Genomic DNA, 56,842 nt, shown 5'->3' on the forward strand with positions numbered 1-56,842 from the left:
TATTAAGGGCGGCCAGATGCCTGTGGTGATGGGCAATGGCTTTGGCGGCGTGATTTTCCATGAAGCCTGTGGACATCCGCTTGAAACGGAATCGGTCCGTCGTGGTGCAAGCCCGTTCTGCGGTAAAATTGGCGAAGCGATTGGCCAACCCTGCTTGACCGCTATTGATGACGGTACCATGGATGGCGTGTGGGGTAGCCTGAAGTTCGATGACGAAGGTACGCCCACTCAGCGCACGACTCTGATTGAAAACGGAATCTTGAAGACTTACATGAGCGACCGCGTGGGTGCCCAGGAAGTCGGAATTGCCCGCACGGGTTCTGCTCGCCGCGAAAGCTACAAGTATGCGCCGGTAAGCCGCATGCGCAATACCTTTATTGCTCCCGGCAAGGATACGCTTGATTCGATGATTGCAAGCGTTGACAACGGTCTTTATGCTGCACGCATGGCGGGCGGTTCGGTGAACCCGGCAACTGGCGAATTCAATTTTGCCGTTGACGAAGGCTATGTGATTCGTGGCGGCAAGATTTGCGAACCGGTGCGCGGAGCAACCTTGATCGGCAAGGGCCATGAAATCATGCCCCGCATTAGCATGGTGGGTACAGATTGGGAAGTGGCCGCAGGTGTCTGCGGTGCAAGTTCTGGACATGTGCCTGTAACTGTGGGTCAGCCTTCGATTAAGGTGGACCAGATCCTGGTCGGCGGCCGCTAGAATTTACTCCAGCGTCTTTTGGGATTGGGGCAGTGGTCTTCATGACCATCTGGCCAGATCCAGACTTCGTCCGTAAAAGGACATTTGGTGCATGAACCGCTCATGGGGCAGTCTTCGGTCGGATCTTCCAGGAACAGGGAACCTTCGTACTTGATTTTGTCCGAATGGAGTGAGCCTTCGAGAAGTTCGTGGCGGAGTGATTCAAGTTCTTGCTTGCTGAGTTTGAATCGCCTTTCGAGAATTGCCGATGTATCTGGAATGAATACAGCCGGATTCCATTTGATCCGCTGGACGCCGGCCGTTTCGGCCCAGGCGATAAGGTCCTTGTAATCGTTGAGATTTTCGCGGTGCAAAGTCACTTGCAGAGAAATCGTGGCGCTGGAATCGAGTCTGCGCTTGCGGCATTCAATAAGCTTCTCCACGTTTTCGCGCCAGAGGTTGCGGAGGAATCCGCCCATTTCGTAGGCAAGCGTGCTGATCTTGATGTCGCTGCAGGCCTGAACCAGTTCGAACATGACCGACGGAGTGCCCCACTTGCCCGGGAATGTCCCGTTAGTGGTGAGATTCATCTTGACGCCTGTCATTTCGCAAAGGTGTAGCAGATTCTCGAATTTTGAATAAAGTAGAGGTTCCCCCATGGTGGAGGGGATGACTTCTTTTAGCAACAGATTGCCGGCTTCGTCGCGTTCGGCGGCGTACTTTTCGATAGCGGCCTTGGCGGTTTCAAAAGGCATTTCGCCGGAATAAGAGACTATGCCGCGCTGTCTTAAAAAGCACAGCGCGCAACGTAAATTGCATTTGTCGGGGTTAGTAAGTAGAGTGATACGACGCATGATCTAATTTAGAACTGAACGAATCTAAATTCGATCTAGGCCCTATGCTCCCTTAAATACTTGATAGCGGCGAGTCCTGCCTTGGCGCCTTCGCCTACGGCGACGGCAACTTGCAGGGTTCCTCCGGTGCAGTCGCCTGCAGCGAAGAGTCCAGGGAGAGTCGTCTGGAAATCCTTGTCGAGAACCAATGTTGGGCCGTCAAAGCCTGCGCCGGCCTTCTTGGCGAGGTCTGTGGCGTTTGCGCTTCCGAGGGCTACAAAGAGTCCGTCGAATTCTTCTTCAATGCCGTCTTCGTAGTGGACGCCCTTGAACTGGCCTTCGCCCACCAAAGATTGCAGGTGGCGAGATTCAATGCGTACGTTGGGCGGGAATGATGCAGTCAAGGGAGCGCCATTAGTAAGAAGCGTGATGCTTGCGACGACTTGCGCAAGTTCCTGGACTTCGTGGAGGGCGTATTCGCCTGTACCAAGGACGGCCACCTTTTTCTGGCGGTAGAAGAATGCGTCGCAAACGGCGCAATAGCTTACGCCGTGGCCTTCGAGTTCTGTCATGCCCGCTACGGGGTGCTTGTTGCGGGCTGCGCCTGTAGCCATAATACAAACTTTTCCGTGGTATTCGCCGACAAGACCCTTTGCCGAGAAACCTTGACCGTCAAACATGAGGTCGGTGATTTCGTCGTCGATGATTTTGGCACCAAGGGCCATGGCCTGCTTGTGGCCCACTTCTAGAAGTTCTTCGCCGCTAAGGGGCTTTTCAAGTCCATAGTAGTTCTGGATCATGTGGGCTTTTGCCAAGCCACCGCCGTCTTTGCCGATCAATTGGACCGAAAGACCGGCCCTTAAACCATAGAGGGCGGCTGAAATTCCTGCGGGCCCGTAGCCCAAAATCAGCATATCTGTCATAAAAGCCTCAATATCTTTTCGATTATTTCATCGATAAAATACAAATTATTTATCTTATGGAATAGGTAGTTTGTGGTAAAAAAACTTAAAGGATTAAGATGGAACGATTGACTCCGCGCGATATGTTTGTTGAGGCTGGCTACGGTCCGAACTTTGCAAACCAGCTTATACAAAATGCCTATAGCAAGTTATTCGAAGGTGACCCGATTGATGAACGAGTCTGCTTTGACGCCTCCGACGACATGAGCTATATCATCGATATCGGTCACGACGACATCCGCTCCGAAGGCATGAGCTACGGCATGTACATTACGGCGCTCACGGGCCATGAACGTCAGTTTGACAAGCTCTGGAATTTTTCCAAGCGTTACTTGAGAAACGACGACGGTCCGCATGTGGGTTATTTTGGGTGGCAGGTTTCTACGACCGATTTCAGCAAGATGGACCCGGGTGCTGCTCCCGATGGCGAAGAATACTTTGCCATGGCCCTTTTGATTGCAGCCGAAAAGTTTAATCGTCCTGACCTCAAGGACGAAGCGGTGGGCCTGATTAACTGGATGCGCAATAAGCCGAATAACGGAATTGTGGGCCCGATTATTGACCCGGAACGCAACTTGGTGAAGTTCTCGCCGGTGCTGGGTAACGATTTTACCGACCCGAGCTACAATACCATTGCTTTCTACCGCGCCTTTGCCGAGGCCACAGGCGACGAGACCTGGCTCACGATTGCGAACAACAGCCTTGAATACATTCAAAAGGCGGCTCACCCGGTGACGGGCCTTTGCAGTGAATATTCCGAATACGACGGAACGCCAAGGGCGACCCCCTGGTACCCCGAAAGTGATTGCTTTAGCGGGGATGCTTGGCGCGTGGCGATGAATTTGAGCTTGGACTATGCGCTGTTCCGCGGGCACGAGTGCGAAAAGCAGATCTGCGAAAAGATTCTCAACTTCTTTAACAGCAAGCGCCCTTACTTGGCAGACTACGCCATTGATGGCAGCGATTTCCCGCGTCCCGGCCGTAATGCCACACCGGGCGTGATTGCCATGAATGCGGCTGCAACCCAGGTGCTCCCGACGGACGATCCGCGTATCAAGCCGTTCGTGAAGGACTTGGCGGCGCTTTCGGTGCCTTACCGTTTCTGGCGTTATTACGATGGAATGCTTTATATGCTGGGTCTTTTGGCTACGGCGGGAAAGATTCGTATTTAAAAACGGCACATGTGGGTTATAGAAAAAGGAATACAAGATGAATAAACTGAATTACATGGTACGTCCGGTGGTTCTTGCGGGCGTATTCGCTTCGGCCATGATTTTTAGCGCGTGCGAGGACGTGCGCGTTGAAAATTACCCCAGTGGAAAAATCCGTATCGAGACGACCTATGTCAAGGACAAGAAACAAGGTCCGGAAAAGGAATACTACGAAAACGGTAACGTAAAGCGTGAAGCCAATTACGTGAACGATCGCCGCGAAGGGGTGGTGAAGGAATATTACGAAGACGGCATTCCCGAAGCGGAATACAATTACGTCGACGGCTATATCGAAGGCACGGTGATTCGCTACCACAAGAATGGCAAGATTGCCTCGAAGGCGGAATACAAGCAGAACAAGCAGATTGCATTCGGCGAATATTTCGATGAATCGGGCGAACCGGCCACGAGCGGTTCTTACAAGGATCCGCGTGATGGCTACGCCTACGAATGGATTCGTATTGGTTCGCAGCTTTGGACGGCCGAAAACATGAACTATGGCACGGCATCGGGTTCGCTTTGCTCGCAGTGCAATCACTGGGGCCGTCTCTACAATTTTGAAAACGCCAAGAAGGCTTGCCTTGAAGGCTTCCACATGCCGACCAAGCAGGAATGGAATGAATTGCTCACTTTTGCGGGCAAGGAAAAGCCGGTGGGTGTCGTGCTGAAGGCGGGCTACGGCTGGGATCCGATCAAGGGTACCAACAACTACGGCAACGGCAAGGATGAACTCGGATTCGGTGCCAAGGCCGGTGGCGCGCACTTTGCAAAGAGCGATGTTCCGCTGAAAGAACGCAAGTTCGAAGCCGCCGGTCAGAAGGCTTTCTTCTGGACGGCTGAAGGCGAAGTGCTCGTGTTCTTCCACGACAAGGATATCGCGAAGTTTGAAAAGTTCAATCCGGAATACGGCGCCAGTTTGCGTTGCATTAAGGACTAAGCAGATTTAAGAATGAAAAGAAAGGCGCTCTGATGAGCGCCTTTTTTAATGGTTTGAAATGAGTCGCGATTAAGCAATGTTAAGCGATTGCTCGCGGATGCATTCGACTTCGTTCTTGAGCTCGATGGCAAGGGCGGCGATGTCAGCACTCTGGCACTTGGTGCCGAGGGTGTTGGCTTCGCGGCCCATTTCTTGCAGAATAAATCCGAGGTTCTTACCCTGGGCGCCGCCTTCCTTGAGGGCGTTCAGGAAAAGCTTGTTGTGGCTGCGGAAGCGTGTGATTTCTTCGTGAATGTCGAGCTTGTCGGCCATGATGCAGGCTTCCTGCAGCAGGCGGACGTCGTCGATTTCGCTATCCTTCAGGAGCACGTTGATGCGTTCCTTGAACTTGTCCTTCCACACTTCGATGCGCTGCGGATCAAGAACTTCGATCTTGTCGAGAACGGCGTTCAAGTGATTTACGCGGCCTTCGAGATCGCGAGCGAGGTTGGCGCCTTCCTTAGCGCGCATTTCGTTCACCTGGTCGAGAGCCTTGTCGAGTTCGGCGGCGAGGTGCTTTTCAAGCGCTTCGGAGTCGGCGTCGGCATCGGTGAATTGCAATACTTCGGGGAGGGCCAGAATATGTTCCAACTGGATATCGCCTGCAATGTGGTACTTCAGCTGCATGGCGTGCGTGATTTCGACAAACTTTTTAATGGCAGCTTCGTTGTAGGAAACCGGAATATTTCCGCCGGTGCCTGCGCCAAGCGTCACGCTAAAGATGACGGAGCCGCGGACCAGTTTGTCCTTGATTTGGTTCTTGAAGCTGTTTTCGAGGTAGGCCAAGTTCTTGGGCAACTTGCAGGAGATGTCCAAAAAGCGGTTGTTCACGCTGCGGACTTCAATCACGCAGCTTGCACCCTGGTACATGGACTCGCTCTTTCCAAACCCCGTCATCGATAAAATAGCCATAATTAATCCTTATTAAGCCTTTTTACTGACCATTGCTATCACGTGTTCCGCGCCGAAGTTTGCAAAACCGATCGCAGTCAGGAACTTGCTGAGCTTGTGTTCGTTCTGGTAGCTGATAGTTTCGATTTTCAAGCCTTCCTTGTCGCAAAGGGTATGGAAATCCTTCACCGTCAAGAGGCGGATATTCGGCGTGTCATACCATTCGTACGGTAATTCCTTGGATTTCGGCATACGTCCGTGCAGCATCAGGCTTCCGCGGGTTGTCCAGTGACCGAAATTCGGGAAGGTCACGATGGCGCGCTTGGCTACACGCAGAAGTTCGTTCAAGAGAGCCACCGGGTCGCGGATTTCTTGAATGGTGCGGTTGATGATGGCGTAATCGAAGCTGCCGTCCTTGAAATCGCGAATGCCGCTTTCGTCAAGGTCGCGCTGGATCACGGGCACATCGTTTTCGAGGCAATCCATGATGCTCTTGAAGTTGCGCTCGATACCGAGAACTTCAACATGCTTTTTCTTGTTCAAGAAATCGAGAAGTTCGCCGTTACCGCAGCCGAGGTCGAGCACCTTGCTGTTTTCCTTGACGAGGCTTCCGATGAAGTCGAAGTCTTCGGTGTCGTGGAAAACAGGCATGACCTGCGTTTCGGTTTTGGTCGGAATAATCTTACTGTCGAGGAAACGGCCAACAGCCTTGCCGAGGTCGCCGACTTCAATAAGGAATCCGTCGTGACCGAATTGCGTGTCGAGCTCGAGGCTTGTCACTACTTTGCCGGCATTCAGAAGTGCACTTGTAATGCGGCGCGATTCATGCGGCGGGAAAAGCCAGTCGGTACTCAGGTTTACGTTCAGGAATTCAGCCTTTACGCCCTTGAATGCGTTTTCAAGGGAACCGTATTCCGTTTCGAGATCGAAGCTGTCGGTTGCGTGTGCAATATGCAGGTAGCTATTGGCGTCGAAGCGGTCTACGAATTTGGCACCCTGGTAGCGCAGGTAGCTTTCGAGCGGAAGGTTCAGGTCGAAAGGTGTGCTGTAGGTGACTGCGTGGTTACGGCTTTCCTGGTCTTGGGCGCGCTTGAATTTTTGTTCCATGCCCACGGCACTGAGGTAGGTAATGTGGGCTAGCTTGCGGGCGTTCGAAAGACCGACATCGGGGTGAGCCGATTCGTAGTAGTCGCCACCGTTAAAATTCGGGTCTTGGGTAATCACGTCGCGGGCGACGATTTCAAAACCGAGCGCCTGGCTGCTGAATCGCGGAGAGCTTGCAATCACGATGCAACGGCGAACAAGGTCCGGATAGTAGATGGCCCATTTCATGGCCTGGAAACCACCCATGGAACCGCCAATCACGCAGCAGAGCTGATCGATGCCGAGTCCCTTGGCGAGTTCTCGCTGGGCGTTCACCATGTCGCCGATGGTAATCATCGGGAAGGTGCTGCCGTAGGGTTTGCCTGTGCGGGGGTTAATGGTTGCAGGGCCTGTGGTGCCTTTGCAGCCACCCAAAATGTTACTGCACACGACAAAGAACTTGTCTGTATCGACCGGCTTTCCGGGGCCAATCAGGGCGTCCCACCAACCGGGTTTCTTGTCGTTTTCGGTATAGTAGCCGGCAACGTGAGCGTCTGCTGTAAGTGGAGAACACACCCAGACAACATTGCTTTTGTCGGCGTTTAGCGTTCCGTACGTTTCGTAACGGATGGTCAGCGCCGGAAGGGTCTTGCCACTTTCGAGCTTAAAACCCTCGTCCCCGTAATCCTTCGTAAAGGTTTGGGGCACCACTGGGCCGACGCTATATTTATGCAAAAATTCACTCATATGCATAAATATAGCTTATTCCAACATAATCGTAAACGGTCCGTCGTTGGTTAAACTCACCTGCATGTCAGCGCCGAAGCGCCCTGTTTGCACGTTTGGTATCTCTTTTTTGCATTCCGCTATAATATAATCATATAGCTCGCTTGCTAGGGTGGGGTTCCCGGCTCCGTTGAACGTGGGGCGGTTTCCTTTGTTGCAATTTGCGTATAAAGTAAATTGTGAAACCAGCAGGAGTTCGCCGCCGACATCTTTAATCGAAAGATTTGTCTTTCCGTTTTCGTCGGCGAAGATGCGGAGTGCAAGCATTTTGCGGATGTAGCGGTCGGCAATTTCTTTGGTGTCGTCTTCACCCACTCCGATAAGGATCATATAGCCCTTGCCGATTTTTCCGACGGTCTCGCCGTCGATATCGACTTGGGCGTTCAAAACGCGTTGAATCAGAAATTTCATAGGCCTGTAAAATAATAAAAAATTCCTATAGCAGCCCCAGGGAACGGCGGAATCTGTCAGAAATCTTATAAAATTATATTTTCCTTACAAAATTGAGGGGGTGTGCTCCAAAAGGGTGGGAAAAAATCCATTCTTTTCTAAATTTGGCGCGGTTTGTAAACAAATAGTTAAGAAAAAGGTGTAAAGATGGTGATTGAACCGATGATCCGCAGCAATATGTGCGTGAACGCTCACCCTCAAGGCTGCGCCATGGATGTGAAGCGCCAGATTGAATACGTACAAAAGAAGCGCGCTGAACGTGGTACCCCGAAAGATGCTCCGAAGACGGTTCTGGTGTTGGGATGTTCGACCGGTTATGGACTTGCTAGCCGAATTTCGGCGGCGTTTGAATTCGGTGCCGCGACAATCGGTGTGTCGTTTGAAAAAGAAGGTGCTGATGAACCTCGCCAGAAACCGGGTACGCCTGGCTGGTATAACAACATGGCTTTTGACAAGTTCGCTCATGAAGCGGGCCTTGAATCGGTAACTTTTAATGGCGATGCTTTCTCCCATGAAATGCGCAAGAATGTGATTGACACCTTGAACAAGATGGGTCGTAAGGTCGATTTGCTGGTGTACAGCGTGGCATCGAGCGTGCGCGTGGATCCGGACAACGGAACGCTTTATCGCAGCGTGTTGAAGCCGATAGGCGAAACTTTTTCGGGCGCAACGATTGACTGCATGACGGGCAAGATCAGCACGATTAGCGCAGAACCCGCCAACGAAGAAGAAATGGCCAACACCGTGAAGGTGATGGGTGGCGAAGACTGGGCGCTTTGGGTGCGTCAGCTGAAGGATGCCGGCGTGCTTGCTGAAGGTATTAAGACAGTGGCTTATTCTTACATCGGCCCGAAACTTTCTCATGCGATTTACCGCGACGGTACCATCGGTGGCGCCAAGAAGCACTTGGAAGCAACCGCGCGCGAATTGAATGCAGAACTTGAACGCGACTTGAAGGGTGAAGCCTACGTGTCCGTGAACAAGGGCCTGGTGACTCGTTCCAGCGCCGTGATTCCGATTATCCCGCTGTATCTTTCGGTGCTCTTCAAGGTGATGAAGGAACAGGGAACACATGAAGGCTGCATCGAACAGATGGAACGCCTGATGAACGAACGCCTTTATACGGGCTGCGCCGTTCCTACTGATGAAAATAACCTGATCCGCATTGACGATTGGGAATTGGACCCGAAGGTGCAAGAAGAAGTGAACAAGCGCATGGCGACCATCACGCAAGAAAACTTGGCGCAGGTGGGCGACCTCGAAGGCTACCGCCACGACTTCTTGGCCACGAACGGCTTTGATATTGAAGGCGTGGATTACAGCGCCGACGTGAAGAGCGTCGAGACGATTTAACTAGAGTCTTATGTTGTGAAGCTAAAAAGGCGCGGGTAAAACCGCGTCTTTTTTTTATATTTGGGGCATGTATATTATTGTTGGTCTCGGGAATCCTGGTACTCAGTATTCTAACACACATCACAACGCCGGTTTTATGGCGGTCGAAAAACTTGCTGATTCGAGCAAGGACTGGAAAAGCGAACATAAGGCGCTCACCATGAAGGTGAACATCGCGGGCGAGGAATGCCTGCTCGCTAAGCCGCAGACGTACATGAACCTCTCGGGCGAGGCCGTGCAGGCCTTGATGACATGGTACAAGGTGAAAACGGACCACCTGCTCGTCTTTAGCGACGACATTAATTTGGATGTAGGTCGTATCCGTTGCCGCAAGGACGGTAGTCACGGCGGTCAAAACGGGCTCCGCAATATCATTGAGCATGTGGGCGACAAGTTCCCGCGAATCCGCTTTGGCGTGGGAAAGTGCCCGCCCAAGTATGACCTTTCCAACTGGGTGCTGGCGAAATTCCCGCCCGAAGACCGCCCGGCCTTTGACGAGGCGATCGCCAAGGTCCCCGCACTCGTGGAATGCTACTTCAAGTTCGGCATCGAAAAGTGCATGGAACGCTATAACGGGAAGTAAAAACCGACTTTTTACAATATTTCTAGCGGTATAGAGCTAGGATTTGCGCGTGAAAATTACTATATTCTATGCGCAAAAGAGGTACTTTATGAAACTTTTGCCAGAAGCTTTGACGTTTGACGACGTCCTCCTTGTTCCCGCTGAATCTTCTGTTCTTCCGGCTCAGACCGATGTGAGCACTCAGCTCGCTCCGAATATCAAGCTGAACATTCCTATTATCAGTGCCGCTATGGATACCGTGACGACGGCTCCGCTCGCCATTTCTTTGGCTTTGCAGGGTGGTCTCGGCATTATCCACAAGAACATGAGCATCGAAGACCAGGCCGAAGAAGTCCGCAAGGTCAAGCGTTGGCAGTCCGGTATTGTGACCAATCCGGTGACCCTCGACGCCGACGAACCTGTGTCTGCTGCTTTTGAACTCCGCGCCCGTAACAAGGTGAGCGGTTTCCCGATTCTTTCCAAGGGTAAGCTCGTCGGTATGCTTACGAGCCGTGACCTTCGCACCGTTAGCGACATGAACGTGAAGATCCGTGCCGTGATGACCAAGAATCCGGTGACGGCAAGCCCGAAGGTGAGCCTCGCCAAGGCGAAGGAAATCCTCGCCGAAAAGCGCATTGAAAAGCTCCCGTTGGTGGACGCTTCCGGTGCCTTGAAGGGCCTTATCACGATGACTGACATCTTGAAGCGCGAAAACAACCCGAACGCTAGCCTCGACAAGAATGGCCAGTTGCTCGTGGGTGCCGCTGTCAGCACTTCTGCAAATACTCTCGAACGCGTGGCTGCCCTCGTGGACGCCGGCGTTGACCTGTTGATTATCGATACGGCTCACGGCCACCACATCGGTGTGCGCAACATGGTGAAGACCGTTCGCAAGAAATATCCGAAGCTCACGATTTGCGCCGGTAACGTTTGCACGCCGGAAGCCGTGGAAGAACTCGCCAAGTGCGGTGCCAACATCGTCAAGGTGGGTATCGGTCCGGGTTCCATCTGCACCACGCGTATCGTGGCTGGTGTGGGTTACCCGCAGTTCTCCGCTGTTGTGGAATGCGGTAAGATGGCCCGCAAGGTCGGCGTGAAGATTATCGCTGACGGTGGCCTCAAGTTCTCTGGCGACATCGTGAAGGCTCTCGCTGCTGGTGGTCACGCCGTGATGGTGGGCTCCCTGTTTGCCGGTACCGAAGAAGCTCCGGGCGAAGTGATTCTCGCTGATGGCCGTAGCTACAAGAGCTACCGCGGCATGGGTTCTCTCGGCGCCATGAAGGCTGGCTCCGCTGACCGTTACTTCCAGGGTGGCGTCCAGGAACCGCGCAAGTTCGTTCCGGAAGGCATCGAAGGCCGCGTGCCCTACAAGGGACCGCTCCGCGACACCGTTTACCAGCTGATTGGCGGTATTCACTCTGCCATGGGTTATGCCGGTGCTGCTAACCTCGAAGAACTCTACAAGAAGGCAACCTTTGTCCGTATCACGGGCGCAGGCCTCCGTGAATCTCATCCGCATGATGTAACCATCACGAAGGAAGCTCCGAACTACAGGACTGGCGACTAATTCCGCTATTTCGATGTATAAAAAAGCCCGCGATTCAAATCGCGGGTTTTTATTTGTTTTGCAAATGGAACTGAGCTAATCCTAGAACGGGAACGTGAGACCTATACCGAGGGGCAATACGATCTTGTTGTTGTCGAGATAGCCGTATTCCTTGTTCAGGTTCGTGTAGTAACTGCCGTCTCCGGCGAAGAATTCGAAACCGGCTTCTACGTAGGCACCGAAATGCTTCACGAACAGCACTTCCGCACCGATACCCAGCACGACTCGCCAGTAGTTCACCGTCTCGGTGTATTCCTTGTAGACGCCTGTGCCGATGTCGCGTTCCCTGTCGTATTCGCCGTGAATCCAGTCGGAAGTCAGGAACGTGTAGAAGTAGCGGGATTCCATGGGGTAGTAGATGAGCGAGATGCCGACCTGGAAAATATCTTCCGTGTAGTCGGTGAAATGCACTCCTACGTTGAAGATTTCCTGCGCAACGACGTATTCAAGCGAGACGATGCCGCGGCTCGGGGATTTGATGCCCGCGGTGACGACGAACGTGTAGACGGGGGCGTCCCTGCCGTAGACCATACGCTCTGACGAACTGGATTCTGCGCCAATGAGGACGAGTCCTCCGTCGCCGCTGGAGGATGAAGATTCTTCGGCCGCCGATGACGATGATGCCGTTGTCGCCAAGGCTTCGGTTTCGCCGGCGCCTGCGGCAGAACTGGCGTCGTCTTCGGGAGCAAACTTCTGATCCATGATCGAAGCGAAGGCGTCTTCCGACGACGATTCAACTGCCGATGACAATTCATTTGCCGACGAGCTGGACTCCTGCGCGAATGAGATCGGCGCGAGGAGTGCAACGACGAGCGAGATTGCCTTGATGAGAGTCTTCATTACTTGTTCAAAGCTTCTGTAGCGGCTGCGACGCTGAGCAGGTCGGCTTCCTGGAACGGCTTGCCGATCCACTGGAGGCCCACGGGGAGTCCGCCGGCCATGCCACACGGCACGCTCACGCCCGGGAGGCCGGAAAGGTTCAGGCTCACGGTGTAGATGTCGCTGAGGTACACGGCCATCGGGTCGGATTCGTTCGTGCCGCACTTGAGCGGGAGACCCGGCATGGTGGGGCTTGCGATCACGTCGCAGCTTTCGAATGCCTTGTTGAAGTCGTCGGTAATCAAGCGACGGACCTTCTGGGCCTGCACGTAGTAGGCGTCGTAGAAGCCTGCGGAAAGCACGTAGCTGCCGAGAAGAATACGGCGCTGGACTTCCTTGCCGAAACCTTCGCTGCGGGACTTGGCGTACAGGTCAAAGAGCTTGCGGGCTTCTTTGCTGCGGTAGCCGTAGCGAACGCCGTCGTAGCGGGAAAGGTTCGAGCTAGCTTCGGCGGTTGCAATGATGTAGTAGCTGGACACGGCGTAGCTGATGTGCGGAAGGCTGATTTCCTTGAGGGTAGCGCCTTCGGCTTCAAGTTTTTTCAGCATGCCTTCGATAGCGGCCTTGCATTCGGCGTCGAGACCTTCGCCAAAGTATTCCTTGGGAACGCCAATCACCTTGCCCTTGATGCCGGCGTCGAGCTTTGCGGTAAAGTCTTCGGTCGGGCGAGTGCTGGTGGTGTTGTCGTGCGGGTCGATACCGCAGATGGCGCCGAGGAGCGTGGCGGCATCTTTAACGGTTGCACCGAAGGGACCGATCTGGTCCAAAGAGCTAGCGTAAGCGAGTAAGCCATAACGGGATACGCGGCCGTAGGTGGGCTTGAGGCCCACAACGCCTGTGCAGGCAGCGGGCTGACGAATAGATCCACCGGTGTCGGAGCCAAGAGCACAGGCGACCGTGCCACTGGCCACGGCTACGGCCGAACCGCCACTGGAGCCTCCCGGAACGCGGGATTCGTCGAGCGGGTTGATGACCTTGCCGAAATAAGAAGTTTCGTTGCTGGAACCCATGGCGAATTCGTCCATGTTCGTTTTTCCAACGATCACGGCGCCGGCGGCTTCGAGCTTTTCGATAGCGGTAGCGGTGTAGGGGGCAACAAAGTTTTCAAGAATCTTGGAGGCGGCGGTCGTGCGCGTGCCTTCGATGCACATATTGTCCTTCACGGCGACGGGGATACCGTCGAGGGCGCCCAAAGTCTTGCCTTCAGCGCGGCGCTTGTCGGATTCGGCTGCCTTTTGAAGGGCGCGTTCGTTCAAGACGCTAATGTATGCATTTAAATTCTTGGTAGATTCAATCTTTGCGAGGGATTCTTCAGCGAGGGCCACGGCAGTCTTGCTGCCGTTGGCGAGCTTGTCGCTCAATTCTTGGATGGTCTCCATTACTTTCCTCCGGACCATTTCATGATGTAGATGCCGAGGATCATGCCGATAACGCTTACCACGTTCAGCTTGATGCCCACACCGAAGGCAAACCTGACGAGATACAGGTCGAGGATTACCGGTTCGGGTCTGTCGGCAAAACCGATGTTGAGGTTAAAGGACGAAACGAAGAAGTTGTGGACGACGTTGTTGTATCCACCAGCATTCATCAGTTCGCCAAGCTGACCGAACAGCACACCGAGGCATTCGCCAAGGATTCCGCCGATAATCAGGCCAAGCACGATAAAAACCAATAAACGGCCAAAAGTATTATTTCGATTCATGGGTGCTAATATAGAAAATAGTGGACTGCTAAAAATGAGTAATGTGTGATGAAGAATGTGTAATGAGATCAATACTGAATGAAAAATTTAATTTTACATTCTGCGTTTTAATTACTCATCTCACATTGCTCATCTACTTAATGCTCCAGTCGATGGGTTCCAGGCCCTTGCTCTTTAAATATTCGTTTGCTTTACTAAAATGTTTACATCCGAAGAAGCCTCGATACGCTGACAAAGGACTCGGGTGCGGGGCCGTTAAAATCAGGTGGCCGCGATTTTTGGCGACGAGTTCCTGTTTTTTGATGGCGAAACTACCCCAAAGTAAAAATACCAGGTTCTCGCGAGTCTCGGACAGGCGCTTGATGATGGTGTCTGTAAATTGTTGCCAACCGATTCCGGCGTGGCTTGCTGCCATGTGGGCGCGAACCGTGAGCGATGCGTTCAGCAAGAGGATTCCCTGGTGTGCCCAGCTTTCCAGGTTTCCGTGCGGGGGCGGATTGATGCCCAAATCGTCGTGGAGTTCCTGGAAGATGTTGATGAGCGAGGGGGGCGGCTGGATTCCCATGGGTACGGAGAAGCAGAGCCCGTGTGCCTGGCCCGGGTTGTGGTAAGGGTCTTGTCCGATGATGACGGCCTTGACCTTATCGACAGGGCAAAAGTCGAGGGCTGCAAAAATCTGGGATCCCGGCGGGTACACCACGTGGTGTTCTGCCTTTTCTTGCAGAAGTTTTTCTTTGATCTGCTTAAAATAGGGCTGCTCGAACTGATCGGCGAGCAGCTTCAGCCAGGATTCTTCAAGTTTAACGGACATTGACTTTCCTTGCAAGTATTGCGACTTTTTCACCGTAGGCGCGGGTGTAGAATAATATAGCGGTTTCCTTGCCCTTGGGTTTTAAACGCTTGATTTCGGCATCGGGGTCGAGCTTTACGCCGCGGAGCTTGAGCGTGATTTTACCGATGTTGTGTTCTTTAAGCATGGCGCGCACGGCACCTGTTGCAATTTCGGTGTGGGCGAGCACTTCGTAGCAGGCAAACCCGGGGGTCGGCAGGGGAGTGGCGCTTGCCACGTAGGCGATGCCTTCTGAAATCAGGTGGGCGCTTGGGTCGCAGGCGAGAACCGCCTGGTTAAAGAGGTGGCTTCGAATGAGGACGGGTGCCGGTTCCGAGATGTACTGGCTGATTTCGCCGAGGGGCAGGTCGCTCTTGCTGGTCGCGGTGCGGTAAGTGCGGTCTTTGCCTTCGAGGCTGTCGTTTTTGTCCAGTTTCTCTTGAAGGTCGTCGTCCAGGGTTTCGGAGGAACGGTCGCGTTTCCGGCTCCATTCGGCAAGCGATTCGCCCGACTTGTCAATGATGACGGCGCGTACGGTGTCCGGATTCTTGGCGAGAGCGCCGAACAGCACTAGGCATTCGCGGCAGTCGCTGTGGCCGCCCAAATAAAGAATCTCGGTGCCGTTGGGAATTTCAGCCGGCGGGTATCCGGGCGGGAGCTTGGCCATGCCGCCCTTGTAATGCCTGCTGATTTCAATGACTTCTTCGAGCGTGGGCGTCAGATTGCGCAAGTCACGCTGGTTTTCGCCTTCGATGGCGCGACGGGCTGGGTCGATGGTGAAGTAGTCGGCCCCGTTTTCGACCGAGCGCACGTCGCAGCACTGGGTGCCTACGGATTTCCCGAGGGCCTGCATGTTGTAACGGTACATGGCGAGGCGGTTCTCGTCGAGGTCGAAGCCGGTAACCTTTAGGGTTTCGGGCAAGAAAAGGCTATCGCCACCCATGCCGCAGCAGAGGTCGTTAACGGAGCCTTCGCTTGGCCAAAGGTTTGCCTTCCAACGGCCGATATCTTTTGCGGTGCTCTGCTCCAGGGCGAGCTTGTCGCAAAGCAGAAACGCGTTTTTTTGTTTGGCGTCGCCGAAAAACTTTTCGCGGAACTTGGGAACAAGCGCCATGTAGTCCATGATGGCGGCACGTTCTTCGTTACTGAAACCTTCCTTATTCAGGTAGGTGGAAACCTGCAAGGCGTCTAGCCGCTTAGAAAAGGCTTCTTCGATAAAGCCTTGGATCTTGGCAGAGGTGAGCAGGTCCCAGAAATTCATGTTTGCAAAGATACCTTTTTTGAATTTAATTATATTACAAGGCATGAATAATTCCCTTGATTTTATCGGCGATGTTCACGGGCACTGCGATGAACTCCGCGCCTTGCTGCAAAAGCTGGGCTATGTGGAGTCCGAAGGTGCGTTCCGGTATCCGGGCGGTGAACGGTCGGTAGTATTCTTGGGCGATTACGTAGACCGCGGCCCCAAGGTACGCGAAACGTTGAACTTGGTGCGTGCCATGCGCGATGCCGGGTCGGCGATTGCGTTAATGGGTAACCATGAATTCAACATGCTTTCGTTCTGGCAAAAGAACGGCGCCGGTGGCGGCCATGTCTTGCACCGTTTTAAAGACGGCTTTTTACGCGAACACAGCTTTAACAAGATTGCAATTCATTCGCGGACGGTGACCTCTTTCGTGGGGCGTAAGCAGGAATTTATGGATGTCCTTGAATTCGTGAAGACGCTGCCGATTTACCTGGAAACGGAATCTTTTAGGGCGCAACATGCCTGCTTTGATGTCGATGCCGTTGCCGCGTTAAGGCGTGAAGGCATTACCTGCTTTGCCGACGGCAATTTCGATGAACTCATCGCCCGCGCCAATGACGAAGATTTTGAATATGAAGACAGCCTTTTTGTGCCCATGAGTACGCTCTTGAAAGGCCCTGAAATGCCTTTGCCCGAAGGCGAACATTTTACCGATGCCGAAGGCGTTCGTCGCATTAAGACCCGTATTGCCTGGTGGCTAGACCCGACCAAGGCTAGCTTCCGGGAACTTTGCTTTCAGCCGGGGGTTTCGATGGATGTAGAATCCGAAGTTTTGCCGTCGGTGCGTGCACGGAATTTTTACGGCGAAAGCGAACGCCCCGTATTCTTTGGACATTATTGGTTGACGGGGCTCCCGAAATTGATTCGTGACAATGTGTGCTGTCTCGATTTTAGTGTAGCCGGATATCGCGGAAATGGTCGATTGGTGGCCTACCGCTTTGATGGCGAACAGAAACTGGATGAAAGTAAGTTTGTATGGGTAGAGGCCTCGTCGTTATAAAGAAATTGGCTTCCTTGAAGTTTACGGCTGTGCTGTTGGTGGCGTTTTTGCTGCTGACTTTTTGGGGCGTATTGGCGCAGGCCCATGCCGAGTCTGCCGGACTTCCGGCATCTTTCGCGGTGGATCGCTTTTTTGGTAGCTATTTCATTTGGATTTTAGGTGTCATTCCGCTGCCGGCATTTAAAGGCCTTGCGGTATTGTCTGCCGTGAATGTCCTCGCGTCGCTCTTGTTCCGCATGCCTCGTGGATTAAAGAATGCGGGGCTTTGGCTGATGCATGTCGCATTGTTGGTTTTGCTTGTGGGCGGAATTGCCGAAAGTGAAATCAAGCGGGAATACAACGGGTATCGAGATGTGTCTATTTCCAACGCGACGGTTTCTTTTTTCGCCGTCGATGACAGCTTGAGAGTGACTCCGGTCGAGGTAAATGAAAAAGAATATGCTTACTCGGTTCATTATCATGGCAGGGTAGACGATGTAATGGGAACGTCGGTGGATTTGTACAAGGCTACCTACGACCCCTTGCGTTTTGTGCCTTATGCGTTTATGGCGTTGTTCCTTTTAGGGGCGCTTGTTCATTATGCGATAAAGGTCCGTTGTAAGCAGACGTCAAAAAAGCTAGAAGCGCTTAAGGCGTTGTCTCTTGTGGCGATTCTTGCTGCGTTCCCAATGGATGCTCATGCCTCTGAACGCCCGATTCCGATTTGGGAGGCGTTGCATTCGGATACTCCCATCTTGGTAGAAAATTCGGTGCGCCCCTTTGATTCTTTTGCCCGAGGCTTCCTCGATGACTTGAGCGGCCGTGTGACGTATAAGAAACTTACGGCGGCAAATGTGGTCCGCCAGATTCTGGTCGCTCCCGGAACGGCTAGAAATTACGACTTGTTCAAGGTGCTCCGTAGCGATGTGTCCGTGATTCTTCACTTACCGCATCAAAAGCGTTATGTGAGTTATGCAGAACTTGCCCCGCTGAAAGATGTTCTCAAGCTTTATGCAACGCGCAACGATGACCTGCCTGCGACCACTGAAATACGCCGTCTTTATTCAAATGTGCTGCGGTACGAATCGGTTGCGGATCGCTCGGCGTTTTCGATTATCGCGAAGCATTCCTTGACACATTCCAATGTGTACCCTCGCCAGTTAAAGGCCGAAGTCCTGTATCACTGGCTGAACCTGGCCTTGTTTGCCTTTGTGGCTGCTTTGCTGGCTTGTATTCTATCTTCGCTGAATGTGGTGTTCCGTTCTTTAAAACTGGACGTCGTTGCCAACGTGATGTGCATCGTGACCTCTGTCATTTTGACGGCAATGTTTGCAATGCGTGCTTATGTCGCTGCCCGTCCTCCAATGTCAAGTTTGTACGAAATCGTGATGCTGGTGGCATTGATGCTCATGGTGTTTGAATCGGGGGCGTTTGTGTTCTGTAAGCGCCGCACCTATACCTTGATGATTCCCGTGACATTTATGGCGGCAGCCCTTTTGTTCTTTGCAAAGTTCGTGTTGGAGCCGGGCGATACCTTCCAGCCGATTCCGAATGTGTTGAATTCTTCGGTGTTCTTGACCGTTCATGTGTTTGCGATTGCGCTTGGCTTTGCATCCATGATTTTGTCGGGAGTGGTAGCCCATTTGGTGCTTTACCGAAAAGCAAAGCAGACTCCGATTTTTTCCCTGATGTACGGAACGCTCGTTTTTGGTTTGGTGTTTACGGTTTTAGGAACGCTTCTCGGTGGCGTGTGGGCTGATTTTGCGTGGGGGCGCTTCTGGGGTTTTGACCCGAAGGAATGCGGTGCGCTGTTTGTGATCCTTTGGGCGCTGCTTTCGCTTCATTTGTGGGCTGGAAAAATTGTTTCGCCGCGGGTGTTTGCGCTGTTGAATGCGTTCAACGTGATTGTCACGTTCCTTTGTTGGTTCGGGGTGAACTTGCTTGGGGTGGGTTTGCACAGCTACGGATTCCAGAGTGACTCCTTGACATGGCTTGCGCTGTTTGTTGGGATTGATTCGATGGTGATTGCGTATCTTGGGTGTCGGAAATTCTAGTCTCTCATCGTACATCCCACATTTTTCTATCTTTCTACCCATGCTTCAATGGGATACTCTGCTTTCTGCGACGCGCTACGGGCACCCTGCCGATTTGGACCCGAACCGTTCTGACTTTCATCGCGATTACGACCGCATTGTCTTTTCGACGGCATTTAGGCGCCTTGGCCGTAAAACCCAAGTGCATCCGTTCTCGGTGAACGACCACGTTCATAGTCGCCTTACGCACAGTATCGAAGTTTCCAGTGTGGGCCGTAGCCTTGCGATTACGGTGTACCACCTGATTAAAAAGTATTTGCCGAAGTATATTAACGAATACCATTTTGGAACTATCGTGCAGTCGGCATGCTTGGCCCACGATATCGGTAATCCGCCTTTTGGCCACGCCGGTGAAGCCGCTATTCGCGAATGGTTCCGCAAGAATCGCAATTCGGCCCCGCTTCGCGACTTGAGCGATACCGAAATTGCCGACTTTGAAAATTTTGACGGCAACGCCCAGGGACACCGCATTTTGAGCAAGCTGGAATACCATTTTTTGGACGGTGGTATGCGTTTGACTTATGCAACACTCGGTGCCATGATCAAGTATCCGCAGCTTGCCAAGTTCGGATCTCCGACAAGCTTGTTTGCGACCGAAGCTGACCTTTACCGCGTTACCGCCTATACCCTTGGCATTCCCGAAGTAGAAACGGGCAAGTGGGTGCGCCATCCGCTGGTATACCTGATGGAAGCCGCCGACGATATTTGCTACAGCATTTTGGATGTGGAAGATGCCATTGAACTTGGCATTTTGAGCTACGGCGATGTGCGTGGCATGTTCAGCTACCTTTGCGGCCCCGATGTGAACATTGACAAGGAATACGAAGAAAACGGCCAGAATTTCCGTGATTTCTTGAGCAGCGTGCGTGGCCTTGCCATCCAGAACCTGATTGATGACGTTGCCGTTACCTTCGTGAATAATTACGAAGCCATTATGAGTGGCGAACGCGTGAAGCATTTGACGAACCTTTCCAAGTCCGACGTGATGGAAGGTATCCGTATTGCGAAGCGCTTGGGCGTGGAACGCATTTACCCTGACCGTCGCAAGACCGAACTTGAAGTCGGCAGCTATACCACGCTTGCAACAGTGCTCGATGCCTTTATTAATGGTGTTTACGATTTCCGTTTGAACGGTAACAATTCTTACCGCGCCGACCGCATTGTGCGCCTGATTGGTCAGGCAAAAATCGGCCAGAGCGTGACCGTTGCCGAAGCTTACCACCAGGTGCTGGACTTTGTGAGCGGCATGACGGATAATTACGCAACGTATCTGGCGCGTCAGATCGGCGGCCTTGCCATGGGTTACTAGTTCCCTATGGTTTGGCTGTTCGACTACGACTTGACCTTGTACGGCGCCGAAGAACGGTGCGTGCTGAATTCCCTGGACCACCGCATTTCGCTGTTCGTGCAAAAGACGGTGGGTGGCGATTTCGAATCTGCCCACAAAATTCGTACCGATTACTTGGAACGGTTCGGAACGACCCTTGCCGGGCTTATGGCCATGCATCAGGTCAATCCCGATGATTTTTTTGACTTCATTCATGAACCGGAGTATTTGATCTACCCCAAGAAGGCGCCTGAAAAGTTAGCCTTGTTGCAAAGCTTGAAGGGCCCGCGATTCGTCTTTACGAATGGTCGCCACGACTGGAGCGAAGCGGGTATGGCCCACATGGGGATTGATTCGGCGATTGACGGCGTGTTTGACTTGAAACTGCTCGGCTGGGAAGGAAAACCCCACGAAAGCGCTTACGACAAAATGGAAAAGTGGCTTGCGCAAAAGCTCCCGGCGATGGGTTTTGAAATGCCCGAGAACAAGCGCGAAATTGTGCTGCTGGATGATGGCCTCCGTAATCTGGAACCTGCGCATCGCCGCGGTTGGACGACGATTTTTGTGAATCCGGCCTCCGAAAGCGCTCCTTATGTGGATTACCATATTCCGCATCTGATGAATCTACGCGATATTGTTCCCACTTTAATAAAAATGTGAAATGTGTAATGTGAAATGATAAATCCCACATTTCTCATCTCACATTTCTCATTCCACACTATTATCTACGAACTCATTTTTGTATTTTATTCTACGTATGAGAAAAATTTCACTGTTTGCATTGATTTGCCTTTTGGCGGTGTCGTTTGCTCAAGCGATGCTTGAACCTGCCAAGCGTAATGGTTTTACCAATATGACCGTTGTAACGGAGTATTCTGAACTTTTGAAAGAAAAGAATGCCCGCAACGATTCCTTGTTGCCGGCCCTCGATGGCGACAAGGCCTTTGCCGAAGTGCTCCGCTTGAATCCAAATTTCTGGAGCTTGGGCGGTGCCCTGGACAAAGAAGAATCGGTGGTGACCAAGCTCAATGCGAAAGTGATTTTTATTGACGGTATTCGTGAAGATCCCTTCTGCGAAATAGACAAGAATTCCGGCAGCACCGCGGGTGAATGGAATGTGCGCATTGGCGTGGACTTTGTGTCGGGTGGTTCCAATACGGTGCATATTCACGTGCAACAGTGCTTGGACTATGTGCGAGACCAGCTGGGATATGCTATTAAGAAGGGCGACAAGGTCGTCTTTGTGCCGCCTAAGAAGGTGCTCGATAAAATCAAGGAAAGCGAAATTCCCGATGCCATCGATATCGATATGCAGCAGACTTTGCTCAAGGCTCACGAAGACGTGAACCTGACGGGTAAATGCCCCAACAATATTGAAGCCTACATCATTTTGATGGATGTCTACAAGCAGGTCAAGAATCAGAAAATGGACTTTGTGGTCATTAACGACCAGCTGAATAAAAAGCGCAATGGTGCTGGCCGCGTACAGAGCTGCGCCTTTAGCCGCGAATGGAACAAACGTTACCACGAAAGTGCAAGCTTTGAATGCGACATCGATAACGACCGCTGCACCTACCGCCAAGAAAATGACGGCAATTCCGAATGGTCTATCAACTACGACAAGGACCGCTTTGAATACATTAACAAAAAGTTCCTGTTCTTCAACAGGAACCCGAAAAGCATTCACAAGGGAGGTACCATGCTCGACCTTCGCTTGCTTCGCCTATCGACGAACCTTTACCTGGAAGCCTACTTGAACTTGAAGGGTGAACCGGTAACGCTAGGCTTGATTATTGTGCCTGGTGGCGACAAGTCTATGGAAGACTATGATGATGGTGGCGATGACGAAGAAGAAGGCTTGATGATGGAATAGCGAAAAAAGACTTGCAAAAGCTTGCGCGATAGAATATATTGGGGATATACAACAAACTAAGAGGAGGAACAATTATGAAACAAAAACTTTTATTCTTCGCTGCCGCGGTTCTGCTTTTTGCCGCGTGCTCGGACGATTCTTCAATCCAGTCGAGTACGGATAAGACGTCCAAGGTTACGACTTCGTGCAAGTTTGATGACTCCTGGTTCGAAGAAGCCTCTGCAAACGGTGGCTTTGCCTTGAAGAAAATGGCTTATGAGGAGTCGGAGCGGGAGCTGGGACGTAGTTTCTATGTCGTGGACCAGGAGGATTCTGTGCTTTTTGTGGTCACGGGAGTAGTTGATGCTTGCAATAGGTTGATTCGTGATATAGGCATGCGCATGGAGGGCGATACGCTCTACGCGACCCTAAACTATGAGCCGGATGTGGGGACAAATTGCCTCTGTTTTTGGGTGGATATGTCGTTTACGGCAGCAAAAAAGTATGGATCAGCGAAGACGATAATTATTGGTGACGAGGTATTCCCGTACCGCGAAAAGGCTGAAAAGGCGGAATCTTCTTCGGAAGAGTGAGTTTTGAGATTCTTTTACCCAAAAAACACCTTTTTGCCGGTCCGCCCGGCATTTTTTATTATATATTTGCTACAGATAGATTTATAAGGAGTTCTTATGAAAAAGTTTGTCAAGGCTTCTCTTGTTGCGGCAATGCTTGCTGCTCCGATCATGGCCGACGAAGAATTTGGCGGTATTGGTGTCACGATTTATCAGATTCGTGACGGCGTGAAGGTGGCCGAGGTTATTCCGGGTACTCCTGCTGCAGATACCAAGCTCCAGGCTGGCGACGTGATTACCGCTGTCGATGGAGTGAGCCTCAAGGGTAACGATATCGAAGCATCTAAGTCTATGCTCCGTGGTACGGTGAACAAGCCGCTGGAAATCACTTACGTGAGCGAAGGCGAAACTTATACCGCAACCATCCGTCGCGCCCAGATTACCGTGAAGGATTTGGAAAGCGCCAAGGTGGAATCCTGGTACAACAAGGCTGAATTCAACGCCCAGGAACTTGAAACCTACGCAAGCGCTACCGAAAGCAACAACAAGCAGCTGGTTGCCGTGCTCCAACAGGGCTCGCTGGTTGCTTCTGACGCCAAGGTGCGTGCAACGAATCTGAACGGCATTTATGTGGAACGCGTGAATGAATTTGCTCCGGCTCCCAAGGTGAATGGTAACATGAAGCCCGCTTCTGCTTTGCTCAAGGGCTTTAGCCGCAAGGCCATTAGCTTTGACCTCAAGTCTGCCGGTACTGCAATCATTACGATTCTGAATTCCGACGGTGCCGAAGTGGCTTCTCTCCGCGCTGACAATGCTCAGCCGGGCTTCAACACTCTTCGCTGGAATGGCGAAAACGTTCCGAGCGGTCGTTACCTTGTTCGTATTGACCACAACGGTTCTGTTTCCGGCAAGAATGCCGTGCTGAAGTAATTCGAACGCAGATCGTTTTTCTCACAACCTCCGACAAAAATCGGGGGTTTCTTTTTTTGCATTTTTCTAAATTAACGCCAACGTGATTTTATCTAGAACCCATCGTATTCTGTGGGCTTTTTTGGCATTATGGATTTTTGCCATCGCCACTCCGACCGCCTTCGGCCAGGAGATGACTCGCTTTGAACTCGAAGAGCGTGTACAGGAAGAAGAGGATACGACGGAAGTGGACTGGATGAATGACACGACCGGTGTGGATACCATTGAATACCGCGCGGTGGACCTGGTTTACGATGTCGATAAATCGACCTTTAACCTGAATAACAGCGCCCAGCTCAAGTACCGTACAGCCACATTGGATGCCGACACGATTTTGTTCGACCAGGAAAACAGTATTCTGGCGGCGACAGGCGACCCGGTGCTGCGCGAGACCAAGAACCCTTCGCTTTCGGGTATGCGGCTCAAGTACAACATGAAAAGCCGTATCGGTGAAATCTATTACGCGACCACCTACCAGGATAACCAGCAACTGAACGGCATGGAAGTGCGAAGGCTCCCGGACCAACGAATTCAGATTGCGCGTGGCGACTTCAGTACTTGTAACGACTCGACCCACCAGCATTTCTATTTCTATGGACGGCGCATGGTGGTAAAGCCTAAAGAGACGATTACCGCGCGCCCCGTGGTGCTGAACATTGCCGATGTGCCGGTGGCGGTGCTCCCGATGATTGTGGCCCCCTTGAAGAGTGGACGTAAGTCCGGCTTGTTGACTCCGAAGTTCGGCGGTGACCAGAAACAGGGTTACTACATGAGTAACCTCGGTTTCTATTACGCTGCAAACGACTACTGGGATGCAACGGTCAAGGGCGACATTATCGAAGGTGACGAGGCGCGATTTGAACGCTCAACTTTGACGGGTGAGGTGCGATACAAGAAACGCTACGTGCTCGACGGAAACGTGTCCTATACTTCGTACCTGGAAGAATTCGATATGGCGAACAGCGGTTACGATATCCGCTTTACGCATAACCAGAACTTGACTCCCGATGGCAAACAGACGTTGAGCGGTTCGGGCTCCTTCGTCAGTAGCCAGAGTATTCGTAAGGACAAGGCTCTGGATGCCGAAACGATTTTGAACCAGCAAGCGAATGCGCAGTTGACTTACTCGGGCCGCTTCGGAACGAACAAGAGCCTTACGGTGAAGGCGCGCCAGAACCACAACTTGGTGACGGACATGATGGAACGTGAAATTCCGGATATCCAGTACCGCATGAGTGGTCAGCTCTTTACGTTTGAACTGGATGAAGATGAAGAAGCGTATGAGGACGGCTCGTTCATAAGCTACCTGGAAAAGTTCAACTACAACTTTAACAACCGCTTTAACTACTACACCAAGCGTGCACGTGATACGGTCAATGCCGTAGACACGACGGCTGAATATGTGGGCTATACGGGTACGTATTCAATGGATTACTCGGGCACGCTGTTCGATGTCATCAATATCACGCCGCGAGCCACCTTTACGGGTTACTGGACAGGAACGGGTTGGATCAATCCCGAGGATTCCCTCAAGTACCGCAAGCGTTACATGAGCCTTGACCCGGAACACGATGAATATGGTCAAGTGGCTTACAACCACAATTACAGCATTACGGCTGACACGAAACTTTATGGTATCTGGGTTCCTGAAATTGGCAGGTTCACGGGCGCAAGGCATGTGCTGTCGCCGAGCGTGTCTTACACGTACGCGCCAGAAATCGATACCGTGAAAAAGTTTGCGCCGCATCCGCTATTGGGTCAGACTCCGTACCAGATCGAACAGAAGACTGTTGGCTTTGGCCTCAACAACGACTTTGATATCAAGTATTTGAAGGTGGTGGGCCACGCGGCCGATACGACCAAGGGCGATACGGCGAAGGCGGTGGAAGACGTATACGGTACGCGTCGCTTGCTTACGACTCGCCACAGCGTCTCGTATAACTTTGCTGCAGATTCGCTGCAGTTCTCGGACATTACGTCTTCGTTCGGCTTCCAGATTTTGCCGGATTACCTGTTTACGATCAATACCCGCCATAGCGTGTACCACAAGTTCACCGAAGACCCGAACAAGGTGCAGATGCCGGAACTTATCTACTGGGGTTACGACTTTTCGAAGCGCTTTAGCTGGAGCGGTGAATACAATGGCGGTTTGCCGTCGCAGCTGGGCAAGTATGAAATGCTCAAGTGGACCTTTGGCTTTGACTATAGCTACAGCTTTAGCAGCACCCGCGTGGCTCGCGACCTGTTCCAGGACCGCGTGACCCATTCTACGGGAATTAGCGCGAGCTTGCAACCCACCAAGAACTGGGAAATGACTTACAGCACCCGTTACAACTATAACGAAGGGCGCTTCGTGACGCATAGCTTTACTTTTAACCGCGTGTTGCATTGCTGGCAGCTTGACTTTAGCTGGACGCCTACGGGGCCTGCCGCAGGCTGGAGCTTCTCGATTTACGTGAGAGATTTGCCGGATATCAAGCTCAATGCGGGTAGCACGGAGACTAATTAGACGAGAGAACGCCACTTCGTGGCTACAGACGAGAGACTAAAAAAATTGGATGGATGCGATGGGTAAAACAAAAGTGATTTTGGCGAGCGGATCTCCGCGACGCAAAGAAATCCTGAACCTGATTGGCGTGAACTTTGAGGTGGTGGTTTCGAACGAGGAAGAAAAGCCGACTTCGACAAACCCGCTCGATTTTCCGAAAGAAAATGCCTCTATAAAGGCGCTTGCCGTTTCGCGCAAGATGCCCTCTGAAATTGTACTTGGCTTTGACACCTTGGTGTTCCTGGACGGCAAGCCTTTGGGCAAGCCCCATTCCGAAGCGGAAGCTTTAGAAATGCTTACAAAGCTGAACGGGAGATCGCACAAAGTAATAACCGGCGTGGCCATTGCTCATGGCGGACAAATTATTAAAGCGGAATGCGAGGAAACAGAGGTTGTTTTTAGAAACTGCTCCAAACAAGAGCTCGAAAATTATGTAAATTCTAAGGACCCGATGGATAAGGCTGGCGCTTATGGAATCCAGACCGGTGGCGCAAGGCTTATCAAGGAAATCCGGGGGTGCTACTACAACGTGGTGGGTTTGCCTGTAGCGCGGATGCTCGAGATGTTGGTTGATATGAAGGTAGAGGTATAATGTCTAATCCAGCAGAAGAAATGCGACCCGAAGAAAAAGTGGGTCAGTTTATTGCAAGAGTTCGTGAAAGCCGCAAGATGACGGTGGAAGAACTTGCTGATTCTATTAAGCTTGGTGTCTCTTATATTAAGGCGATTGAAGCGGGCGAGTGGAGAACATTCCCGGTGGCCGCTTACGTGCGTGGTTATTTACGTTCTATTTCTCACGTTTTGAATTTGAATGCCGACCAGGTGCTCAAGGCTTACAATGCCGAAAGCGGTGCTCCGGTTGAAACTGATTTTAACGATGTGTCGACGGGTCGCAAGCTTGCTCCTCTCAAAGAGGGCGAAATCAAGAAAAAGAGCATGGCTGTCCCCGTGGTGCTCGTTCTTCTCGTACTGGCATTCCTAGTCGCTTCCCATTTCTTGGATTTGGAATCCCTGGCCCAGCAGTCTAACGAACAGCAGCCCGCGGAAAAACTCCCGGTCGCTGTCGAAGATTCCATGACTCAGGAAATTCCGGATGGTGCCGAGGCTGTTCCGGCTGATTCCATGGCCGCGGTTGATACCGCCGCTAAGGATTCTCCTGCAAACCAGGCCGCAGCCAATACGACGGTGAGCCAGGCTGTGGTGGATTCGGCGATCAAGAAATCTGACTTGCCGGCCTCTGCAACGATTTTCATTTCGTCTGATTCCAAGAAGGATTCTGCAAAGACGGCTGTTCCGACGACTCCCAAGACTAGCAAGACGAACTTTGTGTTGATCGGTTCCGGCGAATCCCTTTCTTGGGTGGGCCTCAAGCGTCGCGAAGATGCGGATTCCTTCTTGAAGGAAGCAAATATTTCTAGAGCCGGTGTTCGCATGGTTTACAACACGAACGATACTTTGTGCGTAACTATCGGTGACCCGACGGCTATTGCCAAGATGCTTTTGAACGGTGTCGAAACTCCGCTTCCGGAAATGAAGTTTGGCCGCGTGACGCGCTTCCGCGTGTATGGTGGCGTGATTGTTAAAAAGTAGAGGACTATGATGCGTAGCACGTCTCTCACACGAAAGACCGGCGAAACCGATATCGCCTTGTCGCTCAACTTGGATGATTCCACTCCGGGTTCTATCAATTCCGGAAACGGATTCTTGGACCACATGCTTAATTTGTTCCAAATCCATGGTGGTATCCATTTGGACTTGACCTGCAATGGCGATGTCCATGTCGATATGCACCATAGCATGGAAGACATTGCGATTGTGCTCGGTCAGGCCTTGGTGGAATGCCTGGGCGACAAGAAGGGAATCGAACGCTACGGATTCTACTTTGTCCCGATGGACGAGGCTTTGAGCCGCGTGTGCATTGACTTTAGCAACCGCATCGGTTTTGTGTGGAACGTGAAGCTCCCGGCTGCCATGGCTGGCGGTATCGAAGCTAGCATGTTTGAACACTTCTTCAAGAGCCTGTGCGAAAACGCCCGCATGAACCTGCACGTGGAACTGTTCTACGGCAATGACAACCACCATTGCCTGGAATCGATCTTCAAGGCTTTTGCCCGTGCCGTGGCTATGGCCATTGCCCCGAGCCGTAACGTGAAGGGTATTCCCAGCAGCAAGGGCGTGCTTTAATAATTATTGCACCGAAGGTGCCCGCGAGAAACTATGTTTCGAGCGTTGGGAGAGTCTTAGGGAGGGTGAAACCCTCCCTTATCATATTTTCGGTACTCTGACTTTGTCGCCGGCGTTCAAGTGCTCTAGCATGACGCCGGCGTTTACTGATTGTAGAGCCGAGAGAACGTAGAAACGGGGGAGGCCTTGGACTCCGGCGCCGTAGGTACGCTTTAACAGCTTGAACAGGTCGTCGCCTTCGTTGGCGGTGACCGTTTTGTAAAGGCTTGCGTTAGAGGGGTCGGACTGCAGCTTCGAGAGGGCGGTCGCGAACCGGTCGGCGAAAAGTTCTGCGGAATTGTCTGCCTTGGGGGCGTTTGCCTGTTTTGCCCCCGCGGACTTGCCTGCGTGGTTCGCCTTCGGGGAGGTGTCCTTTTTGCCCGTGACAGAGCCCGGCAGTTTGAAAACCGGGGCGTCAAACACGTTCATGTTGATCTTTGCTTCGGCTTCGGCCCCTTTTTTAATGGGTTCCAGGGCTAAAATCGAGTCAAGGGCAGCGATGTAGGCGCTGTCGGGCCACTCGGTAAGGGGCATTTTCTGGTCGGTTACGATGATTTTTGCCACGGGAGCATCGTTCCCGCAGGCGATAAAAAGCGAAGGAATAATTGTAAAAAATGCCACAGAAAATCTATTCATGTTCCCAAAAATACTATTTCCCTTGCCAAAATGGCGAAATTCTTCTAAATTTAGGCTCTCAAAATCTAACTACTTCATAGGAAGTTTAAAAATGAAAGAAGGTATCCACCCTAACTATCAACCGGTCGTGTTCGTCGATGCGAATACGGGTAAAGAATACATCACCCGCTCCACGAAGTCTTCCGCCGAAAAGAAGACTATCGATGGTGTTGAATATAGCGTAATTTCCTTGGAAATTACGGCTGATACCCATCCGTTTTGGACGGGCAAGCAGCATCGCGTGGATACGGCTGGCCGTATCGACCGCTTCAACAAGCGTTTCGCTGGCAACATCACTGGTGCAAAGCGTAAGACCCGCAAGGCTGCTCCTGCCAAGGCTGAAGACGCTGAATAATTACAGATAAATGAATGGCTCCCTGAAAAAGAGGGGGCCTTTCTTCAAAAGGATTCAAATGAAAAAGCAACTCTTTATTGGTGCAGCCGCTCTCGTGGCCATGGCTATGACCGGTTGCCAGAAGACCGGCACTATCGAAGGTGTCGTCCTCGATCCGTTTACTGGCAAGGCTATTGAAATGCCGACCGTTTGGATGGATTCTACCATCTTCGGTACGCAGAACCCGAAGTACCCCTACAAGGGCGAACTTCAGCAGGGTAAGTTCAAGTTTGAAAAGGTTCCCGTTGGCGAATACCTGATCAAGGCCCGTCGTTCCAAGTACATTCTCGGCCAGCAGAAGATTGCTACCGACGAAAAGAACCCGAACCTCTCTGTGACTCTGTACGAATACAGCGACCAGATCAAGCCGGGTCTCTACAAGAGCGGTACGACCGAAGGTCCTGAAAAGATTGATAACCAGTGGGTTGTCTATTCTACAAGCTGCAGCGAATCCGTTGCCGGTTACCGTTTGACCATGCCGATTGCTACCGATGCCGCCAAGGTTCCGGGCAAGAAGGACAAGAAGAAAAAGAAGAAGGCCGACAAGGGCGCAGCCAAGGTTTCTAGCCTCCCGGCTCCGTTGGCTGTGGACGCTGCACTCAACGTGTTCTACGTGAATGCTAGCTCCGTGACTTCTCCGCTGGTCGTGACCTCCTACCCGGCTGTGGAAGGCAAGGTGGCTGACCATTCCGACTGCCAGGGCTTCGGCGCCGACGAAAAGACGGGTCTCTTTGTAGACAAGTCCAAGGGCACGACACTGAACGTGGAATACAAGGCCGAAAACCTGTTCCAGGTGACGGGTACTCTTCCGTCTGGCAAGCAGATTCTTCAGCTCGCCCAGGATGGCAAGACCCTGCAGACCTACTACTTCCAGGTCAAGTAATTTACGGCATAGGGCTTAGCCCTGTCTGTTGAATTTAGCGAAAGGCTCCGCTTTGGCGGGGCCTTTTGCTGTATGTGGCGCTGTTTTTTGCCGCGCAAGGCCTAGTGTAAAGAATTCGTTTGTTGATTTTTCGGGGTGTTTTGTATAGATTAGGGGCATGGGATTGAATAAGCTTTTACCGTTTGGCTTTGTGTTTGGTACGCTTGCCTTGTGTGCTTGTGGCGGCGATTCGGATAATGCTGCGCAGTTTGATTACGAAATTGTCGATTCTTCGCCGAGTGTCCAGAGGGATACCTTCGATGTGAATCCCGGTTACGATCAGCCGGATTATAGTTCGCCGAGCCTCGGCGGTGATACAAGTGTTTTGAATATTTCGTCTGCGATTGAACTTCCGCTTTCGTCTGAGTCGAATGCGTCGGAGTCTTCGGGGGCGGAGCAGCCGATTTCATCTGCTGAGATCGAAATGTCGTCGGGCGGGGTGATGCCGGGTTCTTCATCGACTGAAATGTCTTCAGGTGAGATGTTGTCGATATCGTCTTCGTCGAGAATTGTTCCTGATTTGTCTTCGGACTCGAGGCCGCCGCGTTCCTCGTCTTCCAAGATGGAACCTCCTCCGGAATCTTCTTCTAGAATGGAGCCGCCCTCTTCTTCGAGCAAGGGGCCTGCGCTTGACTTTAGCTTCTATAACGGTGCGGACATTTCGACGGTGCAGGAATACGAGCGCTGGGGTACCAAGTTCTACGATGTCGACGGCTCCGAAAAAGACATCTTTACGCTCCTGAAAGACCACGGATTCAATGCGATTCGCTTGAAGACTTTTGTGAGTCCGAAGGCGCAGTACGGTTATGCGGCGTCGGGCTGCGATCATGATGCCGAAAGTTATGCCGACAAGGACCACATTATCGCTTACGCCCAAAAGATCAAGGCGGCTGGCATGGCGTTCTTGCTCGACATTCATTACAGCGACAACTGGGCCGATCCGGGCAAGCAGATTATTCCCTCTCGCTGGCGCAACGTGAAAAGTTCCGATGCGATGGCGGATTCCGTATACAATTATACTTATGACTTGTTGAATTCCTTAAAGCAGGTGAATGCGACACCGGAGATGGTGCAAATCGGTAACGAAACCACGCCGGGCATTTTGATTCATGTGCCGAACAGCAAAACAGACTGCTGGGGCAACGGGGTAGACAAGGCATCTACTGCAATCAATGGTGATATGGGTACAAGTGCCGGCAAGGCCAATGCGGGCAAGTACTTTAAGGCGGGCATTCGCGCCGTCAAGGCGGTGTCGCAAAACATCAAGACGGTTCTTCATATCGAAAGCATTCGCAAGACGAGTACGGTCGATTGGTGGATGAATGAAATCTTCAAGAACCAGAAGGTTCCTGCTGACGTGATGGGATTTTCGGCGTATACCGCTTACGGTGATGACAAACCGGACAAGTGGAATAGTTTGTTCAGAAACTTGATTTCGACTTATCCGAATTTGGAATTCATTGTGGCCGAATACAACGGCGGCGAATCGGATAATACATATTCTTACGATGGCTCGCGCAAGAAGGCTGTAGATATGGTTCGCGGGCTAGACCGCTGGATTGGCGCCTTTTTCTGGGAACCTACTTTGAGTGGAGCCTGGGGGCCAGCGCTTTTTGACTGGGATGGCCCGAACATGAAGGCCAATAAGAAGGCTTTTGACGAGTACAAGGTGGAGTTTTAAGCGACACCATTGAGCCTTTTTTCTAAATTCAAAGTATGAATATTGAAGACTGGCGCAACCGTATTGATGAACTGAACGATGAACTGATTGCCCTTTTGAACAAGAGGGCGAGTTTCGCAGTGGAAATTGGTAAAATCAAGAAGCAAAAAGGACTCCCCGTGCTTGATGCTGCGCGCGAAGAGGCTGTTTTGAACGTGGTCGCCGAAAAAGCGAAAAAGGCGAATGGCCCCTTGCCTCCAGAATCGTTCAAGAATATTTTTAGAACCATTATTGACGAAACTTACAAGGTAGAAGAATAATGCGGATTACCTTCGTTGGCTTTGGACTTTTGGCAAGTTCGGTAGCCGCTGCCATTAAGCAGGCGAAGTTGCCTACGATGGTGCGTGCGGTGAGTAGCCCGGCCACACTTGCCCGTGCAAAGGAACTGGGGCTTGCCGATGAATTTTTCGGCTACGACGAAATCAAGGACTGGGTTCCCGGTTCCGATGTGATTTTGCTTTGCGCCCCGATTCTCCATATTTTAAAGACGATTGAAAACCTGTCGCAGATGGATTTGTCGCTGCTGGATGCTCAAAAGCAGATTCTGGTGAGCGATATCGGATCGACTAAGGTGGAGATTTGCAAGGCAGGGGCTAAGCTCCCGAAGCCGTTTGTGTTTGTGGGCAGCCACCCGATGGCAGGCTCCGAAAAGCGCACGCTCGAATACAACGATCCCTCGATTTTTGAAAATGCTTACTGGTTCGTGTGCCCGCCTGAAGGTGTCGACGAATCGGTGTACAAGCCGCTCTTGAACTTGATTTCGTTCGTGGGCGCAAATGCCGTGGTGTTCCCGCCGGAACATCATGACCGCACCATGGCCTGGGTTTCGCACATGCCGCAGATGCTTTCGTCGACGCTTGCGGCGAGCATGCCGGAGCGCCTGGTGAAGCCTAACTACCAGCATTACGCAGGCCGTGCCTTTAGAGACATGACGCGCATTGCCGCCTCTGGCTGGAACATGTGGCACGATATAGCCGTCACTAACCGCGACCAGACGGTGCTTGCTCTTAAAGAAGTCCGCGCCGGAATCGACAAGACGGTGGAGGCCATGGAAAATTTGAAGGTGGTGTGCGACGGCAAACCCGCCGCTGATGACCATTCTGCCGAATTGGAAACGGTTTTCAAGGCCGGTAACGATGGCCGTGCAAGCCTGTTTGCGCCGGGCCGCAATGCCGCTGCCGCTTTCTCCGAAATTACGGTGCCCCTAAAAGATGTACCGGGTGCGCTGTTGCAGGTGCTGCAACCCCTAGCCGACAATAGTTTGAATATTCGCGATATAGAACTCATGAAGGTTCGCGAAAATATTGCAGGCACTTTGTTGCTTGCGTTTAAGACCCCTGAAGAGGCCCGCCGTGCCATGCAGATTCTGTTGCAGCTTGGCTACGACGTAAAGGAACGCTAATGGAATTTGTTTTAAACCCCGACCGCGAACGCATGGAGCTTGCGCTGGTGATGGCGCTGCTTGTGAATGGTCGTACCGTTTTTGAAGATTTCTCTTTTGCCGCAGGTGTAGAACCTTTTGCCGAGGCCCTCAAGGAATTTGGCCTGAATTATATGCAACAAGGCCACCAGCTGGTGCTTGAAGGCAAGGGCTTTCAGTATGCGCTCCCGAATATGCTCCCGATGGATTTGGGTGAATCGCGCTGCGTGATGCTCTGGACGCTTGCCTCTAAGGATGTCGACCAGATTTATACCTTTGCCGCCGAAAATGACGAAGCGGGAATAGCAAAGGTTGCGCTAGCCAAGGAACTTTTGCAGAAGTATTTCAAGGTAAAGTCTGTCGACGATGAACCGGCGAAGTTTACGTTTACCTTTGCGCCCGAAGAAGTGGCGATTAAAAAGGATTCGCTAGGCAACGTAGCGACCATCATGCGTAACCGCTTGCTTTTGCGCACGCTCATTCGTGGCGAATACCTGTCCTTCGAAGAAAAGGGCTCGGTACACGACCAGTGGACCAAAATGCTCATGTACTTTGGCGTGAATGTCAAGTACGAAAGCCGTGGTATGGAACAGTTGACCGAACTGGAACGCCGCATGATGATTGCGCGCGGCCAGAAGGTGGAACGTTCGCAGTTTACCGAAATAGCGGAAACCCAGGTGATTACGGGCCGCGACTACTACATTCCTGGCGACGCGACCGAAGCGATGGCCTTTGTTCTCTTGACGACGATTGCGGGCATTCCCAAAAATACCGAAGTCTGCCTCAAGAATGTGGATTTGAACAGCTCCCGCGCGGGGGCGCTCACTTGCCTCAAGCGCATGGGCGGTAACTTTGAAACCGTGAGCCGTCGCGAACGCTTTGGCGATGTCTACGGCGATGTCATGGTGTATCCGCTGGCTTCGGGCAAACGCTTGCAGGGTAGGCGTTTTTCGGAAGATACTATGGCGACCGGGATTGAAGAATTCCCGTTCTTGGCGGTGGCAGCTTGCTTTGCCGAAGGCGAAACCATTCTGCGCATTCCCAAGGAATTGCGTAAGGAAATGCGCCCCACCAACGAAGCCTTGGCCGAAAACTTGCGCAAGACGGGCGCCGAAGTGGGCGTTTATGACGACGGTCTTGTGATTCGCGGGCTTGAAACGATTGTGAACGGTAGCGATTTTGACGGCGGAGACGTGCCGCAGAATGGCCTTGCGCTTTCGGTGCTTTCGATTGCACTTGAAAACGACGAGCCTGTGGCTAATTCTGAACTTGTCGAAAGCACTTACCCAGGAGTCTTGCAGAAGCTGAAGCAGCTTTTGGAAATGGCAACGGCAAAGCCTGAAACGGAGGCGTCGTAGTGAACAAGGTCAAAAAATTCCAATTCCGCACGATTGGTATCGTGGGCTGGAAAGACAAGAACCCGGATTTGGCTCTTGCCCTCGACGTGATTTCGGGCTGGGCTGACGAACATCCGCAGGTCACGTTCTGCGTGCTGAATAACCTGAAAGATTTGGTGCGCAAGCCTATCAAGATTGTCAAGGAAAGCGAACTTTGCAAGTCCGACTTGTTGCTTGCCATTGGCGGCGACGGCACGGTGCTTTCGGCGGCGCACATGGCGCTCGGGCACGACACGCCCATTCTGGGCGTGAACGCGGGTCGAGTCGGGTTCTTGGCCGAGACTCGTGTTGAAGGCCTTTCGCAGACTTTGGATAGCTTGCTTGCTGGCGACTTTTCGACCCGCGAGCGCATGATGATTGACGCGGTCGTTTACCATGGAAAAAAGCAAGTGGCAAAGCAGACGGTGCTAAACGAGGTGCACGTCCGTGCGCACGCGCCCGAGCGCATGGTGAATGTGAGCGTGACTTACAATGGAACTGCTCTGACGGATTACTGGGCCGATTCCGTGCTCGTTTCGACTCCGACTGGCTCTACTGCCTACAACCTGGCGGCTGGTGGCCCGATCATTCACCCGGCAACGCCTGCCGTGGTGCTGACTCCGGTGGCGGCGAGCAGCCTTTCGGTGCGCCCGCTGGTGCTTTCGCTTTCGTCCAAGAAACTTCAGATGAAGTCGGCTGTCGATGGCCCGCTTGACCTAGTGTTCGATGGCCGTACCACGATTGTCTTGAAACCGAACGATGTGCTGACTCTTGCTGAAAGCAAGTCGGTGACGACGTTTATTCGCTTGCGCCATACGGGTTTTGTGGGCGCGCTTCGCGAAAAGCTTGGTTGGACGGGAAAACCGAGGCAGGTATAAGATGAAGAAATCTTTTGAATGGATTTTGGCGTTTGCAGTTGCGGGTCTGCTTTCGTTAGCAGGTTGCGCGGGCAGTCAGGGTGGCGACGACGCTTCGGGCGATGCGAGCATGAAGGACGCTCCGTGTCAGGAATGCGGAACTCGTGGCGATATCGAACTCAAGATTTCAAACGAAAAGACCTATCGCGAATGGAATAAGAAGGCTTACAGCCGCATGGATTCTTCGGCGGTCTGGGGCGTTTTCCCGGCGCTTTCGGTCAAGGCCGACCGCCCTGAAAAATGCAAGTTCTGCCACAGCTATAGTGCAGACGCCCTGGATTTTGACCTAGCCCGCGTCGAAGATTCCCTGATGGTCAAGGCATTCCCCAAGATGCGCCGCGAACTTATGCTCCCGGGCATGCGCCTGCCCGATGCCGATTCCGCTTACGTCGATAGCCTTTCCAAGCTGCTTTTGAATTCGGTCTTTGCCGACGGTAAAAAGTTGAGCGATATGAGCCCGTGGCTGGAACGCGACGGGGTAGAGCAGGATATTTCCCGCGAACTTTCGAAGGATTTCAAGAACTTGCTGAATGCGCTGGCCAGTCGCTACGAACTGCGTTACCTTTCGATTCCGGTAGTGTTGAATGTGCGCATGGATACCGATCTCGGCAAGAGTGGTGGCTACACTTGGCAGACGCTCTGGACGCTGTGGGATGCCCGCTACGGGGAGCTTGTGTTCCTGGTGTATTCCGAATTTACCGCTGCCACTACGAGCCGCGTGGCGCCCGAAAAAGAATGGGCGGAACCTTTCGCGTCCCGCCTCTGGAAAATGCTTTCGACTGACTTAAGCAAACTCGAAAATCATTAAAGCAAAAGCCCGGTTGACCGGGCTTCATTTTTATTTCTTCTTCTTTTTCTTCTTGTCTTTCGGCGGCGTGTAGTTACTGCCAACTGTTCCGCCATTGTTTTGCTTGCGGGCCATGTCGCCGACCTTCTTGAACATTTCCTTCATGGTTTCGTACTGCTTGAGCACGGCGTTCACGCGACCGATTTCGGTGCCGGAACCCTTGGCGACACGGGCCTTGCGGCTGCCGTCCAGAATCTGCGGTTTCTTGCGTTCCTTCGGGGTCATGGAGCTGAGCACGGCTTCCACATAAACCAGTTCCTTTTCGTCAATCTGGTCGATGGGGAGCTTGTTCAGGCCCGGAATCAAGCTCAGAATGTCCTTGATGCGGCCGAGCTTCTTGATGGTGCGCAGCTGGTTCAAAAAATCGTTCAGGTCGAAGGTGTTATTGAGAATCTTCTTCTTCAGGTCCTTGGCGTCTTTTTCGTCGATGACCTGCTGGGCCTTTTCCACGAGGCTCACCACGTCGCCCATGCCGAGGATTCGGCTGGCCATACGGTCGGGGTGGAACAGTTCAATTTCGGGGAGCTTTTCGCCGACACCGATAAAGCAGATGGGTACCCCCGTCATCTTCTTGATGCTAAGGGCTGCACCGCCGCGGGTGTCACCGTCCATCTTCGAAAGGCAAACACCCGTAAAGTTCAGACGGTTCCAGAAGGTTTCGGCCACATTCACGGCTTCCTGACCGATCATGGCGTCGGCCACGAACAGGATTTCGTCCGGGTGAACGGCGTCGCGGGCCTTTTCCAGTTCCTGCATCAACTCTTCGTCAATCTGCAGGCGGCCTGCGGTATCGTAAATCACTAAGTCAAAGCCGTTGTCCTTGGCGTACTGGTAACCGTGCTTGATGATTTCGACCGGATTGCCCTGGCCTTCGTCGTAAACGGGAATGCCGATGGACTTGCCGAGCACCTGCAACTGCTTGATAGCGGCAGGGCGGTACACGTCAGCGGCCACCAAAAGCGGCTTGCGCTTCTTTTTGCTGCGCATCCAGAGGGCGATTTTGCCGGCGAAGGTCGTCTTACCGGAACCCTGCAGGCCAACCATCATGATGCCGACCGGAGCCGGAGCGGAAAGGTTGATTTCCTTGGTTTCGCCACCCATCACGGCCACAAGTTCGTCGTGGATGATTTTCACAATCTGCTGACCGGGAGTCACCGAGGAAAGCACTTCGGAGCCCATGGCCTTTTCCTTGACGGCCTTAACGAAGTCGCGGGTCACGTTGAAGTTCACGTCGGCTTCGAGGAATGCGCGGCGCACTTCGCGCAGCGATTCGGCGACGTTTTCTTCGGTGAGCTTGCCCTGCCCGCGCAGGTTCTTGAGAGTAGATTCTAGAGAGTCAGTCAGCTGTGAAAACATAGTGGGTCAAATATAGTAATTTCTTGCTTGGACTTTGAATTTGAGGTAAGCCGTTTGCTCACGATAAAATGAACTTGTTATAGAAAAAAGCTATCAATTGCCATGAAAAAATAGTATTGGACGTAAACCTCCGTAAAATCTAATATTGAGCCCGGTTTAAAACGAATACAAACGGAGGCTTCAATGACAATTCATAATAATTTCGCTTTATTCTCGGCAGCAATTCTTGCTTCTACACTTTTCTTTGCCGCTTGCTCTGATGACTCAAGTAGCGCCCCCGAAGAAAAATCTTCTCACGAAGAAGAAACTTCCCACGAAGAGCACCATGGCCATCACATGGAAGAACCTAGCGCCGGTGACCTGACGCTTGGAGATGAAGATATCCAGGATGGATTCATTTTCTTGCAAGATACAACAATCAATGGTGTGCTGACGGTTTCTACGACAACGCCAGGTGCAACGGTCCTAAAGAATGTCAAGGTGACCGGAAATTTGCTCATCAAGCGTTCTGGCCGTGTCGATTTTTCTGGAAGTGCCGATGTTGTTCATGTGGGGAGCAGCAATACGGATGTCTATGCCTTTGAAGATGAAGCTCAGGTGAACGGGCATCATTTTATGGGCAAGAACAATACCTTTACGACAAAGAGCTTTGCCGAATACCAGAATGTCGACTGGACAGAAAAATCGGTTGATCTTGCAACGGGAATACATTTGGCCTATACAGTGACGGGTGATGAAAAGGGAACTCCGGTCGTATTGATTCACGGACTTACCGATGGTCGAGTTTCTTGGTCGCAGGTGGCACCGTCGCTTGCCAAAAAAGGCTATCGCGTTTATGTACCCGAATACCGCGGCAACGGAAAAACGGACAAGCCGATTGATGAATCTTCGTATTCCGTTGCTGAACTTGCAAGCGATATAGCAGCCTTTGTCGAAAAACTTGGCCTGAAAAAAGTTCACATTGTGGGACATTCGCTTGGAGCCTTTATTGCTCAGGAATTATCCATCACGAACGCAGAAATTGTTTCTTCAATCACCTTGATTGGCTCGGGCGCTTCGGTCGACAGGAAAAATGCCACGCTGGATTGGCTTGTGAACGGTACCGACGATGAATCGTTCGATGGCATTTATGCATATGATTCGACCCAAAAACTCCCCGAAAGCTTTATTCAGGCGTGGGGCTACAGCACGAATCCGGATAAGGATTTTCAGGCCGCCAATCTGGAACACCTGAAACAAGTTCCCTACTATGTGTGGAAATACTTGGTCAAGAATCTTTTGAAAATTGATAATACCAAGCGCCTTTCTTCGATTGCGACCGATGTTCAAATCATATGGGGTACTAAAGATGCCTTGTTCGACAGCGAATCTCAGAAGACTTTGCAAAAGGGACTTTCTAAGGCAAAAAGCGTCGTGTTCCACGAAGTCGAAGGTGCCGACCACAATACCCATTGGGGCTCTGTCGAAGACGTGAAAACGGTAACGGGTTATATCGATGAATTTATTAAGAGTTTGAAAAAGTAATCTTGTAAGTGATGGGTGCTAGAATTTATTTGTATGAATAAACGAATATTACTATATGTCCTTCTATTAGTCGGTTTGTCGCTTGCCTTTGAGCGTCCTAAGCTGGACCTTTCGGGAATGATTATGGTTCACGCTTATGCCGACTGGAATACTGATGAATCGAACGTCGTGCATCGTTATGAATCTATGCTAGACTTGGATTTTGATGTCCGTTTTAACGATCGTTGGTCTGCATGGCTCGAAATTGAGGCTATGGGAATGGCGATGGATGGAATGGAAGAGATGGAAGGCATGGATATGGGCGATGATGCGACCATGGATCCTGTGCACCCGACTGTCGTTTTTAACGGAGCTTATGTTCAATATGCGCCTTCTGAACACTTGGCATTTCGTATTGGCGATTTAAATTATTTCGAAGGTCTGTTCAAAAATTATTATGATTTTGGCGACCCTCGGGACGATGCGGCGGGCATAAGGCAAAAGTCTATTCGCGGCGTTGAATTCTTGTGGAATGGCTTGCAACTCGATGCCGGCTTTGGTAGCGAAAGTAACGACCAAAGTTGCTATTACCACTATATGTTCGGCGAATACATGGGAATGGATTGCAAAGAAGGCCTCACGTACGAATTCCATGCCGCTTACGATCTTGAAATTGCAGGCCAGGTATTTCGCCCTTATGCCGATTACAAAAGCTATCAGCGAAAGGATTTTAATGAACTTTATGCTGGGCTAGATATTTCGCTTTCGTCGGAACATTTTGCCTTGCATGGATTATACGGCTTTCATTCGGTCTTCTTGGCTAGCGATGATGCGGTATCGAATCATGTATTCTTGGCTGAACCGTCGTTTGAATTTTCGAGATTTTGCATCATAGGTTCTCTGTTCTATGCGGTTATCGATGACCCGGAACGTACATTCTTGGAAATGACAACTCGTCCGGAATACTTTTTTGTAGCGGTAGAACCGAGCGTGGCCTTGCTGGAATCCTTAAGTATCGGTATCCCTCTTGAATACCATACGAATACTTTAGACAAAGATGAAGATTTGCAATCGTGGCGCGTCGGTGGACGGTTCTACTTTAATGTTCCCGGTTACAAAATAAATATTATCTCGATGGTTCTTGCCGATATCCCTGACGATAAAGATTGGCCGTCCGAAGGCAATAAAAACGATCCTTCCCTGATATTCGGCGTCGAAGTTATGTTTGATTTCTAGGGGGGACTGTGAAGAAAATACTTTTATTATGTGCTTTATTGAGTTCTTTTGCCGTGGCTCGCTTTGATTGTTGCGCCCGCAAGCACGCAACGATCAAAAAAGAAGTGACGGCAGTGACCGTGACGGTGGGCGTCGTAAACGCAGAAGATGAATCGACGCTGAAAAAAGTGTCGGCTTCGCTTTCTAGCGAAGGAATCCAACTCCAAGTAAAAAAGCTGGGCGACCAGGGCAAGGCTTCCGAAGCGCTTTCAAACGGGCTTGTCGATGCCCTGTATACAGGTGGCCTCCATGCTCGCCCTGATACCGAAAAGAAAGAAGTCCTTTCAACCTTAAAAAAGAAACTTGAAAGTGTTGCTCGATAGAAACTTGCATAAATTGTAAAAATTTCTATATTTGTCGCCCAATATGGTCGACGCGATACTCAATAAGTTCTACAGACCGTCTAAATTCAAGAAAAACGGCGATGTGAAGGATGTGCTCGTGGTGGCACTTCCCATGCTCATGTCGATGTCTTTCGACACAATCATGACTTTTATCGATCGCCTGTTCCTTTCGAAGCTTGGCCCAGCCGAAATGAATGCGGCGCTTGGGGCGGGGGCGGTGCAGCTTGCGCTCACGATGTTCTTTACCGGTGCCATCAGTTACACGACCGCTATGGTGGCGCAGCGTCTGGGTGGCAAAAAACGCTGGGATTGCGCCCGCGTGTTTATGCAGGCGGTTTACCTGTCGCTTATTTCGGTCCCGCTTTTGTACCTCACGATTCCGCTGGGTCATGTAGCATTTGGAATGGAACACTTGCCGGTAGACCAGCTGCAGTATCAAAAGACCTACTTTAATATTCTGATGTTCGGCGGCATCATTAACTTGGTGCGCAATGCGGCTCCGTGTTTTTTTAGCGGTATCGGTGAAACAAAGATTGTCATGAAGGCAGCCTTTGTCGGCATGATTGTGAATGTCGTTTGCAACTTCTTCTTGATTTACGGCTTTGGCCCGATTCCTGCTTTAGGTGTGGCGGGTGCTGCTTATGGCACCTTGATCGGGAACCTGGTTTCGACAGTGATTTTGTTCGCGAAATTCTTCGGTAAAAATTGCCACGACCGATTCCGTACCCGTTATGCGTTTGCGTTTAGCTGGCCCCTGACCAAGGAACTCTTGCAAAAAGGCATTCCCTCCGGTGTCGAAATGTGCCTGAATATGGCGGCGTTCCAGCTCCTGATTCTCATGTTCCATGCGCTCGGGCCCGAATCGGCAACGGCGTCTTCGGTCATGTTCAACTGGGACATGGTGGCCTACGTTCCGCTGATGGGCCTTGAAGTGGCGTCCACGAGCCTCGTGGGGCGTTACGTGGGGGCGCGCGACGGTGCCGCGGCATCGCGTTCGACTTATTCCGGCCTCAAACTCGGCTGGGGATATTCCTTGCTGATGGGCGTTTTCTTTATCTTTTTGCCGGGCATACTGACGGATATCTTTAAACCCGATGCGGCTGAAGCTTCTGCCGAGGCGCTAGCCATTTTCGCAGCGGCTAGACCCATGAGCATTTTCATGTTGCGGATTGCGACCTTCTACATTTTTGTGGAAGTCCTGCTGGTGATTTATGCGGGTGCGCTTCGCGGTGCGGGCGATACCGTGTGGGTCATGTTCGCGTGTGCCATTATGAACTGGTGCGTGGCGGGTGCCCTGTACGTGGCGGCCTACATTTTCCACCTGCCGGCTCAATACGCCTGGATTACGGTCGTTGCCGTGTACAGTACGGCACCGCTTATTTTCTGGCTCCGCTGGAAGAGCGGTAAATGGCGTAAGCACGTGATGGATAAAGACCGCCTGGCAGCCTAGCTTTTATTCGTCCAGAGAAATCTCGACGATTTCCATAATTTCTTGACAGTATTCCAGCTGCTTCGAAAGAATCTTGACCGCGTTGATTTTTGTGTTGGTCCGCGGGCTAGGTGTGACAGCGGAATTCGAACCTGCAAGTTCCTTGGTAAAGAATCGGGCCAGGTTCCAGAATAAAAGCGCGAATTGACGCTTGCCCTGCTCGCGGCCTTCAAAAAGGCACTTGGCGTAATGGCGGTAAATCAAGTAGGTGAGCAGTCGCGCACTTTCGTTTTCGGTAAAGAACCCTTGGTCTACAATCGGTTCGCCAGACTCAATTCTGGCCTTGATGCGCGAAAGGGCTGCGTCCCAATCCGGGCCGTAGCTTTCGAGTTTCGCCAAAAGTTCGAACATGGCATTCGCACTTTCAAACGGCGCAAACGGATTCTCGCCCGTATAGCCGAAGACTTTGTAAAGCTTCTCGGCGAAAGGTGTATCTTGGTCGGCGAGTGTCTCGAACATCCATTCGCGTTCCCCGAGAACCTGGTCGCGGATATCAAGGTCGTCGTCATCCAATTCGTCTTCGGGCTCGTCGCATTCTTCGCAGGTAAAGGTCAGCGGGCCTTCGCCTTCAAGCAGCAAGCGCGCGGCTTCTTCGCAGCAAAGCCCGAGCCCCCGCTCCATGATATCGCCATAGACCTCGACAAATCGCGGATGCTCGGTGCAAATATCGCACAGGGCGTCTTCGCCCAAGTGCTGGTAAACTTCGCAGAGGTTGTCCTTGTCTAAAAACGGGCAGCGGTCGTGGGGGAGTAATTTAAAATGCCCGTCTTCAATATTTGCGCGGAGCCTGTCGCCAAAGGCTCCAGCCACCTTGCGGTAAACCTCTTGTGTCGCCTCGTCAATATCGATTTCCCAGCCAACACAACAAGTGTCGCTGCACCGCGAGGCAATGCATTTGAACTGGTCGTAAAAATCGGGCTTTCGAAGAATCATTTATTCAGGTTTCTTGTCGGCAAGCAGACCGAATACTTCGCCCTTGACTAGCCAGCTGACACCGAAGAAGGTGAGCGCAATGGCTTCGGCGATAAAAATCTGTGCGTCGAACGTTGGAAAGAGAACCAGCGCCATGCCGCAAAGCATGCCGCCGCCGCAAACCCTGAAGATGAAATTCTTGATTTTCTTCTGTTTTGAAAGTTCTTGATTCTTATCGTTCCCGTCTTTAGTGAACAAGAATATGCTGTTGAAGGCCAAAAGGATAAAGAATATCACCGCCGCAGTACAATGGATAATGTCGGATATCCTTGCTGGCAATTGGAAAAAGCCGACCAGGGTCTCATTAGTTACCATGGGGCAATTGCAAGGGAACAAGACAATCATGATTCCGAATACACCCGATATGGATGTGATAACGTGGTCAAGCAAACTGTAACCCTTGTAGCTCATCAAGACGACGGCCGCCGTTGTCAAGATGCCAGCCAAGGCAGGCGTCAGGTAATAGGTTTCAGAAATCGATAATTTTGTCCAGAATTCAGCCGGCATAGTCTGGGGTTGTGCTTTCGACACAATGAATGCTCCGAGCATCGCAATCCAAGGAAGCGTCATTCCCAAGACACCTGCAAAAACGCGGATTCGTTTTAGCCAAGTCTTGTTTGCCTTTTTGGTGGCTTTTTGTTCGGCGCTTAGTATTTTTTGGTTGTTTTCGCTCATATGATTCTCCTTTAAGTATCCCATAATATAGCTTATTCGTAATAAAAATGACTTTTTTATAAAAAAGGAAATATATTTAGATGGTGAACTTGTCAAAAAAGGAGGTCAACAGTGAAATTGGCATTGAAAATAGCGTCTTACGTTGTCCTTCTTTGTGTAACGGTTGTTGCGACGGCGTTAGTCATCAAGAAACTGGAGTCAGCCCCCAAGGGTCCCCAGATTACAAGCTCGTATATAGAACATCAAATCAGCGAGATTTCTGAACTCGCGACCCTCCATCACCATTACCGGAAAAATGCGAACTACCAAGATGCAAAGGTGCTCTTGAAGTATATGCCCGACTGGCGAATCAACAAGTCAATCAAGGAATTGATGCTGATTTACGAGGGCGATGTCAAGCTGGGCTACAACTTGAAAGATATCAGTATTAACGTTGACCCTGTGACAAAGACAATCCTCATTTACCTGCCCGAACCGAAAATCTTGAGCCACAGCATTGATTTTGAAAGCATCCAGGTCTTCTGGGAAAAGAAGGGCTGGTTCAATGATATCAAATTTGAAGACTTTAAACAGTTCTTTATTGCCGAACAGAAAAAGTATGAACAAGAAAACGGTTCCGAGCTGAAACATCTAGCTCGTGAGCACGCTAAAAAGATTATTCTGCTTTATCTCGGTTCTGCCATCAAGCTGACGGATTCCCCCGAAAAATACAAGAAGTCGTTTATCGAAGGTTGGATGCACCCCGAAGACGGCTACAAAATCCGGGTGGAATAATTATTCCACGTATTTTTTTATCAGTCGGATCATCAAGTCGGCGAGTTTTTCCACGTTGGTGTCACCAACAGAGGCTTCGAGATGGGAATAGCCGATGCCGCTGTCGTCGGTGAGGAACACGTACGTGCCGCCCGTGATAATGTCGAAGAATCGTAACATGGATTCCGTGTCTTTGTCGATACCGCTTGCAGCGACGGGAATAAGCTTGATACAATTCTTGGCGTAAAGCTTTATCGATTTTTGAAGACTTTCGATGACGTCGGTCTGGTGGTGGGCGGGGGCGTCAAGAATCAAGAAGGCGATGCGTGCACGTGCCGATTCGTTCCAAGAAAAATTCTGTAACGAGGCTTCGAGTGCGGTATGCACGGCTTCGGGGAAGTCGCCGCCACCGGTTGCATATTGATCGGCGATGAATGCCTGGGTGTTCGCGACATCGGTGGAAAAGTCCTTGCCCTGGAGGAGATATTCATCGTCTTCGTCACGGTAGAATAGAACTGCCGTACGCAATGCAACCTTGGTGTCCGAGTAGGCGTGGTCTATGATATAGCTGAGGTCCGATTGGAGAAAGCGAATTTCGTCGCCCATGGAACCGGTGGCATCGACGATAAAGGCTACATCGGCCTTAGCGTCGGCTTGCTTGGCATCGCTGGTGATGACATTTAATTCAAGAGAATCGTTGTAATTGTGGGTAAACTTGACCGAATTTTCGGATACGTCGCCATTGACTTTCAACGAGAAGTCTTCGCTGTTTAATGCTTCTTCGGTGTAGCCTTCGAATAATCTAACCCAGCAATAAGCGAGGCCCGAGTTGTCAGTCTTGGTGGCGAATTCCACCTTGTCGTTATTAAGAAGTTCTACTGAAACGTTGGCAAGGCCTTTGCCGTTTTCGTCAACTACTTTTACGGCCGCGAGGGTGTGCGGATAAAAATTCCAGTAGCTTGTCTTGTCGGAAAATTCGCCCTTCAGAATATCTGTCCAATCGCTCCAGTTGTCCAGATCATTCCATTCGGAGGCTGTGAGTAGACCGTAAGTTCTGCCGTTATATTCGTCAATAACTCCGCCGGGGGCGTAGTCTACAGGAACGTATTCATCCGGTACCATGACGGAAGTCGGTTCTGCGGTGGCAGAGACGACGTCAACCATGCGAACGGCGCCGTCATAAGATTCGGTAATACCATATTCGTAGGTGGAAGGATTGCCTTTGGTTTCGAAGGTGGCTCCGTTTTCGGTTTCAATGTTTTGGCTTCCGGCAATCTTGCCGTCGTCCTTGCCAGCGTCGCTAGCGCTTAGGCTGTTGCTGTCGTCACTGCAGGCCGCACACAACAAGCTGAGCGCAAATCCTGCGGTTAAAAAGATTTTGGATTTCATAGGACCCCTCTTGTCGTAAAAAAAGATAACCAAGTCTCGCAACGAGACCCTTACGAAAACAAAAATAGTTCTTTTTTTAGTAAAGGGAATACCCAAAAAAGAACATGCAAAAACGCATGCTAAACGTCACAGATTATTGCGAAAACGGGTTAAATCCCCGAAATAATCGTCTTTAGAACGACTCGTGGCTTTCCCAGATTTCGGCTTCGGTCTGACAAATATCCTTGTCGGAACTTACTGCTTCGCCGGTCATCATGAAAATGGCGTCTTCTACGACGGCGGCAAGAATGCAGCGCTGGTATTCACCATTGACAGTCTTGATGGTGCCGTACTTCTTTTCGCTGTTGAACGTGGGGCCAGTGACGTTGCCGTTTTTCACCTTTTCTTGCTTGGCAGCCCAGAAATCGTGATCCCATTGCAAATAGAACTTGATGAACTTTTCTTCGGATGCGTTTTTGTCTACAGTGAAAGTTGCATCACGGTAGAGGTCTTCAATACGCATGCCTCTGAACTGGATATGTTCCGGTTCCTTGGTGCACATGAAAAAGGCGAGATTCTTTTCTAACGAATAGTAGGTGGTTTGAATATCCCAATCGCCGTCAAAGTTGACAGAAATGGGCTTGGGCACGGGGGTGCTTAGGGTGCGGCTAGAAACTTTTGTGTACAGCCCGTTGAATGCGGAAAATCCTTTAGTCGTAACAGTCGGTTCTACGCGGCTGGGGGCACAACTTGCAAGCAACAGGGCGAAAGGCAATAAAAAAAGTTTTTTCATAATTTATCTTTAATAATAGGAAAATTTTGCAGGCTAGAACCTGCGCACCACAAGGATTTCGAAGGCAGACACGTATTTTTGCTCCAGATGTTCGCCAAACGCAATGGCGGAGTATCCGCATTTAAGAACGATGTTCCATGCCCATTTTTCCCCGATGTAGCCAAAAGCGGTCTTTATGTCCGATTCGGGCAATAGCAGGTTGCCGTCGTCAATGCGTTCGCGGCCGTACGCGATGCCTACAACGCCCCAGAGGTTCCAGAAATACCCGTTGCTGAAAACGAAGGTGTAGGTGTACCCGACGTCACCCCAAATGGAGGTGATGTCGCGCTTGTCGTTTTCGTAGCCGAGCACTCCGTCGTTGTCTTCGGCGATGTTTCGTTGCAGGCGCCCGCCGATAATCAAACTCCCGGCAGATTTCTTTTGACGCCTGTCTAAAAAGTAGGCACTCCTGGGCGCAAAATTTCCTTTCGCGGTCGCCATCCAGAGCAACGAGAAATACATGTCCGCAAACCAGAGATCAATGAATTCTTGCTCCTTTTCGCCGTCGCGTTCGACTTCCGTGGTAAAGCCGCTGTAAAAGCGGAGCTTTGCCGCAAGCCACCAGTTTCCCGGGAAAAAGTCAAGTCCCGTCTCGAAAGCTTGGGTGTCCGATTTTTCTTTTGAAGTGGTAAAAGGAAGGCTGTATTTGAAATCGGCGGACACGTCCCATGAAATTCCGAATGTGGTAAACAGGCTGTCGTAGCCGACGCCGATACCCACATCGACCGGCCGGTTCGAATTGAGCATCGAATTGTTGTAGGCGGAATTCCAGATGGCCACGAAATTGTAATCGCACAAGAAACGCAGCGAGAACCGTTCACGGAACTTGGAAACCGAGGGCTCGTCGCTGTCTTGCGCTTCGGCAAAGGCAAACCCTGCGAACACCAGGGCAAACAGGAATATTTTCAGGACGCACTTCATCGGGGTTTTGAAAAGATAATAACAAAAAGAACCCCTATAAAATTTTACAGGTACTTCGCTTCGGGAGTATCCTTCAGGATTTCTTTCACGGAAAGAATATAAAAATGCCCAGCAGAACCCTCAAAACCATTTTTACGTATTTCATACATTTAATATAGGTTAAAAAGGGCGGAAAGTCAAAAAATTTTTTTGCCGCGAAGGAATGCTTAAAAGTTAATGTTAAATTGAAATTTCGATTTCAAACAGTTGGTTTGCAAGCCCGACCGTTGGTTCGAAATCGGCAATCTTCTTGAACCCGTATTTTTCGTATAGGCCGTGGTGCTCGCTTTTGAGATAAACTTTTTTGTAGCCGAGCCTTTGGGCGTAATCAAGCGCTGCGTCAATTAAGCTTTTGGATAGCCGCTCTCCCCGGAATTTTTCGCTAACGTAAACGAGGTTAATAAAGGGGCTGCAATTGAATTTTGGAGGAATGTTCCCGTTCTCCTCGAGAACGCAAAAGCCGACAGCATCTTCACCGTGTACAGCAATGAAAATTTTTTCCCAGTCTAGAAAATCGTTTTTTGACATTCGCTCGGCTAAACGACGCCCCGGCAGCCATGGGCAATCATTCGCGAAAGCGCGCGTCTTTTCCCACCATGGTTCATCTTTGTTGATCGCGATTATCATTGCTTGCCTCGGCTTTTAAAGAATCCCTATAGGACTTAACTAAACAAGATAAACCTCTTTTAGAGACAATATACCACTTTTTCAAAGGGATAGTTTTACCTCGGCTCATAAAGAGCCCTTATAAGATTTTACGGGTACTTCGCTCCGGGAATATCCTTCAAAATTTCTTTCCAGAAATCGCGAAATTCTTTGTCGGTGACGGTGCCGCCTGCGCTGAGTAGACGGTAGTGCTCGCCTTGCCAGACGTAATCGACGGGGGAGGAGTCAAAGCCGTTGCGCAAGTAAAATTCGCGGCGGCGGTTCCGGCGTTCAAGTTCCTCGGCGTTCTTGGAATCTTCTTCGACTTCGATATAGACGACAATGCGCGTGTTTGGGTGTTGCCTGCGGATGGCTTGCAAAATTTGCGAGCCGTACCCGCGAGAGCGCAACTCAGACTCAACTGCAAAGTAGACGATGTTCGTGATGTCTCCGTGCGAAATGGAATTTGAAAACCCGCAGAACCTAGAAACCGCGCCGCTCTCGCCATCATCCTTGTAAAAAAACGCCCAAAATTCCCGCTTGATTTTGTCGTCGAGCAAATGCTTTATCGGAATCCGCTCGTTGGCCGGAAACGCCGACTCGTACAGCGCCTTGACCTGCGAAAACCACGGAGATTTCTTTGTGACTTCGAAAAACTGGAGCATCGGCAGAAAGAATAGGATAATGCGGTTTGTGCGTCAACTTGGGGCGCGCGCTTCGGTGTGTTTTAGTGTATATTTTCTCTCATGAAATCGTTTGAAAATAAAGTGGTCGTGGTGACGGGTGGGGCGCACGGGATTGGCGCTACCGTCGTGAGTGAATTCGAGAAAGAGGGCGCGAAGGTTGCGTACATCGACATTCGCGAGAATCCCTGCTTTGTGGGGGACCTCTCCAAGAAGGAAATCCTCGAAAAGTTTGCGCAGTTCGTTATCGAAAAGTATGGTCACGTGGATGTGCTCGTGAATAACGCGCTCCCGCTGATGAAGGGCATAGACGAGTGCAGTTATGAGGAATTCAGTTATGCGCTCGCCGTGGGCGTGACGGCCCCGTTCTATCTCGCGAAACTTTTCGCGCCGCATTTTGGGTCGGGTGCAAGTATTATAAACATTTCCTCGAGTCGCGACCGAATGAGTCAACCGCAAACAGAAAGCTATACGGCGGCAAAGGGCGGGATTGCAGCCCTCACGCATGCGCTGGCCGTGAGTTTTGCTGGTCGCGTGCGCGTGAATTCGATTTCGCCGGGCTGGATCGATACGGATTTCAAGGTCTACGAAGGCCCCGATGCCACTCAGCAGCCCGCGGGCCGTGTCGGGAACCCGCTCGACATCACGAACATGGTACTTTACCTTGCCAGCGACAAGGCGGGCTTCATTACTGGCGAAAACATCTGCATCGATGGCGGCATGACCCGCCAGATGATTTACCACAACGATTGTGGCTGGAAATTGGAAGTGTAAAGTAGCCCTTTCAGGACAAGTTGGTTAGGAAAGATTATATTTCCGCAGGATAAAACAGGCCGTTGTGGCGAAGGAGAATTTGTGAAAAAGATTGACCGTGTCATCCTGAGCGAAGCAACAAAGTTGCGTAGTCGAAGGATCTCTACTTATTTATTCATTTCTGTATTGTTGGCGCTCTTGGTAGCTTGTGGCGACGACAACAGCAGCAATTCTGCATCTAATTCCGACGAGGAATCTTCCTCGTCTGTTTGCAAGAACTGTGACGATTCTAGCAGTTCGAAGGCGAAGTCCAGTAGTTCTTCTGCGAAATCGTCTAGTTCAGAGAAGAAACCTTGCGTTGTGGGCAAAGACAAGAATTGCTTTGAGGATGAACGTGACGGTCAGACATATAGGACTGTCAAGATCGGTACGCAGATTTGGATGGCCGAAAATCTGAACTTCAAGGTAGGAAACAGTGCCTGCTATGACGACGAAAAAAGTAACTGCACCAAATATGGAAGGCTTTACACTTGGGGCGCTGCAATAGACAGTGTCGGAAAATACGGCGAGAATGCCAAGGGCTGTGGCAATGGCGAACATTGCACCCCGATACCCCCTGTGCGCGGAATTTGTCCTGAAGGTTGGCATTTGCCCGATACGACGGAATGGAGAGTTCTGATTGATGTGGCTGGTGGCGAAGATGATGCCGGCAAGGCGCTCAAGTCCAAGAGTGGCTGGAAAAATGACGGCAACGGCACAGATGAATTCGGATTCTCGGCACTCCCTGTCGGAGGCCGGTTCGGCGGCAGTTTCGATGGCGACTATTTCGATGAAGGCCTCCGCGCTGATTTCTGGACATCCTCTTATTCGTACCGAGTCTTGGGCGGGGCAATCGATATGGGTCTAATGGATAACTCCGATGGCGTATTCATGGACGTTATCAGTTCCCGCGTTGGCAGCAGCGACCGCGGATATTCCATCCGCTGTCTTAGTGACGAGTCTACGATTCCCGAGCCAAAGTCATCTAGCAGTGAATCTTCGTCTTCAAGTTTGATGCAGGAAAGAGAGCCATGTGATGTTGAAACGGATGAAAATTGCATTAAAGACGAACGTGACGGACATACATATAGGACTGTCAAAATTGGTGAGCAGACGTGGATGGCAGAGAACTTGAATTATGCTTACACTGGTGTTCCCTATAAATTTGAGGTACTCGGTAAGGCCTACACTTCCGATTCCATTAGCTGGTGCTATAACGATTCTGCTGAATACTGCGCCAGATATGGTCGCTTTTACACTTGGTCTGCCGTGATGGACAGTGCGGGAACTACGAAAGGCTGCCGAGGCGGCTATATGGCAACTTGTTCGAAGAAATACCCATTTCGCAGTGTATGTCCCGAGGGCTGGCACCTGCCTGAAAAAGAAGAATGGGGCACTCTGGTCGCATCTGTTGGGGGCGAAAAGATTGCTGGAAAAAAACTCAAATCCACATACGGCTGGGAAAATGACGGAAACGGCACGGATGAATTCGGATTCTCGGCGTTTCCTGCTGGTCAAAGGAGCGTCTATGGTTTATTCAACTTTATGGGTGAAAAGATTTGTTTTTGGAGTGCAAGCGATGGCGGCGGTAGTCTTGACGCCTATTGCTTGCTCTTGGTCAGTGAAGGTTATGCTGATGAAGCGAACTTAACCCCAGGAGACAAGAGTATTGGTCGCCCCGTCCGTTGCGTGAAGGACGAATAAGATTGTCTCGTGGATTGTAAAATTTTCATGCGCCCGTTGCGCAAGCGCCAAATGCTAGGCTCAATTATAAAATAAGCAAGCTTATTTTGCAATTTTCGCCTTACGCATTTGTGCCAGTTTTCTGAATCTTAGGTACATTAATGCCCGACGCATCTCGCTGTTTTAAGGCGAGGTGCGTTTTCGTTTTATAGCGAAAACGCCTCTAACAACAAACGGGTCACCATCTGTGACCACAACAACGGAGGCTATATGAACAATAACATCGAAAAAAGTAAAGACCTTTTCTCGTTTAGAATTGTGTCCGAAACACCAACAGGCGATGGCTATGTTGATTGCGTTTGGGAAATGCCGGTTTGGGTTATTGAAAAACTTGAAGCTGAAGCGAAAAAACGGAAAATTACGATTTCAGACCTTGTAACGCTTATCTTGAAAACTGCTTTGAAGGAGAAAAAGAACGAAAAATAATGTTTAACCCATTAACCTATTGACGGTTATTAAATAATAACCTATATTAAATTATACCGAAGATATTTGAAAGGGGGGGGCTTTATGAATGAAATTACGGAAAAAGATGTAAAAAGGCTTTGGGTCGAAAAGGATGCTGTTTGCGTGGAACTGAAAGACGGCCGAATCGGGCGTGAACTCATCCGAGATTACGAACCGCTGCGGAAGGCTACGCGAAAGCAGTTGGAGAACTGCCGCGTTGATTGCGATGGCGTGTGGTTTGACGATCTGGACGAGGGCCTGGAACTTTCGGGATTCTTTTCGCCGAAAAAAACGAATCCTATTGGCCGCGTATTTTGGCTGTTCCCTGAATTGAACGCCTCGGCATTTGCTCGTCGGTTGGGAATTCCGCAACCCCTCTTTGCGGCGTATGTAAACGGAACGAAGAAACCCTCTTCAGCAAGAAAGAAACTCATTGAGGAGGAATTGCGCCGTATCGGCAGGGAACTGCTGAAAACTGTGGCGTAGTTTTTTGCTGCTAAAACTTTAGCCGTCCGTGGTGTGCGAGCGGCTTGTTTTGTTACTAAAAACATTAAGTTAAGTCGAAGTGCTTATTTTCAAACTTGTGAATTATTTTTAATTCTTTCCAATAGTTGCTTATTTTTTCATAGAAATTTATCAAATCTTCTGGGCAGTCTGGAGGGATCACTGCGGTATCATACCACATAGAGTCGTGTAATAATTCGTTTCTCATGTTGCTGTACTTGCATATGTTCTTGCGGATGTCCTTCGGAAATCCGGATTCGAATGTATTGCGTGGTACTTGGGAGCATTTGATGTCTGTGATGTTGAGGGGAGTTTTTACGATTGTACCAATACTATCTATGGTAATTAACAATAGTTGTAGAATGTGTTTTCTTATATTTTTAGTTTGTGGCAGGTTGCTTATAAAGAATTGAATGTCTCGTAGATCTTCCTCGACTATTTTTATTCGTTCATTTAAGAGTGCTAACGTATCAAAATGCGGAATTTTCTCTAGTATTGCGATTAACTTGCTAGGATTATTCTCAAATTCAATACTGTCGGGTATTTTGCATAGAATGTCACGATTGGATTTCTTGATGAACTCTTTGATGCCTGCATCCGTGAAAAGTAGTTCGTCTAGTGGCCTGGATAATTTGAGAGGCGCATGGACGTGGAGAACGTTTTGGTATTCTAAAGGAATATAATCATCAATGTTTTTTGCTGTTGATGGAACTAGCCATGCTCTCCATTCTTTGTTCTGTGACCGAATTAATGCTAGTGGGACAAAGTCGTCAATATATCCATCAGGCGGTAGTTCTCCATTGAATACCTTAAACATTTTTTCAACACGTATCGTCCATTCTGGATGAACGGATTGTATTTGCTCAAGCTTTTTTTGAAAAGTAGAATATTTTAAGGATTCTTTATTGTTCATGGCTTTGTTTTTATTTGTCTGACTTTAGTGCTTTTATTTCATATTCAATGTCTTTTAGTTTATTCCTCATTTTGTCAATGTCATATTCTAGACGCTTTTGATTGCTTTCTATGGTTTCAATTTTCTCCGAAATTGCATCACTTTTTTTTGATATGTTGCTGATGCCGTTGCATGATATGATTGCTGTAATCACTAGGAAGATTAAAGCGTATCCAAAGGGAATGCCGCTAAGACGTTCAAGCAATTGTTTTGTGATGTCTGAATTATGAGTCAAATTTTTGATTTGCTTTTCTAATTCATATATGCGCTCGGAATCTGTTTTTGTTTCTATCTCAGTTTTTCGCAGTTCTGTCATTTCGTCTTCATGTTTTTGGCTGCATTCTTGATGGATTCTTTTTTGCCTTTCAGCCTCTTGTTTTCGTCGTTCAATTTCTTCAGGGGGGAGGTGTTCCTCGTAATACTTCCGACACCTCTTTCGGATAAAGTTGATTAAACAAGATGGGATGATTACTGATGCGAAAAAAGCAATGACGCCGATTGATTTGATGTTCATTGCAGTTTCGTCCCATTGAGAATCTCTAAATGCTAATATTATCCAGGGAATAGCTCCTACTATAATGCAGAATGCATACAGAGATACAATTATGATTGTGGATTTTCGGTTAGGGTCAAGTGTGTGAAATTTTTCCATGATTTTCGTCCATTTATTAACAACATTAAAAGTCTATGATGAATATATAATTATTTGAAAAAGTACGTTTTATTATATATGAAAGCCAGGCGTTGCGGGCTGGCGACTGAAGCCCGCAGAGGGGGTGTATGGAAGACGCGGTTGAGTAATGCGTGCCTGGATCCTTCGACTACGCCCGATGGGCTTCGCTCAGGATGACGAAACCGCGGCTGCAATCAGGGGGAGGCTTCCCCCTTTTATCATAGAAAGGATGTCCCCGCCTCCGGCGGGGAAGACATTTTCGGGCTGGAATGCACTTTTCTCTCGTCTCTCGTCTCTCGTCTCTCGTCTAAAATGCTACATTTCCCCCCGGAAACATTCTAATTAACAGAGGTTCAAAAAATGAATTATTTCAATTCTATCCCTATGCGTCGCCAACTCGAAGAAATTGGCCACTGCCGTTTCATGGAACATTCTGAATTCAGCCGTGGTGTTGAAGCCCTCAAGGGCAAGAAGATTGTGTTCGTCGGTTGCGGTGCCCAGGGTCTCCATCAGGGTCTTGACCTGCGCGATAGCGGCCTCGACGTCTCTTACACGCTCCGCAAGGAAGCCATCGAACAGAAGCGCCAGTCCTGGAAGAACGCTACTGAAAACGGCTTCAAGGTCGGTACCTACGAAGAAATGATTCCGGATGCAGACCTCGTTTGCAACCTCACACCGGACAAGCAGCACCACAACGTGATCCCGGCCATCATGAAGCTCATGAAGAAGGGCGCCGCCCTCTCTTACAGCCACGGCTTCAACATCGTGGAAGAAGGCCAGGAAATCCGCAAGGACATCACGGTGATCATGGTCGCCCCGAAGGGCCCGGGTTCCGAAGTCCGTAGCGAATATGTTCGCGGTTTCGGTATGCCCTGCCTTATCGCCGTGCACCCGGAAAACGACCCCGAAGGTAAGGGTTGGGACTACGCCAAGGCTTACGCCGCTGGCCTCCATGCCGACCGTCCGGGCGTTCTCGAAAGCTCTTTCGTTGCCGAAGTGAAGTCCGACCTCATGGGCGAACAGACCATCCTTTGCGGTATGCTCCAGACCGGCACCATCCTCTGCTACGACAAGATGGTGAAGGATTTCGGCGTTGAACCGGCTTACGCGGTCAAGCTGCTCCAGTACGGCTGGGAAACCATTTCCGAAGCCCTGAAGCACGGCGGCATCACCAACATGATGGACCGTCTCTCCAACCCGGCCAAGATCCGCGCCACGGAACTCGCCGAAAAGATGAAGAAGATCATGAAGCCGCTCTACTGCGAACACCAGGACAACATCATCTCTGGCAAGTTCTCCAGCACCATGATGGTGGACTGGGAAGCCGGCGACAAGGATTTGCTCAAGTGGCGTGCCGAAACGGGCGAACTCGAATTCGAAAAGGTCGAAGCTACCGACAAGGTCATCACCGAACAGGAATACTTCGACCGCGGCGTTCTCATGACCGCCATGATCAAGGCCGGTGTAGAACTCGCATTCGAAACCATGTGCTCCGTGGGCATCAAGCCGATGAGCGCCTACTACGAATCTCTCCACGAGACTCCGCTTATCGCCAACCTCATCGCTCGTAAGAAGTTGTACGAAATGAACCGCGTGATTAGCGACACCGCCGAATACGGTTGCTACCTGTTCGCCAACAAGTGCGTGCCTCTGCTCGCCGACTTCATGAAGAACGAAGTGAAGAAGGACGACATCGGCGCTATCTACGGCGAAGGCAAGACCACTGCTGTGGATAACGAAGAGCTCATCAAGGTGAACAAGAACATCCGTCAGCATCCGGTGGAAGAGGTCGGTGCTTGGCTGCGTGAACGCATGAGCGGCATGACCCGCGTCGTGTAACCTTCGCAATACGGCATCACGATTTGGCTCACGTACGTTTTAGT

The 56,842-nt window shown here is 50.8% G+C and carries 56 protein-coding genes (1 of these 56 only partly in view); 35 read left to right on the top strand and 21 right to left on the bottom strand.

Annotation, left to right across the window (positions count from 1 at the left end; all coding sequences use genetic code 11):
- Positions 1-712, top strand: partial view of a TldD/PmbA family protein gene (locus tag B7989_RS05855; protein ID WP_088627619.1) — the 3' portion only. It extends 671 nt beyond the left edge of the window; the window shows 712 of its 1,383 coding nt (coding positions 672-1,383); the start codon falls outside the window, past its left edge; the stop codon is at positions 710-712.
- Here the strand turns inward: B7989_RS05855 and B7989_RS05860 are convergent.
- Together B7989_RS05860 and B7989_RS05865 are read right to left on the bottom strand one after the other, a co-directional pair.
- Complete coding sequence (locus tag B7989_RS05860; RefSeq protein ID WP_088627620.1) at positions 709-1,446, bottom strand: hypothetical protein; 738 nt, start codon at positions 1,444-1,446, stop codon at positions 709-711. The two genes, B7989_RS05855 and B7989_RS05860, sit on opposite strands and share 4 nt — an antisense overlap.
- A 134-nt stretch (positions 1,447-1,580) precedes the next feature.
- Entirely contained in the window at positions 1,581-2,447 is an 867-nt protein-coding gene (locus B7989_RS05865) for an NAD(P)/FAD-dependent oxidoreductase (protein ID WP_088627621.1), read from the bottom strand.
- Positions 2,448-2,545: 98 nt separating this feature from the next.
- Between B7989_RS05865 and B7989_RS05870 the strand changes: the two genes are divergently transcribed.
- Both B7989_RS05870 and B7989_RS05875 read left to right on the top strand, forming a co-directional pair.
- The gene (locus tag B7989_RS05870; protein ID WP_088627622.1) at positions 2,546-3,658 is read left to right on the top strand and encodes a glycosyl hydrolase family 8; all 1,113 of its coding nucleotides are present in this window, start codon (positions 2,546-2,548) and stop codon (positions 3,656-3,658) included.
- A gap of 37 nt (positions 3,659-3,695) precedes the next feature.
- On the top strand, positions 3,696-4,634 hold the full coding sequence (locus B7989_RS05875) for an FISUMP domain-containing protein (RefSeq protein WP_233144269.1): 939 nt from the start codon (positions 3,696-3,698) through the stop codon (positions 4,632-4,634).
- A gap of 69 nt (positions 4,635-4,703) precedes the next feature.
- On the opposite strand, the gene B7989_RS05880 is transcribed toward B7989_RS05875, so the two are convergent.
- Genes B7989_RS05880 through dtd form a run of 3 tightly spaced genes read right to left on the bottom strand, consistent with a single transcriptional unit; the run spans position 4,704 to position 7,844 of the window.
- A complete protein-coding gene (locus tag B7989_RS05880; RefSeq protein WP_088627623.1) occupies positions 4,704-5,585 on the bottom strand; it encodes a YicC/YloC family endoribonuclease in 882 nt (293 codons plus the stop codon).
- Positions 5,586-5,597: 12 nt separating this feature from the next.
- Positions 5,598-7,394 (bottom strand): homoserine O-acetyltransferase, encoded by a 1,797-nt coding sequence (locus B7989_RS05885; protein ID WP_233144270.1) that lies wholly within the window; start codon positions 7,392-7,394, stop codon positions 5,598-5,600.
- Positions 7,395-7,409: 15 nt separating this feature from the next.
- Entirely contained in the window at positions 7,410-7,844 is a 435-nt protein-coding gene (dtd, locus tag B7989_RS05890) for a D-aminoacyl-tRNA deacylase (RefSeq protein ID WP_088627625.1), read from the bottom strand.
- A gap of 186 nt (positions 7,845-8,030) precedes the next feature.
- On the opposite strand from dtd, the gene fabV reads away from it, so the two are divergent.
- The 3 genes from fabV to guaB all read left to right on the top strand — a co-directional run bounded on the left by fabV (position 8,031) and on the right by guaB (position 11,404).
- Entirely contained in the window at positions 8,031-9,236 is a 1,206-nt protein-coding gene (gene fabV, locus B7989_RS05895) for an enoyl-ACP reductase FabV (protein ID WP_088627626.1), read from the top strand.
- A 67-nt stretch (positions 9,237-9,303) separates the two neighbouring features.
- Complete coding sequence (gene pth, locus B7989_RS05900; RefSeq protein ID WP_088627627.1) at positions 9,304-9,858, top strand: aminoacyl-tRNA hydrolase; 555 nt, start codon at positions 9,304-9,306, stop codon at positions 9,856-9,858.
- A gap of 88 nt (positions 9,859-9,946) precedes the next feature.
- On the top strand, positions 9,947-11,404 hold the full coding sequence (gene guaB, locus B7989_RS05905; protein ID WP_072800790.1) for an IMP dehydrogenase: 1,458 nt from the start codon (positions 9,947-9,949) through the stop codon (positions 11,402-11,404).
- A gap of 81 nt (positions 11,405-11,485) precedes the next feature.
- Here guaB and B7989_RS05910 read toward each other — a convergent pair whose 3' ends face one another.
- The 5 genes from B7989_RS05910 to B7989_RS05930 all read right to left on the bottom strand — a co-directional run bounded on the left by B7989_RS05910 (position 11,486) and on the right by B7989_RS05930 (position 16,114).
- Positions 11,486-12,283, bottom strand: a complete 798-nt coding sequence (locus B7989_RS05910) for a hypothetical protein (RefSeq protein WP_088627628.1) — start codon at positions 12,281-12,283, stop codon at positions 11,486-11,488.
- Positions 12,283-13,701, bottom strand: a complete 1,419-nt coding sequence (gene gatA / locus B7989_RS05915) for an Asp-tRNA(Asn)/Glu-tRNA(Gln) amidotransferase subunit GatA (RefSeq protein WP_233144271.1) — start codon at positions 13,699-13,701, stop codon at positions 12,283-12,285. Before gatA ends, B7989_RS05910 begins: the two co-directional genes overlap by 1 nt.
- On the bottom strand, positions 13,701-14,024 hold the full coding sequence (locus B7989_RS05920; protein WP_088627630.1) for a DUF4321 domain-containing protein: 324 nt from the start codon (positions 14,022-14,024) through the stop codon (positions 13,701-13,703). The genes gatA and B7989_RS05920 overlap by 1 nt, the downstream gene beginning before the upstream one ends.
- A 133-nt stretch (positions 14,025-14,157) precedes the next feature.
- Positions 14,158-14,835 (bottom strand): uracil-DNA glycosylase, encoded by a 678-nt coding sequence (gene ung / locus B7989_RS05925; RefSeq protein ID WP_088627631.1) that lies wholly within the window; start codon positions 14,833-14,835, stop codon positions 14,158-14,160.
- A complete protein-coding gene (locus B7989_RS05930) occupies positions 14,825-16,114 on the bottom strand; it encodes a class I SAM-dependent methyltransferase (protein ID WP_088627691.1) in 1,290 nt (429 codons plus the stop codon). Before B7989_RS05930 ends, ung begins: the two co-directional genes overlap by 11 nt.
- Before the next feature lie 43 nt (positions 16,115-16,157).
- Here B7989_RS05930 and B7989_RS05935 point away from each other — a divergent pair, with 43 nt between their 5' ends.
- From B7989_RS05935 to hisB, 11 genes are all read left to right on the top strand, one after another.
- Entirely contained in the window at positions 16,158-17,159 is a 1,002-nt protein-coding gene (locus B7989_RS05935; protein ID WP_088627632.1) for a metallophosphoesterase, read from the top strand.
- Between the two features lie 14 nt (positions 17,160-17,173).
- Positions 17,174-19,192, top strand: coding sequence for a cytochrome c biogenesis protein (locus B7989_RS05940; RefSeq protein ID WP_158212871.1), 2,019 nt, complete (start codon positions 17,174-17,176; stop codon positions 19,190-19,192).
- 40 nt (positions 19,193-19,232) lie between these two features.
- Entirely contained in the window at positions 19,233-20,540 is a 1,308-nt protein-coding gene (locus tag B7989_RS05945) for a deoxyguanosinetriphosphate triphosphohydrolase (RefSeq protein WP_088627634.1), read from the top strand.
- Between the two features lie 6 nt (positions 20,541-20,546).
- Positions 20,547-21,218 carry a pyrimidine 5'-nucleotidase gene (locus tag B7989_RS05950; protein WP_088627635.1) on the top strand — a complete coding sequence of 224 codons (672 nt, stop codon included), beginning with the start codon at positions 20,547-20,549 and terminating at the stop codon, positions 21,216-21,218.
- A gap of 97 nt (positions 21,219-21,315) precedes the next feature.
- Positions 21,316-22,431 (top strand): hypothetical protein, encoded by a 1,116-nt coding sequence (locus B7989_RS05955; RefSeq protein ID WP_233144272.1) that lies wholly within the window; start codon positions 21,316-21,318, stop codon positions 22,429-22,431.
- Between the two features lie 74 nt (positions 22,432-22,505).
- Complete coding sequence (locus tag B7989_RS05960) at positions 22,506-23,003, top strand: hypothetical protein (RefSeq protein ID WP_088627636.1); 498 nt, start codon at positions 22,506-22,508, stop codon at positions 23,001-23,003.
- A gap of 96 nt (positions 23,004-23,099) precedes the next feature.
- On the top strand, positions 23,100-23,912 hold the full coding sequence (locus tag B7989_RS05965) for a PDZ domain-containing protein (RefSeq protein WP_088627637.1): 813 nt from the start codon (positions 23,100-23,102) through the stop codon (positions 23,910-23,912).
- A gap of 121 nt (positions 23,913-24,033) precedes the next feature.
- Entirely contained in the window at positions 24,034-26,460 is a 2,427-nt protein-coding gene (locus B7989_RS05970) for a putative LPS assembly protein LptD (protein WP_233144273.1), read from the top strand.
- A 58-nt stretch (positions 26,461-26,518) separates the two neighbouring features.
- Positions 26,519-27,091, top strand: coding sequence for a nucleoside triphosphate pyrophosphatase (locus B7989_RS05975; protein ID WP_088627693.1), 573 nt, complete (start codon positions 26,519-26,521; stop codon positions 27,089-27,091).
- Positions 27,091-28,089: a helix-turn-helix domain-containing protein gene (locus B7989_RS05980; protein ID WP_088627638.1), complete on the top strand. Its 999-nt coding sequence runs from the start codon at positions 27,091-27,093 to the stop codon at positions 28,087-28,089. The genes B7989_RS05975 and B7989_RS05980 overlap by 1 nt, the downstream gene beginning before the upstream one ends.
- A 9-nt stretch (positions 28,090-28,098) precedes the next feature.
- Positions 28,099-28,683 (top strand): imidazoleglycerol-phosphate dehydratase HisB, encoded by a 585-nt coding sequence (gene hisB / locus B7989_RS05985; protein WP_073320660.1) that lies wholly within the window; start codon positions 28,099-28,101, stop codon positions 28,681-28,683.
- A gap of 81 nt (positions 28,684-28,764) precedes the next feature.
- Here hisB and B7989_RS05990 read toward each other — a convergent pair whose 3' ends face one another.
- Entirely contained in the window at positions 28,765-29,358 is a 594-nt protein-coding gene (locus B7989_RS05990; protein ID WP_088627639.1) for a hypothetical protein, read from the bottom strand.
- Positions 29,359-29,449: 91 nt separating this feature from the next.
- On the opposite strand from B7989_RS05990, the gene B7989_RS05995 reads away from it, so the two are divergent.
- The 8 genes from B7989_RS05995 (at position 29,450) to B7989_RS06030 (ending at position 36,954) form a co-directional block, all read left to right on the top strand.
- Positions 29,450-29,752: a type B 50S ribosomal protein L31 gene (locus B7989_RS05995; RefSeq protein ID WP_072977299.1), complete on the top strand. Its 303-nt coding sequence runs from the start codon at positions 29,450-29,452 to the stop codon at positions 29,750-29,752.
- 58 nt (positions 29,753-29,810) lie between these two features.
- Positions 29,811-30,674, top strand: coding sequence for a hypothetical protein (locus B7989_RS06000; protein ID WP_088627640.1), 864 nt, complete (start codon positions 29,811-29,813; stop codon positions 30,672-30,674).
- A gap of 157 nt (positions 30,675-30,831) precedes the next feature.
- Entirely contained in the window at positions 30,832-32,394 is a 1,563-nt protein-coding gene (locus B7989_RS06005; protein ID WP_088627641.1) for a glycosyl hydrolase 53 family protein, read from the top strand.
- Between the two features lie 35 nt (positions 32,395-32,429).
- Positions 32,430-32,693 (top strand): chorismate mutase, encoded by a 264-nt coding sequence (locus B7989_RS06010; RefSeq protein ID WP_088627642.1) that lies wholly within the window; start codon positions 32,430-32,432, stop codon positions 32,691-32,693.
- The gene (locus tag B7989_RS06015) at positions 32,693-33,835 is read left to right on the top strand and encodes a prephenate dehydrogenase/arogenate dehydrogenase family protein (protein WP_088627643.1); all 1,143 of its coding nucleotides are present in this window, start codon (positions 32,693-32,695) and stop codon (positions 33,833-33,835) included. The genes B7989_RS06010 and B7989_RS06015 overlap by 1 nt, the downstream gene beginning before the upstream one ends.
- On the top strand, positions 33,835-35,211 hold the full coding sequence (locus B7989_RS06020) for a 3-phosphoshikimate 1-carboxyvinyltransferase (RefSeq protein ID WP_088627644.1): 1,377 nt from the start codon (positions 33,835-33,837) through the stop codon (positions 35,209-35,211). Before B7989_RS06015 ends, B7989_RS06020 begins: the two co-directional genes overlap by 1 nt.
- On the top strand, positions 35,211-36,107 hold the full coding sequence (locus B7989_RS06025) for an NAD(+)/NADH kinase (protein ID WP_088627645.1): 897 nt from the start codon (positions 35,211-35,213) through the stop codon (positions 36,105-36,107). Before B7989_RS06020 ends, B7989_RS06025 begins: the two co-directional genes overlap by 1 nt.
- Before the next feature lies 1 nt (position 36,108).
- Positions 36,109-36,954: a hypothetical protein gene (locus B7989_RS06030; RefSeq protein WP_088627646.1), complete on the top strand. Its 846-nt coding sequence runs from the start codon at positions 36,109-36,111 to the stop codon at positions 36,952-36,954.
- Positions 36,955-36,984: 30 nt separating this feature from the next.
- Here B7989_RS06030 and ffh read toward each other — a convergent pair whose 3' ends face one another.
- Positions 36,985-38,349 carry a signal recognition particle protein gene (gene ffh / locus B7989_RS06035; RefSeq protein ID WP_073320318.1) on the bottom strand — a complete coding sequence of 455 codons (1,365 nt, stop codon included), beginning with the start codon at positions 38,347-38,349 and terminating at the stop codon, positions 36,985-36,987.
- 183 nt (positions 38,350-38,532) lie between these two features.
- Between ffh and B7989_RS06040 the strand changes: the two genes are divergently transcribed.
- The 4 genes from B7989_RS06040 to B7989_RS06055 all read left to right on the top strand — a co-directional run bounded on the left by B7989_RS06040 (position 38,533) and on the right by B7989_RS06055 (position 42,921).
- Entirely contained in the window at positions 38,533-39,873 is a 1,341-nt protein-coding gene (locus tag B7989_RS06040) for an alpha/beta fold hydrolase (protein WP_088627647.1), read from the top strand.
- A gap of 75 nt (positions 39,874-39,948) precedes the next feature.
- On the top strand, positions 39,949-41,088 hold the full coding sequence (locus B7989_RS06045; protein ID WP_233144275.1) for a hypothetical protein: 1,140 nt from the start codon (positions 39,949-39,951) through the stop codon (positions 41,086-41,088).
- An 8-nt stretch (positions 41,089-41,096) separates the two neighbouring features.
- Positions 41,097-41,450: a MetQ/NlpA family ABC transporter substrate-binding protein gene (locus tag B7989_RS06050; protein ID WP_088627649.1), complete on the top strand. Its 354-nt coding sequence runs from the start codon at positions 41,097-41,099 to the stop codon at positions 41,448-41,450.
- A gap of 43 nt (positions 41,451-41,493) precedes the next feature.
- Positions 41,494-42,921, top strand: coding sequence for an MATE family efflux transporter (locus B7989_RS06055; RefSeq protein ID WP_088627650.1), 1,428 nt, complete (start codon positions 41,494-41,496; stop codon positions 42,919-42,921).
- Positions 42,922-42,924: 3 nt separating this feature from the next.
- Here B7989_RS06055 and fliB read toward each other — a convergent pair whose 3' ends face one another.
- Together fliB and B7989_RS06065 are read right to left on the bottom strand one after the other, a co-directional pair.
- On the bottom strand, positions 42,925-43,893 hold the full coding sequence (fliB, locus tag B7989_RS06060) for a flagellin lysine-N-methylase (protein ID WP_088627651.1): 969 nt from the start codon (positions 43,891-43,893) through the stop codon (positions 42,925-42,927).
- Positions 43,894-44,607: a hypothetical protein gene (locus B7989_RS06065; protein WP_088627652.1), complete on the bottom strand. Its 714-nt coding sequence runs from the start codon at positions 44,605-44,607 to the stop codon at positions 43,894-43,896.
- Positions 44,608-44,718: 111 nt separating this feature from the next.
- On the opposite strand from B7989_RS06065, the gene B7989_RS06070 reads away from it, so the two are divergent.
- Positions 44,719-45,381: a DUF4230 domain-containing protein gene (locus B7989_RS06070; protein ID WP_088627653.1), complete on the top strand. Its 663-nt coding sequence runs from the start codon at positions 44,719-44,721 to the stop codon at positions 45,379-45,381.
- On the opposite strand, the gene B7989_RS06075 is transcribed toward B7989_RS06070, so the two are convergent.
- From B7989_RS06075 to B7989_RS06095, 5 genes are all read right to left on the bottom strand, one after another.
- Positions 45,382-46,749 (bottom strand): vWA domain-containing protein, encoded by a 1,368-nt coding sequence (locus B7989_RS06075; protein ID WP_088627654.1) that lies wholly within the window; start codon positions 46,747-46,749, stop codon positions 45,382-45,384. It lies immediately after the preceding gene.
- A gap of 172 nt (positions 46,750-46,921) precedes the next feature.
- Positions 46,922-47,521 (bottom strand): hypothetical protein, encoded by a 600-nt coding sequence (locus B7989_RS06080; protein WP_088627655.1) that lies wholly within the window; start codon positions 47,519-47,521, stop codon positions 46,922-46,924.
- A 33-nt stretch (positions 47,522-47,554) separates the two neighbouring features.
- Entirely contained in the window at positions 47,555-48,481 is a 927-nt protein-coding gene (locus B7989_RS06085) for a DUF4421 family protein (protein WP_088627656.1), read from the bottom strand.
- A 219-nt stretch (positions 48,482-48,700) separates the two neighbouring features.
- Complete coding sequence (locus tag B7989_RS06090; RefSeq protein ID WP_088627657.1) at positions 48,701-49,147, bottom strand: GNAT family N-acetyltransferase; 447 nt, start codon at positions 49,145-49,147, stop codon at positions 48,701-48,703.
- A 128-nt stretch (positions 49,148-49,275) separates the two neighbouring features.
- Entirely contained in the window at positions 49,276-49,830 is a 555-nt protein-coding gene (locus tag B7989_RS06095; RefSeq protein WP_088627658.1) for a GNAT family N-acetyltransferase, read from the bottom strand.
- A gap of 81 nt (positions 49,831-49,911) precedes the next feature.
- Here B7989_RS06095 and B7989_RS06100 point away from each other — a divergent pair, with 81 nt between their 5' ends.
- The 4 genes from B7989_RS06100 to B7989_RS06115 all read left to right on the top strand — a co-directional run bounded on the left by B7989_RS06100 (position 49,912) and on the right by B7989_RS06115 (position 53,316).
- Positions 49,912-50,622, top strand: coding sequence for an SDR family oxidoreductase (locus tag B7989_RS06100; protein ID WP_088627659.1), 711 nt, complete (start codon positions 49,912-49,914; stop codon positions 50,620-50,622).
- An 81-nt stretch (positions 50,623-50,703) separates the two neighbouring features.
- Positions 50,704-52,344, top strand: coding sequence for a fibrobacter succinogenes major paralogous domain-containing protein (locus B7989_RS06105; RefSeq protein WP_144264981.1), 1,641 nt, complete (start codon positions 50,704-50,706; stop codon positions 52,342-52,344).
- Positions 52,345-52,593: 249 nt separating this feature from the next.
- Entirely contained in the window at positions 52,594-52,809 is a 216-nt protein-coding gene (locus B7989_RS06110; protein ID WP_088627660.1) for a hypothetical protein, read from the top strand.
- Positions 52,810-52,893: 84 nt separating this feature from the next.
- On the top strand, positions 52,894-53,316 hold the full coding sequence (locus B7989_RS06115) for a DUF2442 domain-containing protein (RefSeq protein WP_088627661.1): 423 nt from the start codon (positions 52,894-52,896) through the stop codon (positions 53,314-53,316).
- A gap of 64 nt (positions 53,317-53,380) precedes the next feature.
- Here B7989_RS06115 and B7989_RS06120 read toward each other — a convergent pair whose 3' ends face one another.
- Together B7989_RS06120 and B7989_RS06125 are read right to left on the bottom strand one after the other, a co-directional pair.
- Positions 53,381-54,247 carry a hypothetical protein gene (locus B7989_RS06120; RefSeq protein WP_088627662.1) on the bottom strand — a complete coding sequence of 289 codons (867 nt, stop codon included), beginning with the start codon at positions 54,245-54,247 and terminating at the stop codon, positions 53,381-53,383.
- A gap of 10 nt (positions 54,248-54,257) precedes the next feature.
- Positions 54,258-54,938, bottom strand: a complete 681-nt coding sequence (locus B7989_RS06125) for a hypothetical protein (RefSeq protein WP_088627663.1) — start codon at positions 54,936-54,938, stop codon at positions 54,258-54,260.
- Between the two features lie 381 nt (positions 54,939-55,319).
- Here B7989_RS06125 and ilvC point away from each other — a divergent pair, with 381 nt between their 5' ends.
- On the top strand, positions 55,320-56,798 hold the full coding sequence (gene ilvC / locus B7989_RS06130) for a ketol-acid reductoisomerase (RefSeq protein ID WP_088627664.1): 1,479 nt from the start codon (positions 55,320-55,322) through the stop codon (positions 56,796-56,798).
- The last annotated feature ends 44 nt before the right edge of the window (positions 56,799-56,842 follow it).

Origin of the sequence: Fibrobacter sp. UWB5 (genome assembly GCF_002210295.1) — a bacterium.
GTDB lineage: Bacteria > Fibrobacterota > Fibrobacteria > Fibrobacterales > Fibrobacteraceae > Fibrobacter.

Excerpts from the sequence above, each read along its gene's own strand:
- B7989_RS05860 (WP_088627620.1), bottom strand. The coding sequence starts at position 1,446 with ATGCCTTTTGAAACCGCCAAGGCCGCTATCGAAAAGTACGCCGCCGAA.
- B7989_RS05865 (WP_088627621.1), bottom strand. The coding sequence starts at position 2,447 with ATGACAGATATGCTGATTTTGGGCTACGGGCCCGCAGGAATTTCAGCC.
- B7989_RS05870 (WP_088627622.1), top strand. The coding sequence starts at position 2,546 with ATGGAACGATTGACTCCGCGCGATATGTTTGTTGAGGCTGGCTACGGT.
- B7989_RS05875 (WP_233144269.1), top strand. The coding sequence starts at position 3,696 with ATGAATAAACTGAATTACATGGTACGTCCGGTGGTTCTTGCGGGCGTA.
- B7989_RS05880 (WP_088627623.1), bottom strand. The coding sequence starts at position 5,585 with ATGGCTATTTTATCGATGACGGGGTTTGGAAAGAGCGAGTCCATGTAC.
- B7989_RS05885 (WP_233144270.1), bottom strand. The coding sequence starts at position 7,394 with ATGAGTGAATTTTTGCATAAATATAGCGTCGGCCCAGTGGTGCCCCAA.
- dtd (WP_088627625.1), bottom strand. The coding sequence starts at position 7,844 with ATGAAATTTCTGATTCAACGCGTTTTGAACGCCCAAGTCGATATCGAC.
- fabV (WP_088627626.1), top strand. The coding sequence starts at position 8,031 with ATGGTGATTGAACCGATGATCCGCAGCAATATGTGCGTGAACGCTCAC.
- pth (WP_088627627.1), top strand. The coding sequence starts at position 9,304 with ATGTATATTATTGTTGGTCTCGGGAATCCTGGTACTCAGTATTCTAAC.
- guaB (WP_072800790.1), top strand. The coding sequence starts at position 9,947 with ATGAAACTTTTGCCAGAAGCTTTGACGTTTGACGACGTCCTCCTTGTT.
- B7989_RS05910 (WP_088627628.1), bottom strand. The coding sequence starts at position 12,283 with ATGAAGACTCTCATCAAGGCAATCTCGCTCGTCGTTGCACTCCTCGCG.
- gatA (WP_233144271.1), bottom strand. The coding sequence starts at position 13,701 with ATGGAGACCATCCAAGAATTGAGCGACAAGCTCGCCAACGGCAGCAAG.
- B7989_RS05920 (WP_088627630.1), bottom strand. The coding sequence starts at position 14,024 with ATGAATCGAAATAATACTTTTGGCCGTTTATTGGTTTTTATCGTGCTT.
- ung (WP_088627631.1), bottom strand. The coding sequence starts at position 14,835 with ATGTCCGTTAAACTTGAAGAATCCTGGCTGAAGCTGCTCGCCGATCAG.
- B7989_RS05930 (WP_088627691.1), bottom strand. The coding sequence starts at position 16,114 with ATGAATTTCTGGGACCTGCTCACCTCTGCCAAGATCCAAGGCTTTATC.
- B7989_RS05935 (WP_088627632.1), top strand. The coding sequence starts at position 16,158 with ATGAATAATTCCCTTGATTTTATCGGCGATGTTCACGGGCACTGCGAT.
- B7989_RS05945 (WP_088627634.1), top strand. The coding sequence starts at position 19,233 with ATGCTTCAATGGGATACTCTGCTTTCTGCGACGCGCTACGGGCACCCT.
- B7989_RS05950 (WP_088627635.1), top strand. The coding sequence starts at position 20,547 with ATGGTTTGGCTGTTCGACTACGACTTGACCTTGTACGGCGCCGAAGAA.
- B7989_RS05955 (WP_233144272.1), top strand. The coding sequence starts at position 21,316 with ATGAGAAAAATTTCACTGTTTGCATTGATTTGCCTTTTGGCGGTGTCG.
- B7989_RS05960 (WP_088627636.1), top strand. The coding sequence starts at position 22,506 with ATGAAACAAAAACTTTTATTCTTCGCTGCCGCGGTTCTGCTTTTTGCC.
- B7989_RS05965 (WP_088627637.1), top strand. The coding sequence starts at position 23,100 with ATGAAAAAGTTTGTCAAGGCTTCTCTTGTTGCGGCAATGCTTGCTGCT.
- B7989_RS05975 (WP_088627693.1), top strand. The coding sequence starts at position 26,519 with ATGGGTAAAACAAAAGTGATTTTGGCGAGCGGATCTCCGCGACGCAAA.
- B7989_RS05980 (WP_088627638.1), top strand. The coding sequence starts at position 27,091 with ATGTCTAATCCAGCAGAAGAAATGCGACCCGAAGAAAAAGTGGGTCAG.
- hisB (WP_073320660.1), top strand. The coding sequence starts at position 28,099 with ATGCGTAGCACGTCTCTCACACGAAAGACCGGCGAAACCGATATCGCC.
- B7989_RS05990 (WP_088627639.1), bottom strand. The coding sequence starts at position 29,358 with ATGAATAGATTTTCTGTGGCATTTTTTACAATTATTCCTTCGCTTTTT.
- B7989_RS05995 (WP_072977299.1), top strand. The coding sequence starts at position 29,450 with ATGAAAGAAGGTATCCACCCTAACTATCAACCGGTCGTGTTCGTCGAT.
- B7989_RS06000 (WP_088627640.1), top strand. The coding sequence starts at position 29,811 with ATGAAAAAGCAACTCTTTATTGGTGCAGCCGCTCTCGTGGCCATGGCT.
- B7989_RS06005 (WP_088627641.1), top strand. The coding sequence starts at position 30,832 with ATGGGATTGAATAAGCTTTTACCGTTTGGCTTTGTGTTTGGTACGCTT.
- B7989_RS06010 (WP_088627642.1), top strand. The coding sequence starts at position 32,430 with ATGAATATTGAAGACTGGCGCAACCGTATTGATGAACTGAACGATGAA.
- B7989_RS06015 (WP_088627643.1), top strand. The coding sequence starts at position 32,693 with ATGCGGATTACCTTCGTTGGCTTTGGACTTTTGGCAAGTTCGGTAGCC.
- B7989_RS06020 (WP_088627644.1), top strand. The coding sequence starts at position 33,835 with ATGGAATTTGTTTTAAACCCCGACCGCGAACGCATGGAGCTTGCGCTG.
- B7989_RS06030 (WP_088627646.1), top strand. The coding sequence starts at position 36,109 with ATGAAGAAATCTTTTGAATGGATTTTGGCGTTTGCAGTTGCGGGTCTG.
- ffh (WP_073320318.1), bottom strand. The coding sequence starts at position 38,349 with ATGTTTTCACAGCTGACTGACTCTCTAGAATCTACTCTCAAGAACCTG.
- B7989_RS06040 (WP_088627647.1), top strand. The coding sequence starts at position 38,533 with ATGACAATTCATAATAATTTCGCTTTATTCTCGGCAGCAATTCTTGCT.
- B7989_RS06055 (WP_088627650.1), top strand. The coding sequence starts at position 41,494 with ATGGTCGACGCGATACTCAATAAGTTCTACAGACCGTCTAAATTCAAG.
- fliB (WP_088627651.1), bottom strand. The coding sequence starts at position 43,893 with ATGATTCTTCGAAAGCCCGATTTTTACGACCAGTTCAAATGCATTGCC.
- B7989_RS06065 (WP_088627652.1), bottom strand. The coding sequence starts at position 44,607 with ATGAGCGAAAACAACCAAAAAATACTAAGCGCCGAACAAAAAGCCACC.
- B7989_RS06075 (WP_088627654.1), bottom strand. The coding sequence starts at position 46,749 with ATGAAATCCAAAATCTTTTTAACCGCAGGATTTGCGCTCAGCTTGTTG.
- B7989_RS06080 (WP_088627655.1), bottom strand. The coding sequence starts at position 47,521 with ATGAAAAAACTTTTTTTATTGCCTTTCGCCCTGTTGCTTGCAAGTTGT.
- B7989_RS06085 (WP_088627656.1), bottom strand. The coding sequence starts at position 48,481 with ATGAAGTGCGTCCTGAAAATATTCCTGTTTGCCCTGGTGTTCGCAGGG.
- B7989_RS06090 (WP_088627657.1), bottom strand. The coding sequence starts at position 49,147 with ATGATAATCGCGATCAACAAAGATGAACCATGGTGGGAAAAGACGCGC.
- B7989_RS06095 (WP_088627658.1), bottom strand. The coding sequence starts at position 49,830 with ATGCTCCAGTTTTTCGAAGTCACAAAGAAATCTCCGTGGTTTTCGCAG.
- B7989_RS06100 (WP_088627659.1), top strand. The coding sequence starts at position 49,912 with ATGAAATCGTTTGAAAATAAAGTGGTCGTGGTGACGGGTGGGGCGCAC.
- B7989_RS06110 (WP_088627660.1), top strand. The coding sequence starts at position 52,594 with ATGAACAATAACATCGAAAAAAGTAAAGACCTTTTCTCGTTTAGAATT.
- B7989_RS06115 (WP_088627661.1), top strand. The coding sequence starts at position 52,894 with ATGAATGAAATTACGGAAAAAGATGTAAAAAGGCTTTGGGTCGAAAAG.
- B7989_RS06120 (WP_088627662.1), bottom strand. The coding sequence starts at position 54,247 with ATGAACAATAAAGAATCCTTAAAATATTCTACTTTTCAAAAAAAGCTT.
- B7989_RS06125 (WP_088627663.1), bottom strand. The coding sequence starts at position 54,938 with ATGGAAAAATTTCACACACTTGACCCTAACCGAAAATCCACAATCATA.
- ilvC (WP_088627664.1), top strand. The coding sequence starts at position 55,320 with ATGAATTATTTCAATTCTATCCCTATGCGTCGCCAACTCGAAGAAATT.